We start from the raw sequence: 55,703 nt of genomic DNA, 5'->3' as shown, positions 1-55,703 counted from the left end.
AATAAAATTACTATCAAGATAGTAATTGCATAAACATTGAACTAATATTTAAAATAATCATTTATTCAACATGCTTAAATTTCCATTCATTATTGCAGACCATAATGTTACATATGGTCCCCTAATGGAAAATTTCGTCCAGGGGATGACGCCGATGAGAGTAAGAGGCAAGATATTATCCATCATCACGATTACCATCCTGTTTCTGATATTCATCTCTCTCAGCTCCATTTATATCTCGCAATCCCAGACTCAAAAAACGCAGGACATCGAGAATATTCTGCGCCGGGTCACCTATGGCGAGCGATTCAACCGGCTTATATCTGTGGTCGTCATGGAATCGCGCGGCATCTATATGTCCAGGACGCCCGCCGAGGTGCAGTCCTTCTCCCAGAACATCCGGGATACGCTGGCGGAAATCGACGGGCTGCTGGCCCAGTGGCGTGAAATCGTGCCGGAAAACCGCCGTCCCGATTTCGACAGGTTCGCGGAACGCGCAACGGCCTTCAAGACGTTCCGGCTGGAGCTGGTGGACAAGGCCATGACCGAAGGCCCGGCCGCGGCGGCCCTGCTGGGCAACAATCAGACAAACCGCCAAAGCCGCATCGATCTCCAGCAATACATGGACACGATCATCGAGCAGAACGCCAGAGCGGCCGATGCGATCGACGCCGAAATCAATGCGCTGTCCGCCTGGGCGGTCAATTTCATCATCCTGGTCACGGCCATCAGCCTGTTGTCGAGTTTCATTTTTGCGCTGGCGTTGGGAACGTCCCAGCTTGGCCGTCCTCTGGCCCGGCTTGCCGGCGCCCTCGAACGCGTGGGCAAGGGCGACTACGACATCGAATTTCCGGACAGGCCCGGTCGCGATGAAATCGGCGACATCTGGCGGATCCTCAAGCGGGTCGTGCAGTCGCTCAGGGAGGGGGAAGAGCTCAAGCGGGCGCAGCTCGAGACCGACCATCGCAACGCCGCCGAGAGACAGGCGCTGCTGACCGAACTCGCCAATTCGTTCGAGGACAGCGTCCTCGGGGTCGTGCGGTCGTTCTCCGGCGCGGCGGAGCGGCTGCAGGAAAGCGCCATGCGGCTGGGCGCGTTGTCGGATCGGACGGACCGCCAGTCCACGGTGGTCGCCGCCGCCTCCGGCCAGGCGACCGCGAATGTCGAAACCGTGGCGACGGCGGCGGAGGAGCTGTCGGGCTCCATCCGCGAGATCAGCGCCCAGGTGACGACGGCGGCGAGCGTGGCGGGCGAGGCGCTGAACCACGCGCACGCGACCACGGCCACCGTGAACGGGCTCGCCATGCGCGCCCAGCGCATCGGCGAGGCGGTGAGCCTGATCAACGACATCGCCTCCCAGACCAACCTGCTGGCGCTGAACGCCACCATTGAGGCCGCGCGGGCGGGCGAGGCCGGGCGCGGCTTCGCCGTCGTCGCCAGCGAGGTCAAGAATCTCGCCGAGCAGACGGGCAAGGCGACGGACGAGATCTCGACGCAGATCCGCGATATTCAGGACGCCACCGGCGAGGTGGTGTCGGCCATATCCTCGATCTCCGCCGTCATCGGCCAGTTGAGCAGCATCTCGACCTCCATCGCCTCCGCCGTCGATGAGCAGGGCGCGGCCACGGCCGAGATCGCCCGCAACGTCGCCCAGGCGGCGGTGGGCACCAGCGAGGTGACGCAGAACATCGCCACCGTCAGCGGCGCGGTCTCCGAGACGCGGGACGCCTCGACGCAGATCCTGCACGCGGCCGGGGAGCTGACGAGCCAGTCGGATACGCTGCGCGAGCAGGTGGACGGTTTCATCGCCCGCGTGCGCGCCGGCTAGAGCGCGGCGCCCGGGCCGGGCGGGGCCTTACCCTTTACCCTGGCAGGCGTTCGAGCAGGGCGGCGATGACGGCCTGCGGCCGCGCCGCCCTCATGACCGTACCCATGACGGCGACGCCGGCCGCGCCGGCCGCGAGGCATGACGCAACCGTCTGCGCCTCGATGCCGCCGATCGCAACCACGGGGACCGGGGATTCCTTCACGATAGCCGCAAACCCCGCCGCGCCGAGCGCCGGACCGTAGCCCGGCTTGCTCGCCGTGGCCTGGACGGGACCGGCGATGACATAATCGATCAGGGTGGGATCGACGGCACGCGCCTGCTCCGGCGCATGGACGGACTGCCCGATGAGCGCGTCCGGTCCCAAAAGCCGCCGCGCCGCCGCCGCATCCGCCTTCTCGGGCAGGTGCACGCCGTGCGCGCCGGCGTGCAGGGCGATTTCCGGCGATCCATGCACCGTCACATAAGCGGCGAAGGCCGCTGCCCGTTCCACGAGATCGCGCGCCAGCGCCGCCTGCGCATCGGGCGCGAGGTCCTTTTCGCGCAGGCTGATCCAGCGGCAGCCGGCGGCGAAAGCCGCATCGGCCAGCGCGCCGAGCGCGGCGGCGCCGCCCGCGAGCTGCTTGCGGTCGCTCACGACCAGCAGCGGCGGCTGCGGCGGCCGCCTCACGATTCAATGAGCCCCAGTTGCGGGCTCGACGCCTCGGCATTGCGGCGCTTCGGGATCCGCCCCGCGAGATGGGCCAGCCTGCCGCCCTCCACCGCGTGCTTCATGGCGGTGGCCATGCGCACCGGGTCGCTCGCCTTGGACACGGCCGTGTTGAGCAGCACCGCCGCGCAGCCGAGCTCCATGGCGAGCGCCGCGTCGGAGGCCGTGCCGATACCCGCGTCCAGCACCACCGGCACCGGGCTTCGCGACGTGATCATCTCGATCATGTGCGGGTTCAGGATGCCGAGTCCCGACCCGATCGGCGAGCCGAGCGGCATGACCGCCGCCGCACCGGCATCGGCGAGCTTGCGGCACGAGATCGGGTCGTCGGTGCAGTAGGGCAGCACCACGAAGCCCTTGGCCACGAGTTCCGCCGTGGCACGCAGCAGCTCCTCGGTGTCCGGATAGAGCAGTTCACGGTCGCCCACGACCTCGACCTTCACCCAGTCGGTGCCGAGCGCCTCGCGGGCGAGTTCCGCCGTCAGCACCGCGTCGCGCGCCGTCTGGCAGCCGGCCGTATTGGGCAGGAAGTGCACCGCATCCCCCAGCACGTCGACGAGCGTCTCGGCCGCGCCCGACAGGTCGATGCGGCGGATGGAGGCGGTCGTCATCTGCGTGCCGCTCGCCTTGACGGCATCGAGCATCGCCTTCTGGTTCGGATAGCCGGCCGTGCCCAGGAACAGGCGCGAGGTGAACACCCGCCCTGCGATGACCAGCGGATCGGAGTCGGACTGCGTCATGGCTCAGCCGCCCTGCTTGGCATGGACGATCTCGATGCGGTCGTCGGCATTGAGCGGCGTCTCGGCCCACCGCGCGCGCGGCAGCACCGCGCCGTTCAGCGCCACGGCAATGCCCTTCGTCTCGGGGTTGATGTCGTGCCGCGCCAACAGCGCTGCCACCGTCTTGCCGGACAGCGGCTCCGGCCGGCCGTTCACGCGCACTTCCATGTTGCTCACTTTCACTTCTCTCCCTTATCGATCGATTGCCGGAACCTGTCGAACGCGAACGGTTCGGCCAGCGGGTCGCGCGCACCCTCCAGAATGAGGCGCGAGACGATGTCCGCCGTCACCGGCGTCTGCAGGATGCCGTTGCGGTGATGGCCCGTCGCGTAGACAAGGCCGGCCACGGGGCCTTCCCCCAGGATCGGCGCGTCGTCCCGGCTGCCGGGGCGAAACCCGGTCCACGTCTCGACGATCGGCAGCTCCTCGATGCCGGGCAGCGCGCGCCAGGCGTTCTGCAGCAGCGACAGCACGCCACCCGCCGTCAGCCTGTCGTCGAAGCCGCGCTCCTCGGCGGTCGCGCCCACGATCAGCCGCCCGTCGCGGCGCGGCACCAGATAGATCCCGGAGGCCCACACGACATGGCGCAACAGCGGCGCGTCCGCCGGCATGCCGAGCGCCAGCATCTGCCCCTTGACGGGCCGCACGGGCGGGCGGGTCTCCGGCGTCAGGCCGCCGATACCGCGCGACCACGCGCCCGCTGCCAGCACCACCGTGGAGGCCGCGTGGAACGCGCCGCCGGCCTCGACGCCGGTGACGCGGCCATCCGCCACCACGATCCTGTCGACGGGCGTGTGCTCCCGCAGTTCCGCGCCCGCGCCGGGCGCCGCGATGCGCAGGGCGGCGGTGACCTTGCGGTTGTCGACCTGATGATCGCCCGCGCTCCAGATGGCGCCGGCGGCGTTGGCCAGAAACGGTTCGCGGGCGCGCACCTCGCCGGGCGTCAGCCACTCCACCGGCAGACCGGCCTTTTCCTGCAACGCCATGTGGTGGCGCAGCCGCGCCTGCTCGTCGGCGTTGAGCGCGACGTGCAGCGTTCCCTCCTCGCGCAGGTCGACGGAAAGCCCGGAAGCGCGCTCCAGTTCGCCGGCGAAGTCGGGCCATGATTGCTGGCTGCGGCGGTTGAGCGGCAGCAGCCACTGCTCCCCCGGCTCCAGTTCGGTGGAGGCGGCGAGCATGCCGGCGGCCGCGCGGCTCGCGCCCTGCCCGGCCTCGCCGCTGTCGAAGACGACGACCGGCCGGCCGGCGCGTGCCAGGAGCCACGCCACCGAAAGCCCGATGACGCCGGCACCGATAATAATGACAGATTGCGTTACGCGCGTATTCAACGGCTCCTCCCTACGCTGGCATGACCCAGACAGGTTCGATGGGTATCATCTCAGCCGCACCGTCGGCGCGGCACCCCAGTGCCTATGATTGCAACATCGTATGTTTCGCCGGCTTTCGCAAGAGGGAGTCGCGCAAGAGGCAATCTGTCACATGAAATGAGGCCGGCTGTCACGGCCCGTCGTCGAGCGCGTCCTCGTCGTCCGCGAGCGCGTCGTCGTCGCGGGGGGCGGGGATGGCGAAGCCCTTCGGCAGCCGCCCGTCCAGAAAGCCTGCGCCCTTGAGGTCTTCAAGCCCCGGCAGATCGTCGATCGACATGAGGCCGAAATGCGACAGGAAGGTCGGCGTGGTGCCGTAGGTCACGGGCCGGCCGGGGGCGCGGCGGCGGCCGCGCAGGCGGATCCAGCCCGCCTCCAGCAGGGTGTCGAGCGTGCCGCGCGAGGTGGCCACGCCCCTCACCTCCTCGATCTCGGAACGCGTCACCGGCTGGTGATAGGCGACGATGGCGAGCACCTCGAGCGCGGCGCGCGACAGCTTGCGCGGCTCCTCGCGCTCGCGCACCAGCGCGGGGGCGAGATCGGGCGCGGTGCGGAACGCCCAGCCGCCGGCGACCCGCGCCAGCACGACGCCCCGCCCGGCGTAGTGCGCCTGCAAGCCGGCGAGGATCGCCGCAAGGTCGGCGTCGGAGGGAACGCGCGCGGCAAGCTCGGTCTCGCTCACCGGCTCGCGCGAGGCGAACAGGACGGCCTCGACCACGCGCGCCGCGAGGGCCTGCGCGTCCCCGTTCATCAGGCAACCTCGGGAATGTCGTCGAGGCGGCCGCCGGCGGAACGCCGGCGCAGCATCAAGGGGGCGAACGGCGCGTCCTGCCGGATGTCGACCCGGCCCTCGCGCACCATCTCCAGCATGGCGGAGAGCGCCGAGGCGCGCACCGTCGCCACCATGTCGGGCGTCGTCATGTAGGGAGCGAGACAGACATCAAGCGGGCACCAGTCCGCCGCGTCGCCGATGAGCCGGTGCAGGGCCTCGCGCGCCTCGGCCAGCGACCACACGCTGCGCTGCGCCAGCGTGACGCGCGAATTGGCCGTGCGCTGACGGTTGTCGGCGTAGGCCGCGAGCAGATCGTAGAGCGTCGCGTCCCATTTCGGCCGCGTCGTCACCGCCATGTTCTCCGGCGCGCCGCGCGCCAGCACGTCGCGCCCGAGCTGCGGCCGCTCCGCGAGCCGCCTCGCGGCCCGGCGGATGGCTTCGAGCCGCTGCAGCCGCAGCGTCAGGACGGTGGCGAGATCGCCCGCATCGGGCTCGGCGACGGCAGGCGGCGCCGGCAGCAACAGGCGCGATTTCAGAAACGCCAGCCACGCCGCCATGACGAGATAATCGGCCGCGAGTTCGAGGCGCAGCTTGCGCGCCTCCTCGATGAAGGCGAGATACTGCTCGACGAGCGCCAGGATGGAAATCTGCGCCAGATCGACCTTCTGCCGGCGCGCGAGTTCGAGCAGCAGGTCGAGCGGCCCCTCGAAGCCGTTGACGTCGACGATCAGCGCCGGCTCCGACTCGGACCGGGCGTCGTCGCGCCGCGCGGCGTCCTCGAAATCATCGTCATCAACGGGCTGAAAGGCAGTCTCCACCGGCCTCTGATCCTCTTCGATCCTTGCGAATCAAGAGTTGGCGAGCGCGCCCGGATTCGCAAGAGCTGTTTCGAGGTGCGCGCGTGCTTCCACAGGATCGAAGGGCTCGGGCGCGTGGCGGATGCGCGCCAGCGCCGCCCTCGACCGTCGCTCTGCCTCCACCGTCAGGCCGCCCACGGCCCCCGCGAGCACCGTCATCTCGGCAAAATCGCCGTTGCAATGCAGGGCGATGTCGCATCCGGCCGCGAGTGCGGCGGCCGCGCGCCCGGCGATCGATCCGTCGAGGGCCTGCATCGACAGGTCGTCGCTGAACAGCAGGCCGCCGAAGCCGATATCGCCCCGGATCGTGCCCGCGATCACGGCGGGCGACACCGTCGCGGGCCGCTCGGGGTCGAGCGCGGTGAAGACGATATGCGCGCTCATGCCCGCCGGCATATCGGCGAGCGCGCGAAACGGCATGAAGTCGTGGGCCGCAAGCTCCGCCAGCGGCGCGTCGACCACCGGCAGCGCCAGATGGCTGTCGGCATTGGCGCGCCCGTGGCCGGGAATATGCTTGATGACGGGCAGCACGCTCCCGGCGAGAAAACCTTCCGCCGCCGCCCGGCCGAGAACGGACACCACAGCCGGATCGGCATGATAGGCCCGGTCGCCGATGACATCGTTGGCGCCCGGCACCGGCACGTCGAGAATGGGCGCGCAGTTGACGTCGATGCCCACATCCCGCAGGTCGTGGGCGATGAGCCGCGCGCCGAGCCACACGAGCGCGCGCCGCCACAACGGATCGTGCGGCGAAAGCCGGCCGTAGGCCGCGCCAGCCGGATAGCGCGGCCAGTGCGGCGGCCCCATCCGCTGTACGCGCCCGCCTTCCTGATCGATGAGGATGGGCGCGTCGCGCCCCACGCTCTCGCGCAGGGCGCCGGTCAGGCGGCGCACCTCATCGGGCGTGCCGATATTGCGCCTGAACAGGATGAACCCCCAAGGGTCCGCATCCCGGAACAGGGACCGCTCGGCCTCCGTCAACCGCAGGCCCGAGCAGCCCAGAACGAACGCTTTCATGACATCGCACCCGGACCGCAGCCGTTTCTCGCGATCCGCCTCAATTCCTTGCCACGAAGCATTGGCCGCCCGCCGCCTGGATGCGCACGCACAGCGCCGTCGCCTGATCGCGCGACTGGAACGCGCCGACGCGCAGGCGATAGATCGTCCTGCCGCCGGATTCCGCGCGCACGATGTTGGGTGTGTAGCCCGAGAGCTCTCCGTGCCGGCGCTGGAGGGTGGCGAACAGGTTGCGCGCTTCGTTCTCGCTTCCCGGCGCGGCGAGCTGCACCGTGAACGCGCCTGCCGCCGCGGGCTGGCTCGGCTGCGCCGCCGGCGCGGGGGCCTGCGCAGGAGACGGCGCCCTTGCTACCTGGCTGCCGGCCGACTGGGGCGAGATGGCCATCGGCCCGAGCTGCATCGGCGCGCGCGTCGCCGGACGGTTCACGGAAGCCGGGCGCGGCACCGGCCCGACGGTCGGCACCACAGCGGCGGACTCCTGGGCGGGCGCTTCCCCGCCCGCCGGCGTCTCCGGCGCGGGAACGGCCGGTGTGGTGGGCGACGGCACCGAGGGTGAAGGCGTGGCCGAGGCGAGCTCTTCGATGGTCGGGGCGGCCGCCGTCGGCGCCTCGGGCGACGCCGGCGCGTCGGAGGGCAGGATGCTGCCGTCCGGCCGCACCGAAACCGTGCGCACGCGCCGGGGCTCGCCGAGCGCCGCGATCGCCGGGCTCGTCGGTTCCGGCGCCTCCGGCAGCTTGACATCGGCCGCGCCGGCCGGCGGAGCCGTCGTCGTCTGGGTCGTCGTCGTGGTGGCCTGCGTCTCGGCCTGCGCCTGTGCCTGTGCAGCCCGCTCCTGCGCGGCCGCGTTCTGCTGCGCGATCATCTGGTTGATGTCGACGGGCTGCTCGCGGTCATCGACGACGACCGCGTCCTCGCCGGTGGGGGCCTGATTGGTGTGTTCGTAGATCGCCCGGTTGGTGTTGGGCACCTCGACACCCCCGGGCGTCTCCGGCTCCACCTTCACCGGCTGGCTATCGGCGGACACGACCGGCGGCTCGCCGTCGACCGTCTCGCCGCCCCGGAAAACGAACACGCCCGCGACGGCCACCGCGCCGAGGCCCAGCGCCAGCGCCGCCACGACGAGCTTGCGGCGCAGGCCCGGCCTCTCCTGCTGATAGGCGTAGTCGTCCTCCTCGCCGTCGCCGGCGTTGGCGCTATACTCGTCCTCCAGATCGTCGTAGACGCCGTAGCTCTGGGCGCCATAACCGTGGGCGGCGGCATCCTGCGCGGCGTGGCCGGCGGGCGACCAGGCCTCGGCCTGCGCGGCGGGCGCATCGGCGCGGTGGCCCGCTTCTAAGGCCTCGGCGCCGCCGGCGGCGAGCTGGTAGGCGTCCTGCGCGAAGTAGCCCGTCTGCGCGGCCCCGGACGCTTCATCGAGCGCCTGCGTGAACTCCTGCGCGAAGGCGTCCGGATGAAGGCGCGGGTCCTGCTGTCCCTCGGGCACGGGAAGCTGGGGCACAGCCGGGCTGCGCAGCCAGGCCGGCACCTCCTGATCGCCGCTCTCTTGCGGCTGCCGGGGGGCGGAGACCGGGCGCGGCTTCGGGTTGACCTGGGCGAAGGCTTGTTCGATCTCGTTGATCCAGTCCTGCTGGCCTGCGGGCGCGCCCGCCTGCGGCGCGGGCTGGGCCGCTGCGGCATCGGCCTGCGGCTGCACGTATCCGACGATGCGCGCCAATTCCGCCAGCGGGTCGTTGTCGCGGGATGGACCGGTAGAGGCGGGCTGCCAACGCTGCTCCTCGAGATCGTCTCTATCACGCATGACCTGGGCTCTGCTCTTGTAACTCATGGGCGCAGTCCGATCTTTCAAGCAAGCCAGACCCGCATGGACGCGGGCCGGGGCAGGCAAGTACACCACCACCGCGCTGAAGCGAAACCCGCAACCGACCCAATCGCCGTGTCCAACCGGCTCACTCTCAACGCATCTCGTCCGGCGCGGCGACTCCGAGAACATTCAGCCCTGACGACAGGACGGATCGAACGGCCTCGACAAGCGCCAGCCTCGCCAGCGTCAACTCTCTGTCAGTTTGATTAACAAACCGTAATTGCGGCGTGTCCTTCCCTCGGTTCCACAAGCCGTGGAAGGCGGCCGCAAGCTCGTACAGGTAAAACGCCAGCCTGTGAGGCTCATATGCCAGTGCACCCGCTTCTATCACCCGGGGATATTGGGATACAAGTTTCAAAATATTGATCTCCGCCTCATCCGCAAGGCTCGAAAGCGCCGCTTGCGCCAGCGATCCGTCGTCGGTGACCAGATCCGGCAGCAATTCGTGCGCCTGGCGGAAGACCGAGGCGCAGCGCGCGTGCGCGTACTGGACATAGAACACCGGGTTGTCCTTCGACTGCTCGACCACCTTGGCGAGATCGAATTCCAGCGTGGCGTCGTTCTTGCGGTAGAGCATCATGAAGCGCACGGCGTCGCGGCCGACCTCGTCGATGACCTCGCGCAGCGTCACGAAGCTGCCGGAGCGCTTGGACATCTTCACCGGCTCGCCGTCGCGCATGAGCTTGACGAGCTGGGCGAGCAGCGCCGTCACCTTGAGGTCATCACCGCCGATGGCGCGCCCCACCGCCTCGAGCCGCTTGACGTAGCCGCCATGGTCCGCGCCGAGCACGTAGATGAGCTCCCTGAACCCGCGCGCGTATTTGTCCTGCAGATAGGCGACGTCGGCGGCGAAGTAGGTATAGCTGCCGTCGGACTTCACCAGCGGCCGGTCGATATCGTCGCCCACGTCGGTGGCGCGGAACAGCAGTTGCTCGCGGTCTTCCCAGTCGTCCGGCAACTGGCCCTTGGGCGGCGGCAGGCGGCCGGTGTAGACGAAGCCCCTCGCCTCCAGTTCCCGGATGGTCGAGGTGATGGCGCTGTCGTTGCCGCCCGCGTGCAGCGTCCGCTCCGAGAAGAACACGTCGTGGCGGACGCCGAGCGCCGCGAGGTCGTCGCGGATCATCGCCATCATGGCCTCGATGGCGGCATCGCGCACCTGCGGCAGCCACGTGCTCTCGTGCGCATCGAGCAGCGCGGGGCCGAACCGGCGCGCCAGCTCCTCGCCGACGGGCACCAGGTAGTCGCCCGGATAGAGCCCTTCCGGGATGGCGCCGATATCCTCGCCCAGCGCCTCGCGGTAGCGCAGATAGGCGGAGCGGGCCAGCACGTCGACCTGCGCGCCGGCGTCGTTGATATAGTATTCGCGCGTGACGTTAAAGCCGGCGAAACCGAGCAGCCGCGCCAGCGCGTCACCGAAGACCGCGCCGCGGCCGTGGCCGACGTGCATCGGCCCGGTGGGGTTGGCGGAGACGTATTCCACGTTGACGGGCCGCGCCGGGCGGGGCTCGCCGCGGCCGAAGTCCTCGCCGTCCGAGAGCACCGCGGCGAGCACGCGGTAGAACACCTCCGTCTCAAGACGCAGGTTGATGAAGCCGGGGCCGGCCACCTCGGCGCTCGCCACGCCCTCGACATGCCCGAGCGCGCCCGCGATCAGCTCCGCCAGCGCGCGCGGGTTGGTGCCGGCTGGCTTCGCCAGCACCATGGCGACATTGGTGGCGAGATCCCCGTGAGCAGGGTCTCGCGGCGGCTCCACCACCACGCGCGACAGATCGAGGCCCTCAGGCAGGCGACCCTCGCCGATGAGTTGCGCGATAACGTCGAGAAGCCGCTGCTGGTAGATGGTGAAGATATTCATGATGCCCCTGAATGCACCGCAGCCGATCCGGCGCCGCTGCGGCCTGCGTCGTTCTTGTAGCGGATATCGCTACGCCAAGTAGCCATAATCGATACGCGGCTAGCGCAATTCGGGCGTATCGTCAAACAATCGCCGGTGCGCGTCGATGGCGTAGCTGTCCGTCATGCCGGCGATGTAGTCGGCGACGCGCCGGCGCAGGCGTGCCTCGTCGCGCGCGTCGAGATCCGCCCGCCATTCGGCCGGCAGCAGGCGCGGCTCGGCGACGAACCGCTCGTAGAGGTCGCGCACCACCCGGTCCGCTCCGGCGCGCACGTGCATCACGCGCGGATGCCTGTACATATAGGTGAACAGGAAGCCCTTGATGTCGCGATCCGCCTGCGCGATGAGCGGCGAGAACGCCACCACCGGGCCGCCGGCCTCGCGGATGTCCTGCGCGGAGAGCGGGCGCAGCGCCGAGATGCGCTTCTCGCTTTCCCTGATCACGTCCTCGACGAAGTGCGTGATGACGCGGCGGATGAGTTCGTGCACGGCGCGGAACGTCTCCAGCCCCGGATGGCGGGTGTAGACCTCGTCGATGAGCGCGGCGAGGAAGGGAACGGCGCGCAGGTCGTCGAGCGTGAACAGGCCGGCGCGCAGGCCGTCGTCGATATCGGCGGCGTCGTAGGCGATGTCGTCGGCGATCGCCGCCACCTGCGCCTCGCCGCTGGCGAAAGTCGCGAGTTCGAGCTTGTGCACGGCGTCGTACTCAAGGATCGCGCCGGGCACGCCCGATGCGGCGTAGCGGCCGAAGGGCGCGCCGCCCGCGTCCGTCAGCGGCCCGTTGTGCTTCACGAGCCCCTCCAGCGTCTCCCAGGTCAGGTTGAGGCCGTCGAAACCGGCGTAGCGGCGTTCCAGGCGGGTGACGATGCGCAGCGCCTGCGCATTGTGGTCGAAGCCGCCGAAGCCCGCCATGCAGGTGTCGAGCGCGTCCTCGCCCGTGTGGCCGAAGGGCGTGTGCCCCAGATCGTGCGCCAGCGCCAGCACCTCCGCGAGATCCTCGTCGAGCCCGAGAGCCCGGGCGAGCGAGCGGGCGATCTGCGACACCTCGATGGTGTGCGTGAGACGCGTGCGGTAGTGATCGCCCTCGTGATAGACGAACACCTGCGTCTTGTGCTTCAGCCGCCGGAAGGCGGTGGAATGGATGACGCGGTCGCGGTCGCGCTGGAACGCGGAGCGGGTCGGCGAGGCGCCCTCGTCGTGGAGCCTGCCGCGGCTCGATATCGGATCGCTCGACCACGGCGCGCGCCAGCGCTCGCCCGACATCCGCCCCTGAAACACGTCCAACACGCCATCCACGAACACGTTGTCCACCCGTCTTGTTCTTGCACCCGGTCTGCGCCCCGCCGGCCATTGCGCCGGCGTTATCCGCGCATTACCTTACGCGGAGAGGGAAAGTGATCTTATCGCAAATGAGGATTGCCGCACCATGACCGTTTTCACCGAAACCGCCGGACCCGCCGTCCTGACCCTGACGGACAGCGCCGTGCGGCGCATCAAGCGCGTGCTGGCGCGCGAGAGCGAGGGCGCGATGCTGCGGGTGAGCGTCGAGGGCGGCGGCTGTTCGGGCTTCCAGTATCTCTTCGACATCGTCCACGAGCGCAACGGTGACGACCTCGCCATCGAGAAGGACGGCGCGGTGGTACTCGTCGATTCAATCTCCCTGCCCTACATGGAGGGCTCGGTGCTCGACTTCGTCGACGACCTGATCGGCCAGTCGTTCAAGATCGACAACCCCCACGCCTCCGCCTCGTGCGGCTGCGGCACGTCGTTCTCCATCTAGAAGCCGTCATCGACCATGACGCTCGGCCAGCTCCTGATCTTTCTGCCCGCGGCCGCGATCGTCGCTGCCTCGCCGGGCCCCAACAACCTGCTTGCCTTCGCCAATGGCAGCAGGTGGGGGTTCCTGCCGGCGACGATCGCCGTTTCCGGCAGGTGCATCGCATTCGGGCTGCTGATCGCCATGGTGATCGTCGGTCTCGGTGCACTGCTGGAAGCATCCGAGATCGCGTTCCAGATCATCAAGTGGGCGGGCGTTCTCTATCTCGCCTATCTCGGCATCCGGATGATCGCGGGCAGCGGCGACGTTCGGGAGAAAGCGGCCGAGCCCGCGCGGCCCCGAAGCCCATATGCCCTTGCGCGCCGGGAGTTCGTCGTGGCCATGACCAATCCCAAGGCCATCCTGCTCTTCACGGCTTTCGTACCCCAGTTCATCGTGCGCGACGGCGGCGGCAGCTTCACTTTCCAGCTCGTCGTTCTCGGCGCCATCTACATCGCCGTTGAATTCGTTGCGGCCCTGACCTGGATCTACGCCGGCAGCGTCATCCGATCCATGCAGCCCACTGCCGCGAGATTGCTGCTTCTGAACCGGGCGACGGGCGCCATGATGCTCGGGGCAGCAGGCCTGCTGGCGACCGCCAGACGCGCATAACCTTTTAGGCCGCCCGGAGCAAATGTTCGACATTCGCGAAGACGATCTTTCAAGTGAGCAGACCCAGGCGCTGCTGGCGCTTCACCTGCGGGGCATGCACGCCAGTTCCCCGCCCGGCAGCGTCTTCGCGCTCGATCTCTCGGGCCTGCGCGTTCCCGAGGTGACGGTCTGGAGCGCGTGGCGCGAGGGCCGCATCGCGGGCGTCGGCGCCCTGAAAATGCTTGGCGAGGGCGGAGCCGAGGTCAAATCGATGCGCACGCACCCCGACTTCCTGCGATCCGGCGTCGCCGCGGCCCTTCTGGAACGGATCGTCACCGCCGCGAAAGCCAAAGGCGCGCACCGCCTCAGCCTCGAAACCGGCAGCGGCCCCGCGTTCGAGCCGGCGCTGGCGCTATACCGGCGACACGGCTTCGTCGACGGCGAGGCGTTCTCCGGCTACAAGCCCAATCCGTTCAGCCGGTTTCTGCACCTGCCGCTTTAGGCATCCGGCCGATTCCTCTCCCAGGCATCTGCCTCTTGCGTGGACGCCATCTATCTGTCATAAGCGCCACTTCATCAGAATCGCCCGGCTGAAAGGGCTGCCGTGGCGGTTTGGTGTGCTTTCGAGCCACATCAAGCCGGATTCATCCGCGCGAGCGCAGGCAAGATCGCCCGCGCAAGCGGAAAGCGTCCGGCATACGAAAGGAAGCAAAATGCCCAAGCTGAAGACGAAATCGGGCGCCAAAAAGCGCTTCAAGATCACCGGCACCGGCAAGGTCGTGGCCGCCCAGGCGGGCAAGCGCCACGGCATGATCAAGCGGAGCAACAAGTTCATCCGCAATCAGCGCGGCACGATGACCCTGTTCGAGGGCGATGCCAGGAACGTGAAGCAGTATTTCCTGCCCAACGGCTGAACCTGATCCCTGTCACCCACCACCCGGTATTTTGAGGAGCCAAGACAATGGCCCGCGTCAAACGGGGCGTCACGTCCCACGCCAAGCACAAGAAGGTCCTGAAGGCCGCCAAGGGCTTTTACGGCCGCCGCAAGAACACCATCCGCACGGCCAAGGCCGCCGTCGATCGCGCGCTGCAGTACAACTACCGCGACCGCAAGGTGAAGAAGCGCACGTTCCGCGGCCTGTGGATCCAGCGCATCAACGCCGCCGTGCGCGAGCACGGCCTGACCTACAGCCGATTTATCGACGGTCTCGGCAAGGCGGGCGTCGATGTCGATCGCAAGGTGCTCTCCGATCTCGCCATCCGCGAGCCGGAGGCCTTCAAGGCGATTGTCGAGAAGGCGAAGGCGGCCCTGCCGGCCGCTGCCTGATCATCCGATGCTTTCGGCCGGGCGCACGCGAGCACCCGGCCTCCCCCTTTCCGGGATCCATGCGTGACGGCAACGCTTGCCGCGAAACGTATCGATTTGGCCGGAAGGGCTTGACGGTTCCCCGGCCATTGCCGACAAGCAGGCAACCTGTGCCCCATCGAGGCGCGCCGAGGAACAGATGTCCAACTATTCCACTCTCGAAAACTCCCTGCTCGAAGCAGTCCAGGCGGCCGGTGACGAGGCCGCGCTCGAGGCCGTGCGCGTTTCGGCGCTCGGCAAGAAGGGCTCGATCTCCGAACTCCTGAAGACGCTGGGCAGCCTCACCCCGGACGAGCGCAAGGCGCAGGGGCCGCTGATCAACGGCCTGCGCGACCGTATCACGGCGGCGCTCGCCGCGCGCAAGGGCGTGCTGGCCGAGGAGGCGCTCACCGCCCGTCTCGTGCGCGAACGCGCCGACGTCACGCTGCCGGTGCAGGAAAGCCCGCAGACGCGCGGGCGCATCCATCCTATCAGCCAGGTCATCGACGAGCTGACCGCGATCTTCGCCGACCTCGGCTTTTCCATCGCCGAGGGGCCGGATGTCGAGACCGACTTCCTCAACTTCACGGCGCTGAACTTCCCCGAGGGCCACCCCGCCCGCGAGATGCACGACACGTTCTTCTTCTCCCCCGACGAGAAGGGCGAGCGCAAGCTCCTGCGCACGCACACGAGCCCGGTGCAGGTGCGCACCATGCAGAGCCAGACGCCGCCGATCCGCGTCATCTGCCCCGGCCGCACCTATCGCTGCGACTCGGACCAGACGCACACGCCGATGTTCCATCAGGTCGAGGGCCTCGTCATCGACCGCTCGGCCCATTTCGGCCACATGAAATGGGTTCTGGAGGAGTTCTGCAAGGCGTTCTTCGAGGTGCCGAACGTCAAGATGCGCTTCCGCCCGTCGTTCTTCCCCTTCACCGAGCCGTCGGCGGAGGTGGACATCCAGTGCGCGCGCAAGGGCGGCGAGATCCGCTTCGGCGAGGGTGACGACTGGCTGGAGATCCTGGGCTGCGGCATGGTGCACCCGAACGTGCTGCGCAATGTCGGCCTCGATCCGGATGAGTATCAGGGCTTCGCCTGGGGCATGGGCATCGACCGCATCGCCATGCTGAAATATGGCATGCCGGACCTGCGGCCCTTCTTCGAGGCGGATGTGCGCTGGCTGTCGCATTACGGCTTCCGGCCGCTCGACCTGCCCTCGCTCGCCGGCGGCCTGAGCAACTGATCCCGAAACCGTGAACGAGAAGCGACGGCAATGAAATTCACTCTTTCCTGGCTGAAGGATCATCTCGACACGCGGGCCTCGCTCGATGAGGTGGTGAGTGTGCTGAACCGCATCGGCCTTGAGGTCGAGGGCGTCGAGGACAAGGCGAAGGCGCTCGCGGCCTACCGCATCGCCCGCATCGTCACCGCCGGGCAGCACCCCAACGCCGACCGGCTGCGCGTCTGCTCGGTCGACACCGGCGAGGGCGCGCCCGTGCAGGTCGTGTGCGGCGCGCCGAACGCGCGCGCCGGGCTCAGAACCGTGTTCGCCCCGCCCGGCACCTATATTCCGGGCAAGGACATCACGATCGCGGTCGGCGCCATCCGCGGCGTCGAGAGCCATGGCATGATGTGCTCGCCCGAGGAGCTCGATCTGCCCGGCGACAGCGAGGGCATCTTCGAATTGCCCGACGACGCGCCAGTGGGCGTGCCCTACGCGGTGTGGGCGGGGCTCGACGACCCGGTCATCGAGATCGCGGTGACGCCCAACCGGCCCGACGCGCTCGGCGTCGCCGGCATCGCGCGCGATCTGGCGGCGGCGGGGCTCGGGCGGCTGATCACGCCCAAGGTCCACCCCGTCCGGGGCGAAATCGCCAACCCCGTCGCGGTGGTCCGCGATTTTGCCGCCGGCGACGAGCACCTCAACCCGGCCTTCGCGCTGCGGCTTGTGCGCGGCGTCACCAACGGCCCCTCGCCCGCCTGGCTGCAGAAGCGCCTCGCCGCGATCGGCCTGCGGCCGATCAACGCCCTGGTCGACATCACCAACTACGTCACCTTCGACCGCGGCCGCCCGCTGCACGTGTTCGACGCCGCCAAGGTGAAGGGCCACCTCGTGGTCCGGCGCGCCCGTCGGGGCGAGGAACTGCTGGCGCTCGACGGCAGGACCTACCGGCTCGGCGAGAACCACATTGTCATCGCCGACGACAACGGCCCGGAATCACTCGGCGGCATCATGGGCGGCGAGCATTCGGGCTGCGACGAGACCACGACCGACGTGCTGATCGAGTCCGCGCTGTGGGACGAGCTCACCATCGCCCGCACCGGCCGGGAGCTCGGCATCATCACCGATGCGCGCTACCGCTTCGAGCGCGGCGTCGATCCGGCCTTCACGTTGCCGGGGATCGAGCTGGCCACCCAGCTGGTACTGGAGCTTGCCGGCGGCACGCCGTCCGCCGTCACGCTCGCGGGCAGCATTCCCGACACCACCCGCGCCATTGCGCTGCCGTGGAGCGAGATCAGGCGCCTGACCGGCCTCGACATCCCGGCCGACGAAGCGCGCCGCACGCTTGCAGCGCTCGGCTTCACCGTCACGGGCGAGGGCGAGGTGGCGGACGTCGCGCCGCCCTCATGGCGGCCCGATGTCGAGGGCAAGGCCGATCTCGTCGAGGAGGTGCTGCGCATCACCGGCATCGACAACGTGATGTCCACGCCGCTGCCGCGCATCGAGCCCGGCGTCGCCAAGCCCGTGCTGACCCTGCTGCAGAGGCGCACGCGCGCCGCGCGCCGGCTTTTCGCCGCGCGCGGGCTCGTGGAGGCGGTGACGTGGTCGTTCGTCGCGAAGGCAGACGCGGAAGCGTTCGGCGGCGGCGATCCGCGTCTGGCGCTCGCCAATCCCATCGCCGCCGACCTGTCGGACATGCGGCCTCACCTCCTGCCGGGTCTCATCCGCGCGGCGCAGCGCAACGCCGATCGCGGCTTCGGCGACGTGGCGCTGTTCGAGGTCGGGCAGGTGTTCGCCGACGACACGCCGGAGGGCCAGACGACGAGCGCCGTCGCCCTGCGGCGCGGCACGGCCCGCACAGAGGGCACGGGACGCCACTGGCAGGCCCCGGCGAAGAACGTCGATGTCTTCGACGCCAAGGCGGACGCCTTCGCGCTGCTCGCCGCGCTCGGCGTCGCGACCGCCGGCGTGCAGATCGTGCCCGGCGGGCCGGCATGGTACCATCCCGGCCGCTCGGCCACCTTGCAGTTCGGCCCGAAAAACGTCATCGGCGCGTTCGGCGAGCTGCATCCGAAGGTCCTGCAGGCGCTCGACGTCAAGGGGCCGCTGGTCGCGGCGGAGATCTCGCTCGACGCCCTGCCCGCCCCCAAGGCGCGCCCGACGAAGGCGCGCCCCAGGCTGGTGCTGTCGGAATTCCAGCCGCTCAGCCGCGATTTCGCCTTCGTGGTCGATGCGGCGGTCGCCGCCGGCGACATCCTGCGCGCCGTCCAGGGGGCGGACCGGGCGCTGCTGTCGGACGCGACCGTCTTCGACATCTACGAGGGACCGGGCGTCGGGGAAGGCAAGAAGTCCGTCGCCGTCGCCGTCACGTTGCAGCCCGCCGGCAAGACGCTGACGGAAGCGGAGATCGATGCCGTGTCGCAGCGCATCGTCGAGGCGGTCGCCAAGAAAACCGGCGCCGTTCTGCGCGCATGACGCTATGATGCGGCAAATTGTGCAAGGGGGCGGGCAGCAGCCCGGCCCCGATAGGGAAGCGCCGATGAACACGCCGCAGCCTGCCACTCCCCACGACCTCCCCGCGGTGATCCGGCTCGCGCCGGCGCTCGCGGCGCTGGAGGACCGGTCCGGCGACGACCATCGGGCGCTGCGGGCGGGGCTCGTCGATCTGCTGCGGCGCACGCTGGACGAGGGCCGCAGCGAGGCCGAGGCGGCGCTGATGCAGGAGCAGAACGGCTCCGCCTGCGCGCGGCGCATCGCGCGGCTCACCGATGCCGTGGTGCGCGCCGCCTACGGCTGCGCGGTGCGGCACTTCCACCGCGTCAGCAACCCGTCGATGGGCGAGCATCTGGCGCTCGTCGCGGTGGGCGGCTACGGGCGCGGCACCATGGCCCCGCATTCGGACGTCGATCTGCTGTTCCTGCTGCCCTACAAGATGACCGCGTGGGCCGAAAGCGTCGTCGAGACGGTGCTCTACATCCTGTGGGACCTCAAGCTGAAGATTGGCCACGCCACGCGCTCCGTGAGCGAATCGCTGCATGAGGCGCGCGGCGACATGACCATCCGCACCGCGCTCCTCGAGGCACGCTTCCTGGTGGGGGAACGCAAGCTGTTCAACGAGCTGGTGACCCGCTACCAGACCGAGGTCGTCGCCGGCAGCGAGGAGGCGTTCGTCGCCGCCAAGCTCGCCGAGCGCGATGCGCGCCTCGCCCGCGCCGGCGCGTCGCGCTACGTGGTCGAGCCCAATGTCAAGGAGGGCAAGGGCGGGCAGCGCGACCTCAACACGCTGCTGTGGCTGGCGCAATACGTCTACGGGGTGCGCACGCCCGACACCATGATCAAGGAAGGGCTGTTCGACAGCGCCGAGGCCGGGATGTTCCGCCGCTGCGGCGAGTTCCTGTGGCGGGTGCGCTGCCACCTGCATTTCGTCGCCGGCCGCGCCGAGGAGCGGCTGTCCTTCGACTACCAGCGCGCGGTCTGCGAGCGCATCGGCTATGCCGGCCGCACCGGCATGTCGTCGGTGGAGCGCTTCATGAAGCGCTACTTCCTCGTCGCCAAGGACGTCGGCGACCTGACGGCGGTCGTCTGCGCCGCGCTCGAGGCGCGCCACGACAAGCCGGTGCCGATGCTCAACCGCTTCATGCGCGGCCTCAGGCGCCCCTATCGCCAGCGTCTGGGCGCGCCGGGCTTCCGGCTCGACAACAACCGCATCAACACCACCGACGGCGAGGTCTTCAGCCGGGATCCGGTCAACCTCATCCGCCTCTTCTGGCTCGCGGACCGGCACGCGCTTCCCATCCACCCGGACGCGACGCGCCTCGCGCGCCGGTCCCTGCGGCTGATCGACCGCTCCATCCGCGAATCGGCGGAGGCGAACCGGCTGTTCGTCGACATCCTCACCTCCCGCAACGCGCCGGAGACCGTTCTGCGGCTGATGAACGAGTGCGGCGTGCTGGGGCGGTTCATTCCCGATTTCGGGCGTATCGTGGCGCTGATGCAGTTCAACATGTACCACCACTATACGGTGGACGAGCATCTCATCCGCACGCTCGGCGTGCTGGCGCGCATCGACGCCGGCGAGATGGCGGACGCGCATCCGCTGGCGCACAGCATCATCCCGACCATCCAGCACCGGCGCGCGCTCTACCTCGCGGCCTTCCTGCACGACGTCGCCAAGGGGCGGCCGGAGGACCATTCCGTCGCCGGCGGCAGGATCGCCCGGCAGCTCGGGCCGCGGCTCGGGCTCGACGCGGTGGAGACGGAGACCGCCGCCTGGCTCATCGAAAACCATCTGGTGATGTCCAACGTCGCCCAGAGCCGCGACCTCGCCGACCCCGAGACCATCCGCGGCTTCGCCGCCATCGTGCAGACGCTGGAGCGCCTCAAGCTGCTGCTCATCCTCACCGTCTGCGACATCAAGGCCGTGGGGCCGGGCGTGTGGAACGGCTGGAAGGGCGAGCTGCTGCGCACGCTCTACTACGAGACCGAGCCGCAACTGACCGGCGGACACTCGGCCATTTCCACCCGCCAGCGCGTGCTCCATGCGCAGGCCAAGCTGCGCAAGGCCATGCCGGACTGGGACGACGCGACGTTCGACGCCTACAAGGTGCGTCACTATCCCGCCTACTGGCTCAAGGTCGATCCGGCGCGCAAGGCCAAGCACACGCGCTTCATCCGCGCCGCCGAGGCCGCGGGCGACACGCTGGCGACCGCCATCGCCACCGACAAGTTCCGCGGCATCACGGAACTGACGGTGTTCGCGCCCGACCATCCGCGCCTGCTGGCGATCCTGACCGGCGCCTGCGCCGCCTCGGGGGCCAATATCGCCGACGCGCAGATCTTCACCACCACCGACGGACTCGCGATCGACGACCTCTTCCTCACCCGCGCCTTCGAGGCGGACGAGGACGAGCTCCGCCGCGGGGATAAGATCGCCCGTACCATCGCCGGCGCGCTGAAGGGCGAGATCAGGATCGCCGATCTCGTCGACCGCAAACGGCCGCAGGTCGCGAAACGCCCCTTCACGGTGCCGACCGAGCTCGTGATCGACAACAGTCTGTCGCAGCAGTACACGGTGCTGGAGATCTCCGGGCTCGACCGGCCGGGCCTGCTCTACGACCTCACGACGACGCTCGGCAAGCTCAACCTCAACATCGCCTCGGCCCATATCGCGACCTTCGGCGAAAAGGCGGTCGACGCCTTCTACGTCACCGACCTCACGGGGGCGAAGATCACCGCGCCGGCGCGCCATGCCCCGATACGCGCGGCCATAGAGGCGGTGTTCTCCGGCAGCGCGCCCCGCCCCGCGAAGGCGAACGCGGCCAGTGCCTGAAGCAGTTTGCGTTTCATTTGAGCATCAAATGAAACGCAGGTTGCGGAAAACTATGGAAATTAGAGCGCGTTCCGTTCAGATGGAATCATCTGATCGATAAGAATTCGCTCGCAATCAAAGAGGGGGAGCATGTCAGCGTTTCCGTGAGACGATGACATGCCCTAAAGCGTTAGGAGGTACAGCACCCTTGATTTTCCATGCCCGAAGCCTGATATCTTCGGCCAGTGTTTCTCGCTGTGGAATCGGAAACCGCATCGCGTTCCGGCCGCGTCCTCCCGATGGCGCGCGTCCGGAAATTGAAGTCCTGTCACACTCTCACGATGGATCATGACCCAGCACATCAACCAACCCGCCGAGGCAACGGCCGCTGACCCCACGCCGGAAACCGGGACGACGCCCGACCAAACGATTGATGCCGGTCTGGTTGCTCAATTGGAGGCCGAAAAGGCCGATCTCAGGGACAAGCTGCTGCGCGCGCTGGCCGAAATGGAAAATCTGCGCCGCCGGACGGAAAAGGAGGTCGCTGACGCCCGTGCCTATGCCGTCACGTCCTTCGCCCGCGACATTCTGAGCGTCTCCGACAACATTCGCCGCGCCCTTGAGACCATTCCCGCCGAGCAGCGCGCCTCGGAAGGGCCGCTCAAGGCGTTCGCGGACGGCATCGAACTGACCGACAGGGAACTGCTGAAGACGCTCGCCCGCCACGGCGTGAAGGAAATTTCCCCGCAGGGCGAGAAGTTCGATCCCAACCTGCATCAGGCGATGTTCGAGGTGCCGGACACTACGGTGCCCAACGGCACGGTGGTGCAGGTCATCCAGACCGGCTTCTCCATCGCCGACCGCGTCCTGCGCCCTGCTCTCGTCGGCGTGTCGAAGGGCGGCGTCAAGGCCGCGCCCGTGCTCGACAACGATACGCCCATCGTTTGAGCCTTTCAGCGTTTCCGTGAAACGCCGAAAGGCTCCAGCAGTCGTCAAGATGCAAAAGTCCCGCGCGAGCGGGACTTTTCGTTTTCAGCCCGGTATCTGCATGTCCCCGGTATCTGCTGTCATTGCGGCGTGCTGCCGGCGGGTGTCCCGCCCGCGCCGACGTCCGTCCGCGGGGTGACGCCCTCCCTCAGCCGCTCGAAGAAGCGCCGCGCCTCCTCGTAGCTGTTGTCGCGCGTCACCAGAACGAAACGGATGAAGTCCGAGCGCTCGAAGCGGATGGCCTGAAACACGCGCACCTTCGCCCCCGTGCCGCTGTCCTGCCCGTCGGCCTCCATCTCGTGCCAGTCGACGCCGTCGCGCGTCACGCCCTCGCCCCGGCGCACCTGCATGCCGCGCACGCCGGCGAGGCTCGCGAAGGACTGGCGCGCGAACCGATCCTGCTCCAGCTTGCCCACGATGGCTGCCCGGTCGCCGCTGACCACGATCACCGGCTGCTCGGCGCCCTGCACCAGATCCTTGGGGCCGCTGGTCATCATGACGGAATTGCCGGGGATGACGCGCGCGATGCGGAACCCTATGTGGTCGCTGGCGGTATCGTCGTCGAGCGTGTCGTCGACGACGAAGGGCAGTTGCCCCACTTCCTCCAGCAACTGCGCGTGGTCGCGGAGGGCGAGCGAGCGCAACGTGCGGCGCACCACCTCATCGGTGTAGTAGTCGATCGCCTCGGCGGACACCTGGAACGTCACGGCCGCCGCGCTTGCCGACGTGCCCCGGGCCAGTACCCATTTGTAGATCGTCTCGCCGTCGACCACCTGCGAGGCCGCCACGAGGATGCCCCTGCCGCCCTCGACGGGCCATGCCTCGCGGCTGATGAGCTTGAATCCTTCCGGCTCCTGCGAGGGCTCGCGCAGGTCCTTCTCCATGGAGGCAAACAATTCCGGCGGCAGCTCGCTCATCATGATGGCGGACTCGCGCGCCTCGTCCTCGAAGCCGGGAAAACGGACCGAGAGCCGCATGTCCTCGGGCGGGACGAGCCCTATTCCGAGCCCCGGCGGGAAAATGCGCTGCGGCGCCTCCTCAGGCACTTCCCGAGACTGCTCCTGGGCAACCGCAACCGGCAGCGGCGCCAGGCCGGCTTCCGGCCGAAGGCCCAGGCCACAAGCGAAAGCGAGGACGAGCAGGACGTTTCTCTTCATTGTGCGCACTGCCATCCTCCTCGCCTGCGGTGCGTGCGCTCACGCACCCAGAATTGTCTTCGACGCCACGGTGCTGTCGGCGTTGAGGCGATACACGATCGGCTCGCCCGTCGCCAGTTCGACGCCCGGGATCGTCTCGGGCGTCAGGTGGTCGAGCACCAGCAGCAGCGCGCGCAGCGAATTGCCGTGCGCCGAGACAAGCACGTTCTCCCCCCGCAGCACCGCCGGCAGTATGTTCTGCACATAGTATGGCAGAACACGGGCAACGGTGTCCTTCAGGCTCTCGCCGCCGGGCGGGGGCACGTCATAGGAGCGCCGCCACAGATGGACCTGCTCGGCTCCCCAGCGCGCGCGCGCGTCGTCCTTGTTGAGGCCGGAGAGATCGCCGTAGTCGCGCTCGTTCAGCGCCGGATCGCGCACCACCGGCAGATCGGTCTGGCCGGTTTCCTCCTGAATGAGCGCCACCGTGCGCTCCGCCCGCGTCAGGACGGAAGTGAACGCACGGTCGAACGCGATGCCCTCGGCCTTCAGCCGCTGGCCGGCGGCGCGGGCTTCGCCCACGCCGATGTCCGTTAGGTCAGGGTCCTTCCAGCCGGTGAACAGATTCTTGAGATTCCATTCGCTCTGGCCGTGGCGAACCAGCACAAGAAGGCGCGACATTGTATTCTCCTCGAAAATGACCCGAACCGCAATGAATGCGACGACGAAAAATCAGATGTCCCTGATGCCGAGCACGTCGGCCATGGTGTAGAGGCCGGGCGCGCGGCCCTTGGCCCAGAGCGCCGCCTTCACCGCGCCGCGCGCGAAGATGCCACGATCCTCGGCCTTGTGCGTCAGTTCGATGCGCTCGCCTGCGCCGGCGAAGATGACGCTGTGGTCGCCGACGACCGATCCGCCGCGCAGCGTCGCGAAACCGATGTCGCCGGCGCGGCGCGGGCCGGTATGGCCGTCGCGCACCGTCTCGGCATGATCCTTGAGATAGATGCCCCGCCCCTCTGCCGCGGCCTCGCCGAGCAGCAGCGCCGTTCCCGACGGCGCGTCGACCTTGTGGCGGTGGTGCATTTCGAGGATCTCGATATCGAAATCCGCATCGAGCGTGTTCGCCACCCGGCGCACGAGCGCCGCGAGGAGGTTGACGCCCAGGCTCATGTTGCCGGAGCGTACGATCACGGTCTGGCGCGCGGCCTCCTCAATGGCCGCCGCATCGGCGGGGGAAAGGCCGGTGGTGCCGATCACGTGCGCTATCCCGGCGCCGGCCGCCGCGCGCGCGAAGGCGACCGAGGCCTCGGGCTGCGTGAAATCGAGCACGCCGTCGGCCCCGGCGAAGGCCGCGTTCACATCATCGGTGACCGGCACGCCGAGTGCGCCGATCCCTGCGAGCAATCCGGCATCCTCCCCGAGCGACAGCGCGCCCGGGCGCTCGATCGCGGCGGAGAGCGTCACGCCGGCGGTCTCGGTCACCGCCCGCACCAGCGTGCGCCCCATGCGTCCGCCCGCACCCACCACCACAAGCCGCAAATCGCTCATCGTTTCTCCCATCCACGCCATTCCTGTACTGTCGGTTCCTGTACTGTCGGTCGCCGGCGGACCGTTTCTCAGTCCACGCCCTCGACGAGCACGAACTCGGCCACGGCTGCGCCCTCGCGCGCCACCTTCGCCGCCTGATACTCATCGGAAAAATAATAGGCACGCGCCTGCTCGAAGGAGTCGAACTCCAGAACGACGTTGCGGACCCGCTCCTCGCCCTCCAGCGTCTCGAAGCGGCCGCCGCGCACCAGCGCCCGCGCGCCGTGCTTCACGCTCGCGGCGGCCGTGAGCTTCGCGTACTGGGCGAATCGCTCCGGATCGGTGACATTGATGCGGGCGATCAGGTAGCCTTTCGGCATCGTCTTCTCCTTGTCGGCCGGCTTTCAGGCACAGGCGCCGGCGATTTCCGCGATGATGGCCCGCGCCGCGGCACGGGGGTCGGCGGCCGCCGTCACCGGTCTGCCGACGACGAGGTGGTCCGCGCCCGCCCGAATGGCGTCGGCCGGGGTGAAGATGCGTTTCTGGTCGTCGGCGCTGCCGCCGGCGGGGCGGATGCCGGGCGTCACCAGCAGAATGTCCGGGCCGACCAGCGCGCGCACCGAGGCCGCCTCGGCGGCCGACAGGATCAGCCCTTCCACGCCCGCGTCGCGGGCCTGGAGGGCACGCCGCTCGACCGTCTCCTTCACGCCCCCGTGGTAGCCGGCCGCCGCCAGATCGGCGTTGTCGTAGGAGGTCATGACCGTCACGCCGAGGATTTTCAGCCCCGATCCCGCCTTGCCCGCGACAGCGGCCGCCAGCGTCTGGGGATAGGCGTGGACGGTCAGGAACGTCGCGCCGAGGCGCGCCACCTGCGCCGTCGCACGCTCGACGGTGGTGCCGATATCGTGCAGCTTGAGATCGAGGAAAACCTTCTTGCCCGCGCCGACGAGTTCGCGGGCGAGGTCGAGCCCGCCGCCGTAGACGATTTCGAGGCCGAGCTTGTAGAACGAAACGGCGTCGCCGAGCTCGCTGACCAGCGCGCGGGCACGCGCCGCATCGGGCACGTCGAGGGCGACGATGAGCCGGTCGCGGACCGCGTCCGGGAAGGCGCCCACCGGCGGCTCACCGGCCACGGCGGTAGACCCACACGCGCGCCGGGGGCAGGTTCCACCACACGCGGCCCGAGCGTTCGGCCGAATAGTCGCCTCCCTCCTTCGGGAGCGGCGACACGACGGCGTAGGTGAACTGCACGAACGGCGCGCCGGCATGCATCAGTGAGAACGCGTCCTCCAGCAGGCCCATGCGCTGGGGCAGCGGCTTGGTGAACAGCGGCAGGCTCGACACCACGCCCGCCGCCGGCTCCCGGATCGTGCCGCGCAGCGTCTCGCCCAGCCCGTAGGCATCGCCCTGAATGACGGTCACGCCCGGAAAGCGCTGCCGCAGCAGCTTGCAGAAGTCGGGGTTGAACTCCACCAGCACGAGGCGATCGGCGGCGATGCCGCGCTTCAGCAGCGCCTCGGTGACGGGGCCGGTGCCGGGGCCGAGCTCCACCACCGGGCCGGACAGCGCCGGATCGACATAGGCGGCCATCGTGCGCGCCAGTGCCCGGCCGGAAGGCGTCACGGCGCCGGTGAGAAGCGGGCGCTCCATCCACGACCTGAGAAATCGCGCATCGTCGCGAAAGGCGCGCAGCTTGGGCGATGCCGGTTGGCAGGAGTGAATGCGGCGGGAAACGGGTTGCTCGGGCACGGGATCGACCTTCCTCGCAGTTGGGGTGCCCGGAAAGTACCCGCGCGCCCGGCCCCAACCCCCGGGAGCGCACTGTATCAACTCGGGAACCGCGCGACCATAACGCAGACCGGCTGATCTTGTAACCGGTCCGCGTTTCTTGTCACCAAAAAGATTAACGGCACACGACAAGGCGATGCAAGCACGGACATGCCATGCGCACACCTCACGTCGAGCCGCCGAGCCCTTCGAAGAACTCCTTCACGCGCGCCAGGAACCCCGCGCTTTCCGGATGCGTGTCGCGCGAGGATTCCTGCTCGAACTCCGCCAGCAGCTCCTTCTGCCGCCGCGTCAGGTTCTGGGGCGTCTCGACCACGACCTGAATGTAGAGATCACCGAGGTCGCGCGTGCGCAACACGGGCATGCCCTTGCTGCGCAGCCGGAACTGCTTGCCCGTCTGCGTGCCGGCAGGCACCTGCACGCGCACCTCCTGCCCGCCCACGGTCGGCACGTCGAACTCGCCGCCCAGCGCCGCCGTCACCATGGAGATCGGCACCCGGCAGAACAGGTCCGCGCCGTCGCGCTGGTAGAGCTCGTGCGGGCGCACGGACAGGAAGATGTAGAGATCGCCCGGCGGCCCGCCCCTGAGGCCGGCCTCGCCCTCGCCGGTGAGACGGATGCGCGTGCCGTCCTCGACGCCGGGCGGGATGTTGACGGACAGCGTGCGGGTGCGGGTGGTGCGTCCGCTGCCGGCGCACACCTCGCACGGGTCCTCGATGATCTGGCCGCGCCCCTGGCAGGTGGGGCAGGTGCGCTCGATGGCGAAGAATCCCTGCTGGGCGCGCACGCGCCCGGCGCCGCCGCAGGTGGGGCACTGGCGCGGCCGCGATCCGGCCTTGGCACCGCTGCCGGAACAGGCCTCGCACACCACCGAGGACGGAATCTCGATGGTCTCGTTCTTGCCGTTGTAGGCTTCCTCGAGCGTGATCTCCAGGTTGTAGCGCATGTCGGCGCCGCGCTCGCGCCCGCCCGCGCCGCGCTGGCGGGGGCCGCGGGTATCGCCGAAGAACGTGTCGAAGATATCGGTCATGAAGTCCGAGAAGTCGTTGCCGAACCCCGGCCCGCCGGCGCCCGCGCCCTGTTCGAAGGCGGCGTGGCCGTAGCGGTCGTAGGCGCTGCGCTTCTGCGGGTCCTTCAGGACCTCGTAAGCCTCGTTGATTTCCTTGAACTGCGCCTCGGCGGCGATGTCTCCGGGGTTGCGATCCGGATGGTACTTCATCGCGAGCTTGCGGAACGCGACCTTGATCTCCGCATCCGACGCGCCGCGCGAAATTCCAAGCGCTTCGTAAAAATCCCGTTTGGCCATCCGAATTCCGCCTTCAATAAGCCTCCGGGCGCTCAAGGCCGCCCGCCGATCTCAAACGATGCTCAGCGAAGACGACCCCATCGACAGCCCTGTCGCGGAGCGGCGGCATGAGCGAGTCTTCGCGGGTCAATATATCCGCACCCTGGCACAAGCATATTGCCTGATCGTCCGAACACAACATCCGGCCAAGCATCATCCACTGCACGGACTGAATGACAGGTATATCATCATCTTCAAAGAACCGACTGCCCCGGTGCGGACACCGGGGCAGTCGAATCCGTTACGCACTCTTCTTCTTGTCGTCGTCGACTTCGCGGAAATCGGCGTCGACGACGTCCTCGGCCTGGGCGTCGGCGGTGGAGGTTCCCTCGCCGGCTTGCGCCGTCTCATCCGTCTGGCTGGCCTTGTAGATCGCCTCGCCGAGCTTCAGCGACGCCTGCAGCAGGTCGTTGGTGCGCGCCTTGATGGCCTCGGCATCCTCGCCCTCGAGCGCCCGGCGCAGGTCGGCGATGGCGGTCTCGATGGCGGTCTTGTCGGCCGCGCCGACCTTGTCGCCGTGCTCCTCGACGGACTTCTGCGTGGAGTGGATCAGGCTCTCGGCGTGATTGCGCGCCTCGACGAGCTCGCGGCGCTTCTTGTCCTCGGCCGCGTGGGCCTCGGCGTCCTTCACCATCTTCTCGATGTCGGTGTCGGAGAGGCCGCCCGACGCCTGGATGCGGATGGTCTGCTCCTTGTTGGTCGCCTTGTCCTTCGCCGACACGTTGACGATGCCGTTGGCGTCGATGTCGAACGTCACCTCGATCTGCGGCACGCCGCGCGGCGCGGGAGGAATGCCGATCAGGTCGAACTGGCCGAGCAGCTTGTTGTCCGCCGCCATCTCGCGCTCGCCCTGGAACACGCGGATGGTGACGGCCGTCTGGCTGTCGTCGGCGGTGGAGAACACCTGGCTCTTCTTGGTCGGGATCGTGGTGTTGCGGTCGATGAGGCGCGTGAACACGCCGCCCAGCGTCTCGATGCCGAGCGACAGCGGCGTCACGTCGAGCAGCAGCACGTCCTTGACGTCGCCCTGCAGCACGCCGGCCTGCACGGCCGCGCCGATGGCGACGACCTCGTCGGGGTTGACCCCCTTGTGCGGCTCCTTGCCGAAGAACTGCTTGACGACTTCCTGCACCTTGGGCATGCGCGTCATGCCGCCCACGAGCACGACCTCGTCGATGCCGCCGGCCTGCAGGCCCGCGTCCTTGAGCGCCTTGCGGCAGGGCTCGACGGTGCGCTCGATCAGGTCCTCGACCAGCGCCTCGAACTTGGCGCGCGTGAGCTTGAGCGCCAGATGCTTCGGCCCCGTGGCGTCCGCAGTGATGTAGGGCAGGTTGATCTCGGTCTGCTGCGCCGACGACAGCTCGATCTTGGCCTTCTCCGCGGCCTCCTTCAGGCGCTGGAGGGCGAGCTTGTCCTTGCGCAGGTCGATGCCCTGCTCGCGCTTGAACTCGTCCGCGAGATACTCCACCAGCCGGTTGTCGAAATCCTCGCCGCCGAGGAACGTGTCGCCGTTCGTGGATTTCACCTCGAACACGCCATCGCCGATCTCGAGGATGGACACGTCGAAGGTGCCGCCGCCGAGGTCGTAGACCGCGATGGTGCCGCTCGACTTCTTGTCGAGGCCATAGGCCAGCGCCGCCGCCGTCGGCTCGTTGATGATGCGCAGCACCTCGAGGCCCGCGATCTTGCCGGCGTCCTTGGTCGCCTGACGCTGGGCGTCGTTGAAGTAGGCGGGAACGGTGATGACCGCCTGCGTGACGGGCTGCCCGAGATGCGCTTCCGCCGTCTCCTTCATCTTCTGCAGGATGAAGGCGGAGATCTGCGAGGGCGAATAATCCTTGTCGCCGGCCTTGACCCAGGCGTCGCCGTTCGGCGCGCGAATGATCTTGTAGGGGACGAGGCCGATGTCCTTCTGCGTCAGCGGATCGTCGAAGCCGCGCCCGATCAGGCGCTTGATGGCGAAGAAGGTGCGCTCGGGGTTCGTTACCGCCTGGCGCTTGGCCGGCTGGCCGACGAGGCGCTCGCCATCGTCCGTGAACGCAACGATGGAAGGCGTCGTGCGCGAGCCTTCCGCATTCTCGATGACCTTCGGCGTCGTCCCGTCCATGACGGCAACGCAGGAATTGGTAGTGCCAAGGTCGATACCGATAACCTTACCCATGGAGATCCCTCAACTTTCAAGCAGACCGCCGCGCCGGACCCCGAAGCAATCCGGTTAATGGCTTGACTGAAACCAACATTGCCAGGCCCCGGAGAGCCCGTGCGCTCTAAAACCGCGTATCGGCGGCGTATATAGGCCCACCCCGTCCGGCCCGCAAGCCTGCCGGCCGAAAAGCCGGCAAACGGGAGAGGCTGTAACGGTCTCCCCCTCAGGGGTGACGCTTCGCCGCGCCTGTCACTCAGGTGGACACTGGAGCTTTGCTTCGCAAGTGTCTAGAGCGCCCCGCGAAGCAATTTTGTCCCGCACCGCCGCAAGCTGCGCCGCTCGGCCGGGCGGGGCATCGCCGGCGTTTCGATCCGGCAACGCCCGGCGAAACCGCACGAAATCGGCGGGCCGGCGCTTCCGGCCCCTGCCTTCAGGCTCCGTGCCCTGAGCCACGATCCCCGGTCCTCCTCAACTCCGGGTTTTTGACAGGTACGCTTATACTGGTTTATCGACTGATTCATCGGACGTCATTAGGGTGATGTTTATGGAAGTATGATGTTCATGGGATAACGATAATCTTCGGGGCGACCCGGCGGAAATGGACAGGCGAAAGATGGGGGTTGCGATGTCCAGAACGGCATCTGTGTCTCTCGTAGTGTCGGCGATCCTGCTGAATACGGGCGTTGGCGCGCAGACTCCGGGTCCTCTCGTCCTGCCGGGCGCCGTGCCGCCGGCCGCCGAGACGCCGTCGCGCCCGGCCCGCCCAGCGCCCGCCCAGTCGCCGCAGCAACAGCAGCAGACGGGCGAATCAGCGCGGGTCGCCGCCCCCGTGGCAGCTCCCCTGCCCACGGACGTCACCGGCCAGAAGCATTTTTTCGCAGGCAACGCGTCGGAGGAAGGCGGTGAACTGCTGATCGTCGAGCGCGGACCCGGCCTCGTCGGCCTCCACCTGAAGGCGGCCGGGCGCGTGATATCCGCTCCCGGCGAGCAATGCGTCATCGATCTGGGCGGCGGCGAGCCCACCCCGATGCTGCCCATCGAGGAGCCCTACCGCAACTCGCGCTACCGGCTGCAATCGTCGGTCTGCCCGCTGGTGGTCGAGGTGCTGGAACACTCGGTGCGGGTGTCGATTCCGGATGGCGAGTGCAGCTTCGCGCAGGCGGACTGCCGCCTGTCTCCCGAAGGACTCTGGGGACCGCCGGGCGAGGAGCTCGTCGGCCGCACGTCGACCATCGAACGTCAGCGCGGGCGGGCCGAGCGCGACATGCGCGACGTCTCGCGCCGGCTGCTGCGGCGCCTTTCCGGCGACGAGCAGCGGCAGGCGGCGGCCGAGCAGGCGGCCTTCTCCTCGGAGCGCGCCACCGTCTGCCGCAACTATATCGGCGAGGATGAGCACGGCTTCTGCGCCGCGGAGCTGACCTCCGCCCGCGTGGAAATCCTCAAGAAGCGCTTCGACCAGACGCCGGAACGGCCGCGCCGCAGCCGTTGATCCGGGTCATCGACGCGGCGGCCCGATCGACGGCGCGGGCGGCGGCTGGAACTGCTGCTGGCGCAATTGCTGATCGCGCAACTGGTTCATCTGGAACTGGAGCTGCTGATCCCGCTGCTGATTGTCGAGCTGCTGCTGGATCTGCCTGTTCCCCTCCCGGAACTCGCGCTGCTGCCTGTTGGTCTGGGCAAGCGCCGGGTCGATCGCGGCCGCGACCGCGAACGCGCCCAATGCCGCGAGCGCGGCCAGCCGAACGCCCCGCCAGAGAATGTTCGACCACGAATTGCTGCCCGTTGCCCCCATGTTTCCTGCTCTCCCGATAGTCTGCAGGCCCAGCGGCAGCGAAATGCGCCGTTGGCCTTGCCCTGTTCAGTGCATTATATAGTGCTTCGCATCGCGGCGCGCGATCGCTTTGGGCGTACGATTCCTTTGGGCGTACCATCCCGCGCGACGTCCGCGCCGCACGCGGCTCTGCCACCAGAAACCGAAAGCATTTGAAGTCCGTGCCCCATTCACGCCCCGATCCAGCGCCCGCCGCCCCTGCCCTGTCCCTCACCGAACGGGCGCGGGCTGCCGCGCGGCCGGCCGATTCGTATCTCGCCGGCCTCAACACGGAGCAGCGGCGCGCGGTCGAGACCATCGAGGGGCCGCTCCTGGTGCTCGCCGGCGCCGGCACGGGCAAGACGCGGGTGCTCACCACCCGCATCGCCCACATCATCGCCACCGGCGCCGCCTTCCCGTCGCAGATCCTGGCCGTCACCTTCACCAACAAGGCCGCGCGCGAGATGAAGGAGCGCATCACCGCCCTCGTGGGTGCGGTGGCCGAAGGCATGCCGTGGCTCGGCACCTTCCACTCCATCGGTACCAAGATCCTGCGCCGCCACGCGGAGCTCGTCGGCCTCAAGAGCGACTTCACGATTCTGGACACCGACGACCAGATCCGCCTGCTGAAGCAGCTCCTCAGGGCGGAGAACATCGACGACAAGCGCTGGCCGGCACGCCAGCTCGCCCTTCTTATCGACAACTGGAAGAACCGCGCCATCACGCCCGAGCGCGTCTCCGCCGGCGAGGCGCACGGCTTCGCCCACGGGAAGGCGGCCGAGCTCTACCGGCTCTATCAGGAGCGGCTGAAGGTGCTCAATGCCGCCGATTTCGGCGACCTGCTGGTCGAGACCATCCGCCTGTTCCGCGAGAACCCGGACGTGCTCGCCCGCTATCAGGAGCGCTTCCGCTACATCCTGGTGGACGAGTATCAGGATACCAACGTCGCCCAGTACCTGTGGCTGCGCCTTCTGGCGCAGGGGCGCCAGAACGTCTGCTGCGTGGGCGACGACGACCAGTCCATCTACGGCTGGCGCGGGGCGGAGGTCGACAACATCCTGCGTTTCGAGCACGATTTTCCGGGCGCCGCCGTGGTGCGGCTGGAGCGTAACTACCGCTCGACGGCGCACATCCTCGCCACCGCGTCGCATCTCATCGCCCACAACGAGGGCCGCCTCGGCAAGACGCTGCGCACCGAGGACGACCCCGGCCACCGCGTCACCATCACCGGCGCGTGGGATTCGGAGGAGGAGGCGCGCCAGATCGGCGAGGCCATCGAACTGGCGCAGTCGCGCGGCGAGGACCTGTCGCAGATCGCCGTGCTGGTGCGCATCTCGGCCCAGATGCGCGAGATCGAGGACCGCTTCGTGCAGCTCGGCCTGCCCTACCGCGTCATCGGCGGCCCGCGCTTCTACGAGCGGCTGGAGATCCGCGACGCGCTGGCCTATTTCCGCTGTGTGGTGTCGCAGGCGGACGATCTCGCCTTCGAGCGCATCTACAACACGCCCAAGCGCGGCCTCGGCGACGCCACCTTGCAGACGCTGCACGCCTACGCCCGCCACGCCGGCGTGCCACTCATCCAGGCGACCCGCGCCCTCCTCGAAACCGAGGAGCTGAAGCCGAAGCAGCGCGCCACCCTGCGCGATCTCATCGCGAGCTTCGACCGCTGGTCGCGCCAGCTCGCGACCGTGCCGCACACGGAGCTGGCCGAGACCGTGCTCGAGGAATCCGGCTACACCGCCATGTGGCAGGCCGACCGCTCGCCCGACGCCGCGGGCCGCCTCGAAAACCTCAAGGAGCTGGTGCGCTCGCTGGAGGAATTCCCCGATCTGCCGAGCTTTCTCGAACACGTCTCGCTGGTGATGGAGGCGGCGGAGAACGATTCGGATGCACGCGTGTCGATCATGACGCTGCACGCCGCCAAGGGCCTCGAGTTTGACACCGTATTCCTGCCCGGCTGGGAGGAAGGGCTGTTCCCCAACCAGCGCGCCCTCGACGAGCAGGGCCGCGCCGGGCTCGAGGAGGAGCGCCGCCTCGCCTATGTCGGCATCACGCGGGCGCGCAAGTCGGCGCGCATCATGTTCGCCTCGAACCGGCGCATCCATGGGCTGTGGAACGCCACCGCCCCCTCCCGCTTCATCGACGAGCTGCCCGAGGCCCATGTCGAGGTGACGGAGGCGCCGGCCGCCTTCTCTTATGGCGGCTACGGCCGCAGCCGCTTCGACCAGGCGGCCGGCTCCTTCGGCTCCACCTACGACACGCCGGGCTGGGCGCGGGCGCGCCAGAACGCACCCCACACCGCCACGGGCATGCCGCCCGGCGGGCGGCGCGGCGCAGGGCGGGATACGGGCCGCATCATCGAGGGCGAGATCGTCGCCCGCTCCTCCGGGCCCGCCTCGGCCTTCAAGCCGGGCGACCGGGTGTTTCACCAGAAGTTCGGCCCCGGCACGGTGGAGAGTGCGGACGGCAACAAGCTCGCCATCGATTTCGACAAGGCCGGCCGCAAGACCGTGGTCGACAGCTTCGTCAAACCGGCGTAAAGGCGGTCCGTCCGCCACCCCCTTCCAGAGTAAACCCGATGCCGATGTACGAGGGCCTTTTGCCGCCCAGCCCCACCCATGTGCTGCGTTTCGACACCGACGAGAACGCCGCCCGCGCCATGGCGGACCTGCTCGGCGAGGTGTTCGACCCCACCGAGACCGCCGTCGCCGCCTTCGAGACCAAGGCGGGCGTCTGGCATGTCGAGGCCTATTTCGCCCACGCGCCGGACGAGGCCGCCGTGCGCGACCTGCTGCGCCTCGTCATCGGCGGGAAGGCCGACGGCGTGGTCTTTTCCGCCATCGCCCAGAAGGACTGGGTGCAGGCGAGCCTCGATGGCTTAAAGCCGGTGCGCGCCGGGCGCTTCCTCGTCCACGGCAGCCATGACCGGCACACGGTGAAGGCGAACGACATCGCCATCGAGATCGACGCCGCGCTGGCGTTCGGCACCGGCCACCACGGCACGACGCTCGGCTGCCTGCTGGCGCTGGTCGACACGCTGCGCAAGCGCCGTCCGCAACGGGTGCTCGACGTCGGCACCGGCACGGGCATCCTGGCGCTCGCCGCAGCCCGCGCCCTCAACCATGAGGTCATCGCCGGCGACATCGACCCCGTGGCCGTCGAGGTCGCGCGCGCCAACGCGCGGTTGAACGGCGCGGGCAACCACATCCGCTATTATGCGGCACCCGGCGTCCGCCATGCCCTTGCCGACCGGCCGCGCCGGTTCGATCTCATCTTCGCCAATATCCTGGCGAAGCCCCTGCGCCAGCTCGCCCCGGCCATCGCCCGCGTGCTGGCGGGGCCGGGCACGCTCGTCCTCTCCGGCCTGCTGGCGCGGGACGTGCCGGGCATCCTCGCTGCCTACGCCGCCCAGGGCCTGCGGCTCGACAAGCGCACGGACAGGGAAGGCTGGGCGACGCTGGTGTTGAAGCGCGGCGGGGCGGCGCCGCGGCCGAGGAGGAGCTGATGCGCGACACAAATGGCGCGCTGAACAGCGATTTGATTGACATGGAAGCCCGTTGCGCTATTATTGCCGCATAATCTGCCGTTTATGACGCGGCGTGTTATTTTGTTTATTGATGGATTGTGAAGGGCGTTTCCGATGTCGGACGTTTCCTATATTTCAGGGCTTACGACGGCTCATCTGGAATCCTTGTTGAACCCGACGACCCCGCTCGACGACAAGGCTATCAGCATCCTGCATGCCAACGCGGCCGACGGCGACGCCGACAGTATCGAGCTGCTCGTCAATCTCGCCGCGAGGCCGGACAAGATTGGCGCGGAAGCCGAGAACATCCTGTTCGATCTGTTTTCGGGAAAACCGGATACAGACGCCGGCATCCACAGCATCGGCCCGGGCGTCGACACGGAAATCGCCCGGCAAAGCCTCAGGTTGATTGAAGGCTTCGGTAGGACGCTGTCGTTGTCCGCATGGGGTAAGGCGACGCCTGTTCTTTCGGGCGACGAGGACAAAGGCCGCGCGGCCGATGTAACTAGTCCCCCGAAGCTGCTCTACATGGCAGGTGCCGCCACGCAGGCGGGGTCGGAAATCCACCGGAAAGTCGTTGCGGACATCGTCGGCGAGGCACGGGGAGTCGACAGCAGTGCCGATATGGATGAAGCGTTCCCCAAAAAACAGCCCACCTCCGACGAACGCGAAGATCCTTGGAGTAAAGCAAGATTTCTGAGCGTCCCCGAAGTGACTACGGGCCTCGCCGCAGTCGCCAAACAGTCGCCGGGAACTCTTGCATGCGTTGAGGCCGCCTTTGGCAACGGTCTACTGACCAACCCCGCCAATCTGCTCAAGGCATTCGGCAACGGCGAGAAACTGCTTTTCGTCCCGCTTCAGCACAACAGCCATTGGCTGAGTCTGGTCATCTACAAAGATACGAATGACGACAACAAGCCCAAAGCGGTACTTTTCGATTCGATTGGCGGCTACTATGAAGATCGTATCGCTCCCGATGGCGCCCCCAAACCCGGAATCAAGCATCAGCTCGTCCCTGCGCTGAAGGGGCTTGGTATAGCCGAGAAGAATATCATGCGCCTAGAAGCCGACTTGCAGGGCAAAGCGCCCAATTCCTGCGGCGTATACACCGTTGAGGCGTTCAAGCGCGTCGCCGCCGCGGCGCCTCTGGGTCTGAGCCCGAGCGAGGCGTTGAGTGATCTGATTGCAGGCTTCGCCCAGAAGCCCGATGCCCAGCAGCGCTTCAACATGGAAGGCCGCCGCCAGATCCACGGCGCGCTGATTGATGCCGTGCGACAAGAGCAGGCTGAAGCTGCGTTCGAAAAATCGAGCTGAAACCGGCACTGGCCTGTCAGCAGCAGGCCCCGGCGCTCACCCCCGCCCCTTCGCCACTGCGTCGAGCGCCAGCAGCCGCCGCAGCAGGGCTTCGAGCTCGTTGAGCGGCACCATGTTCGGCCCGTCCGAGGGTGCGGCGTCCGGGTTCTCGTGGGTTTCGATGAACACGCCCGCAACGCCGACCGCAGCGGCCGCCCGCGCCAGCACCGGCACGAAACGGCGCTCGCCGCCCGATGACGCGCCCTGCCCGCCCGGCTGCTGCACGGAATGGGTGGCGTCGAAGATCACGGGCGCGCCGGTCGTTTCCGCCATGATCGGCAGCGAGCGCATGTCGCTCACCAGCGTGTTGTAGCCGAAGGACGCGCCGCGCTCCGTCAGGAGTACGTTCGGATTGCCGCTTTGCGTGATCTTGGCCGCCACATGCCGCATGTCCCAGGGCGCGAGGAACTGCCCCTTCTTCACGTTCACCGCCCGCCCGGTCGCGGCCGCCGCCACGAGCAGGTCGGTCTGGCGGCACAGGAACGCGGGGATCTGCAGGACGTCCACCACCTCGGCGACCAGCCCGCACTGCTCCGGCAGGTGGACGTCTGTCAGCACCGGCAGGCCGAGTGTCTCGCGGATCTCGGCGAAGACCGGCAGCGCCTCCTGAAGTCCGACGCCGCGCGCGGCCTTGATCGAGGTGCGGTTCGCCTTGTCGAACGAGGTCTTGAACACCACGCCGATGCCGACCCGTTCCGCGATCTCCCTGATGGCAGCCGCCGTCTCCAGGGCGTGCGCGCGGCTCTCCATCTGGCAGGGGCCGGCGATCAGCGCGAGCGGCAGCTCGTTACCGAAGCGCACCGCGCCCGGCCCCTCGCCCACCGTGACGATGTTCTGCGCACCCTGTTCAGCCATGGCCGGCCTCCGCCTTCATCAGCGCCATCATATCGTCATGCAGGCCGAGTTGGCGATGCCCGCCGTCAGCGACACCGCGCCGAGGAACGTCGCCGTGCCGACCTCGCCGTCGGCGATGCGCCGCGTGAGATCCGGGATGAGGATCCGCACGAAGAAGTAGGCGATGATCTGCACCACGATGGCGATCACACCCCAGACCACGAGGTCGACGAGCGTATTGGTGTTGACGATGGCGCTCGACAGGGGGATCGCGAAGCCGATGAGGCTCAAGCCCAGCGACAGCGAGGCCGAGACGACGTTGCGCCGGATGAGCGCGAACTCGTTGTGCGCCGTCGCGAATGTGTAGATCAGCAGGTAGAGGCCGACAAGGAACGTCGCAATGATGAAGTCGATGAGAAAATCGATGAACTGACCAAATGTCGTGACCATTATCGTATCACCATCGCTCGGGTTTGCGTTTAGAGCAGGTTGCACAATTGCTGAATCAGGGCCTATTGAGCAACCCGCTCTATTCTCTATATTTTTCCGCGATTTGCGTTTAATTCGATGTTCAAATCAAACGCAAGTCGCTTTAGAGCGGCGGACACAAAATCCGAATCGCGCCGCCGCTCCATCTTTTCGTCAAAGCAGCAAACCCTTCCAAAAAACGGTACCCATTCTTTGGTTTGATGCTGCGGCAAATTGCTTTAGACGAGCCGGCTCTGCTTCAACGCCGCCGCGACGAAGCTGCTGAACAGGGGGTGCGGCGCGAAGGGGCGCGATTTCAGCTCCGGATGAAACTGCACGCCGACGAACCACGGATGATCCGCCCGCTCCACGATCTCGGGCAGCAGGCCGTCCGGCGACAGGCCGGAGAAATGCAGGCCCGCGGCCTCGAGACGCTCGCGGTAGGCGAGGTTCACCTCATAGCGATGGCGATGGCGCTCGGAAATCTCGCTTGCGCCGTAGATCCCGGCCACGCGGCTGCCCTCGTCCAGCACCGCCTTGTAGGCGCCAAGCCGCATGGTGCCGCCCAGATCGCTGTCGGCGGCGCGGGTTTCCAGGCTGTTGCCCCTGGTCCATTCGGTCAGCAGGCCGACGACGGGCTCGCTCGTGGGGCCGAATTCGGTCGAGTTCGCGTCCGCGATGCCGGCGAGCGCGCGCGCCGTCTCGATCACCGCCATCTGCATGCCGAAGCAGATGCCGAAATAGGGCACGTTGTGCTCGCGCGCGAAGGTGGCGGCCTTGATCTTGCCCTCCGCCCCGCGCTGGCCGAAGCCGCCCGGCACCAGGATGCCGTTGACATGCTCCAGAAACGGCGCCGGGTCCTCGCGCTCGAAGATCTCGCTCTCGATCCAGTCGATATTGACCTTCACCCGGTTGCTGATGCCGCCGTGGGTGAGCGATTCGATCAGCGACTTGTAGGCGTCCTTGAGGCCGGTGTACTTGCCGACGATGGCGATGGTGACCTCGCCCTCGGGGTTCTTGACCCGCTCGGCGATCTCCAGCCAGCGGCCGATGTCGGGCTGGGGCGAGCCCTCGATGCCGAAGGCGGCGAGCACTTCGTCGTCCAGCCCCTCGTTGTGATAGGCGATCGGCACGTCGTAGATGGAGGCGACGTCGCGGGCCTCGATCACGGCGCTCTCGCGCACGTTGCAGAACAGCGACAGCTTGCGCCGCTCCTCGACCGGGATCGCCCTGTCGGAGCGGCACAGCAGGATATGCGGCTGGATGCCGATGGAGCGCAGTTCGGCGACCGAATGCTGGGTCGGCTTGGTCTTGAGCTCGCCTGCCGCCGGAATGTAGGGCAGCAGCGTCAGATGCATGAAGACGGCGTGGTTGCGCGGCAGTTCCTGGCCGAGCTGGCGGATCGCCTCCAGGAAGGGCAGGCTTTCGATGTCGCCGACCGTGCCGCCGATCTCGACCAGCACGAAGTCCGCGTCCTCGTTGCCGGTGAGCACGAAATCCTTGATGGCGTTGGTGACGTGGGGGATGACCTGGATGGTGGCGCCGAGATATTCGCCGCGCCGCTCGCGGGTGAGGATGTCGAGATAGAGCCGGCCGGTGGTGACGTTGTCCTCGCGCGTGCAGGGGCGGCCGGTGAAGCGCTCGTAATGGCCGAGGTCGAGATCGGTTTCCGCGCCGTCGTCGGTGACGAACACCTCACCATGCTGGTAGGGGCTCATCGTGCCCGGATCGACGTTGAGATAGGGATCGAGCTTGCGCAGCCGCACGCGATAGCCGCGCGCCTGCAGCAGTGCGCCCAGCGCCGCCGAGGCCAGGCCCTTGCCCAGGGATGAAACAACGCCGCCAGTGATGAATACGTACCGCGCCATGGCGATTCTCATCCCCTCCCATCAATACATCAATAGGCGGAACGACTTTCGTTTGTCACGCCGATTGAAGCGACTATCCTGTACTATCCAAAGAGAAAGGGCCGGAACCCCCGGCCCTCCTGAAGCATCAAACCAAAGAATGGGTACCGTTTTTTGGATAAATTTGATGCGTAAACAAAGAGATAGAGCGGCCGAATGCTGAGCGATAAACGTCCGCCGCTCTAATCTACGCGTCCCGGTCCCTTGGCTTACTGGAAGTTGGGAACCTGCGGCCCCGTCGGCGCGGGCGCGGCCGGGGCGGGGGCCGGCGCCTCCTGCGCGGGCGCGGGGGCCTGCGGGGTTTCGCTCTCCTGCAGCCGCTGCAGCCGCTCGAAGCCGCTGTCGCCGGAAGGCGCGTCGGTGGGCGCGGTCGTGCCGGGAGCCGTCGTGCCGTCGAAAATCGACCGCGGGCCGGACTGCTGGCCGGCAAGGATCGTGAGGCCGAGGCTCGTCAGAAAGAACAGCGCCGCGAGAACCGCCGTGGTGCGCGTGAGCACGTTCGCCTGTCCGCGCCCGGTCATGAAACCGGCGCCGCTGCTGCTGCCACCGCCCATGCCAAGGCCGCCGCCCTCGGAGCGCTGCAACAGCACGACGCCGACGAGCGCCAGCACGATGATAAGATGAACGATGATCAAAACGCTTTGCATATCAGAATCCAGAGCCTGTCGAAATCCTGGCCAGTCAGTCCGATAACCGGTCACAGGCCCGAAACCCGGCAACGGCTCAGGCCGCCCGGGCATGGGGAAACATCAGTCGTTTGGACAGGTGAAGGCGTCGAACCCCGTCGCCTGTCAACGCCAGGAGGGCCGCCAAGCGGCCGCGCCCGCACGTCGGATGCATGCTGTAACATAAACATTGTGTGACCGCAAAGAAGGGGGGTCCGGCGTTTTTTCGACGGCTCCCCCGCGCGTTGCGCCGGTCAGCGATAATATTCGGCGATGGCAAGAAAATCCGCCGCCTCGAGGCTCGCGCCGCCGACGAGCGCGCCGTCGACATTCCCGGCCGACAGCAGGTCGTAGGCGTTGTCGGGCTTGACCGAACCGCCGTAAAGGATCCGAATCGCCCTGCCCTCGTCACCGTAGCGGGCCACCAGCACGTCGCGGACAATGGCATGCACCTCCGCCACCTGAACGGGCGTCGCGGTGAGGCCTGTGCCGATGGCCCATACCGGCTCATAGGCCACCACCAGATCGCCGCGGTCGGCGGTCTCCGGCAGCGAGCCGTCGAGCTGGGCGCGGACGATGTCGAGCGCGTTGCCGCCCTCGCGCTGGGCGCGGGTCTCGCCGACGCAGACGATCGGCGTCAGCCAGGCCGCGCGCGCGGCGAGCGCCTTGGCGCGCACCGCCGCGTCGGTCTCGCCATGGTCGGCGCGCCGTTCGGAATGGCCGACGATGACATAGCTCGCCCCGGCGTCCGCGAGCTGGGCGGCGGAGACGTCGCCGGTATGCGCGCCCGACGCCTTCGCATGGCAATCCTGCCCGCCGACGGCCACGCCCGATCCGACCGCGACGACGCCGAAGGTGACGGTCAGCGTCGCGGGGGGGCATACCAGCAGCTCCACCTTGTTGCGCAGCACCGCGTCATAGCCCTGAATGATCGACGCGAACACGCGCGCCGACAGCTTGAGGCCATTCATTTTCCAATTGCCCGCAACGAGCGGACGCGGGCGCGCCACCGACATGTCATCCCTTTCTCAATCAGGCGTTTCTTCCGCCGGCACCTTATCCGGGAAAATACGGCAGGTGAAGAACCTTCCGCGCGATCGGCGCATCGCGCCGCACCCGCTACTGCATCAAACCAGAAAACGGGTGCCGTTTTTTGGATGAATTTTATGCATAAACAAATGGATAGAGCAAAATAGCGATTCAGATTTAATGCATTTTGCCCTATCCCTCGCCGACCACCGGCGCTTTCGCCGCCCAGCCGCTCGGCGCCCGATCGATGCACAGGCGCGCGAACAGCAGGCGGCTTCGGTTCACGTCCCGGTACCGGTCGTTGAAACGGCGTTTGCGCGCACCGTCGACCAGCCGTCTGGTGAAGAGCAGCAGCTCATCCTCGCGGATCAGCGGCACGAGCTTGGGCAACTCGTCGGGGAGCGCCGTGACGATGCCGACGGAATCGACGAAGGCGCCCGGCCCCGGAAAATGCGGGATGCGCCCGTCGGTCAGCCGGGTCGATGTCATGCCGCGCCCTCGGCTATCCGGACAACCGACGCCGCCCCGCCCGGATAGGCGCCGAACACGATAGCGCCGGCGGCAGGGCATACGGCCGCGATTGCGGAACGGGTGAGGTTTCGCATCGATGTTGCTCCGTTGATTGCGATTCATGCTATACGTTGATCATAATGCCCAACATAGGGCGCACCATCTCAATCTTCATGCGCAACATTGGGCATAATGATCATATCGCCAGCACAGTCCCGAGCCGCACGAGCGCTGATAGAGATGGGCCAAGCCACGCTCGCAACGGCCGCGAACGTCTCTCGAAACACAGTCGTCAGCTTTGAGAAAGGGCAGCGCGTTCCCAATCCAAACAACCGCGCCGCCATCCGCGCCGCCCTTGAGGCCGCAGGCGTCATCTTCGTAGAGGAAAACGGCGACGGGCCGGGGGTGCGGCTGCGGAAGGACCGGGCCGAATGAGCGACGATAACGATCTATCGGAAGAAGCCGTTGCCCAGCGCGAGGCGTCGCAACGAAAGCTGGCTGCGAAGCGGAACAACGAGCGGGTGAAGCTCCGCGCCAACTCCATGAACGCGGTCGCACTCGGCATTTTTGGCGCGGCGTTCGTCGTTCCGGGGGTCTCAAACAGTTGGACAGGATCGTCGCCGGCAATCGTGATTTGGATTCTATTCGCTTTTGCCCTACATATAGGGGCGAATTGGATGTTCCAGTTCATGCGTAGCGAGGATTGAGCCATGAGCGAAAGCGACCTGTGGACCATTACGATATGGCTTGGCGTGTTCGCGGCTGCTTTTGGCGGCGGCAGCATCCTCCTTTCGTGGCTGTCGGCCAAGCGGTTCGACGAGCAATACGGCAAGCATACGAAAGCGGGCCGGAAGAATATTCATCGTCACGCCTGAAATATGGCCGGTCACTGGCTTCTCGCCTTCGTCGCAGCCCCGGCCCTTGTGGTTGCGTTCGGCTATCTCGCCGTTCGCCTGTATGAAAGCTCCGAACACAACGCTCAGTGAGCCACGACCGATTTCCCGTGGTTGCTGATTGCCGCCGCCCACCGCCGGCGCGGTTACGGGCATGCCCGATCCCCGAACACTGTTGAAGGCGAGATTTTAGTGCCAGCGGGGTATCCGTGGCGCTCCTGAACGTCAGTGGAAAGGTATATGGTGCCCAGAGCCGGAATCGAACCAGCGACACTGCGATTTTCAGTCGCATGCTCTACCAACTGAGCTATCTGGGCTTTCTGCGACGGCGGCGTTTGGCGCCGCCCACGATCCGGTCCTTATAGAGACATCGGGTTTTGATGTCCAGCGCGAGATCGATGGTTCGCGCGATTTTCTCCACAGGCCCTGCGGGCCCTCACGCATCGTCCTCGCCATCTTTCGGCGGGGTGTCGGAAGCGGGAATGGCGTAGCCGCCCGACAGCCAGCGATGCAGGTCGATATCCGCGCAGCGCCGCGAACAGAACGGCCGCCACCGCAACTCGGTCGGCTTGCCGCAGATCGGGCACCGGCCGGCAGGCGGCGCGGCGTCGTCCCCGGCCTTGCCGGCGGGATCGTCGTTGTCGTTGACAGGGTCGGGCATGTCAGTCATCGCAATCGTCACAGGTTCAGCCACTGCCGGTGCACGGGATAGCCCTCCCCGGCGAGCAGCGCCGCCGTCTCATAGAGGGGCAGGCCGACGACGGCGGAATAGGAGCCGACGAGCTTCACCACGAAGGAGCCCGCGAGCCCCTGTATGGCATAGCCCCCCGCCTTGCCGCGCCATTCGCCGCTGGCGAGATAGCCGTCGAGCTCGGCGCGGGACAGCGCCTTGAAACGCAGGCGCGTCTCGATCACGCGGTCGCGCTCCCGGCCTTTGGGCGAAATGAGCGACAGCGCCGTATAGACGCGGTGCGTGCGCCCCGACAGCAGGCGCAGGCATTCCGCCGCCTCCTCGGCAATCTCCGCCTTGGGGAGGATGCGGCGCCCCAGCGCCACGACCGTGTCGGCGGCGAGGATGAAGGCGTCGGACTGGCCCTCGCCGCCCTCCCCCCGCGCCCCGAGCAGCGCGCGCGCCGCCGCCGCCTTGGCGCAGGCGACGCGGCGCGCGTAGTCGCGCGGCTTCTCGCCCCGCTGCGGCGTTTCGTCGATATCCGCCGGCAGGAGCGAATCGGGCACGATGCCGATCTGCTCCAGCAGCGCGAGCCGGCGCGGCGACGCCGAGGCGAGAACGAGCTCGGGACGCCAGCTCTCGCGCTCACGCACACCCGGCCCTGCGGCAAGATCGGGGCCAGGATCGGAGACTTGCGCCCGCTCGGACATCTGCGCCCGCGCGGCTGCGTTTTCCTGCCGGATACTGATATCGCTCAAGTTTCTCTCCAGAACACCCATGGACGAACGCGGCCCGGAAACACGAACGGGCCGCCCCGCCTTCGTTGGCTTAACATGGAACCGACCATCGCGAAAAGAATTGCTATAATGTTCCCGGTCCATTGTCGTGATGCGGACATGTCGGATCGATATTCGGTCGGACAATATCCGAGGATCTGCGGAAACCCCATGTCAGCCAAGCGCCTCCCTCCCCCTCTCACCAACGCCCGGATCGCGAAAGCGACCGAGACCGCCCAGGCGGCCGCGACCACGATCGCCTTCCGCTGGCCGGCGTTCGTCTACGATACGCTCGACCCCACCCATCCGATGAGCGCCGAAACGCGCCGCGCCTTCACCGAAAAGGCGGCCGTGGCGATGGAAGCCGGCCTCGTCGCCGTGCAGGCGTGGCAGCGGCTGTGGATCGACATGGCCTTCGGCCGCGTCGGCCCGCGGGATCTGCCGAAGAAGATCATGAGCATCGCCGACCAGAGCGCAGGCCCGGCGCGCCGGCGCGTCAAGGCGAACGCCAGACGCCTCACCGCCAAGCGCCTCGCCGGCAAATAGGGCCCGGCCAAGCAGGACTGGCTCAGACCCCGTGCGTGGGCGGATCCGCCGTCGGTTCCCCCGGGGCCGGCCCCTGCCCGGACCCGTCGGCCGAATCGTTGCCGGCATCCGCCGCCGCTTCCGCGGCGGCATCGCGCGCGGCCTGATCCTCCCGCTCGAGCGCGTGATAGCGCGCCACGCCGAAAGGCAGCGAGACGAGATAGGCGATCGTCCCCACGGCCAGAACGTGGAACGGGAAGCTCACCAGCAGCGCCGCCACCGACACCACCATCACGAAAAGCGGCAGCACCATGTCGCGGGCGATGCGCTGGCCGAGCGTCTTGCCGGAATAGGTCGGAATGCGGCTGACCATCAGCAGGCCGATGGCGACGGTATAGAGGGCGACGATGGGCGCGGCGAGCCAGCCCACCGGCCAGACGATGAAGTGCAGATAGACCGGCAGCAGCACGGTGAGCGCACCCGCCGGCGCGGCCATGCCGACGAAATAGTTCTTCTGCCACTCCGGCCGCGCGGGATCGTCGAGCATGACATTGAAGCGCGCCAGCCGTAGGGCGGCGGCGATGGCGTAGACGATCGCCGCGATCCAGCCGAGCGACTTCATCTCGTCCAGAATGAACGCGTAGAGCAGCAGCGCCGGCGCGACACCGAAATTGACGAAATCCGACAGCGAATCGAGCTCCGCCCCGAAACGCGACGTGCCCTTCAGCAGGCGTGCCACGCGCCCGTCGGCGCCGTCGAGCACGGCCGCCAGCAGGATCGCCATCACCGCGAGTTCGAAACGCGATTCGATCGCCATCCGGATCGCCGTCAGCCCCAGGCACAGGGCCAGCAGCGTGATGACGTTGGGCACGAGAAGCCGCAGCGGGATCGGACGGAACCGGCGACGGCGCGGCTCGTCGGGGTCGGGGACGAAGGGGGGGAACAGGTCACTCATGCACGCCACTCATACACGACGGGCGACGGCAGGAAAACGGAATTGGCGCGCATCACGCGGCGCGGAACGTCCGCGCGGACTGTTCCCCGAAAAGATCCGCCAGCACCGTTTCCCCGGCGACGGTGCGCTGGCCGACGCCGACGAGCGGCTGAACATGCGCCGGCAGGTAGACGTCGACGCGCGACCCGAAGCGGATCAGCCCGAAGCGCTCCCCCGCCTGCAGCGTGTCCGCCTCGCTGACGAAGGAGACGATGCGCCGCGCCACGAGGCCGGCGATCTGCACCACGCCGATCCGCGTCTCGCCCGAAACGATGACGAGGCCGTTGCGCTCGTTGTCCTCGCTGGCCTTGTCGAGATCCGCATTGATGAAGATGCCCGGCGTGTACACCACGCGCTCGACCACCCCGTCCACCGGGCTGCGGTTCACATGGCAGTCGAACACGTTCATGAAGATCGACACGCGCAGATGCGGCGCCTCGCCCAGCTCCAGTTCCGGCGGCGGCAGCACGTCGACGATGGAGCTGACGCGCCCGTCCGCAGGCGCGATCACCAGCCCCTCCCGCACTGGCGTGTGTCGCTCGGGATCGCGGAAGAAGTAGCAGATCCAGAGCGTTACGATCAGCCCGATCCAGCCGAACGGCGACCACAGCTGCCCCAGCACGAGCGAGGCGACGGCCGCGACGGCGATGAAGGGATAGCCTTCCTTGTGGATCGGCGTCAGCCCCTGCCTGATGGAATCGTAGATCGACATGTCGAGACCTCACGCCTCCCAATCGCGCCCACCCGATCGCGGCGGTCCGATCCGGGCATGGTTAAAATCAGCTGCAGGGACGTTGCATGACAGTATCGCACAACGGCGTCAACCGCGCGACGCATCGGCCCCGTTGGCCGGCGCCGGCGCCCCTGCCCGCTTCCCTCATCCGACTTCCCGCATGGCGACGCTGACGCGCTCGCGCAGCACCTCCGGCTGCTTGAGCACCAGCGCGCCGCGCGTGCGCTCGACGATGCCGTCGCGCGACAGGGTCGTGAACTCGCGCGTCACCTGCTCGCGCCGGCAGCCGATTCGCGCCGCCAGCACGTGATGATAGGGCGGCGGCGATATCACCCGCTCGCCGGGGTGGCCCACCCGCGCCGCGGACAGGCGCAGCAGCTCGGCATAGAGCCGGTGGCGCAGATCGAGCACCGCGTGTTCCGTCAGGCGGGCGTTCAACTCGCGCACACGCTGGGCCAGCAGCCGCAGCAGCCGGTCGGCCACGGCCGGCGAGGCGAAGACGATGTCGCGGAACACGCTGGCCGGCACCACGCATACCTCTCCCTGCGTGAGCGCCGCGACGTTGGCCGAGCGGCCGATGCCGTCTATGGCCGCGAGCTCGCCGAAGAACTGGCCGGCGCGCATGTCGTCGAGGATGATCTCCCGCCCGGCCTGGGTGCGCACCAGCACGCGCACCTCGCCGGAGACGAGAAAGTACACGTCGGTGGATTTGTCCTCGTAATCGATGAGCACCTCGCCCGTCACGAACCGCCGCCAATGCAGGCGCGGCGCGAACCGGTCGAGATCGATCCCGGCATCCTGAAAAAACGGCACACGGCCGAGGTCGCCCATCCCGTTACCCCGCTCTCTCATATTCGAATCGGCAGAGCACGATATAAGATATCAGCAAAAGTGAAATACCGGATTTGCGGAACCGACGGACGGACACGGCGTTTCCGGTTTCGGCGGCGACGGTTTGCTGTGGAAATGCGGATCGCTCTCCCGGCGGAAAGCGTCCGTTTCGGACGAACGGAACGAAAGCGAGGACTGCGATGGTGAATAAGCTCTCTGATGCGCCGCCGGCCGATGCCGACGCGTGGGCTGCGGTCGACGACTATCTTGCCGGCGTGCTGCTGGCCTCCGCCCACGACCGGGCGCCGGAAGCGGCGCTGGCGGAGAACGCGGCGGCCAACCTGCCACCGATCGACATATCGCCGCTGTACGGCAAGCTTCTCGCCCTGCTGGCGCAGATCACCCGGGCGAGACGGGTTCTGGAAATCGGCACGCTGGGCGGCTACAGCACGATATGGCTGGCCCGCGCCCTGCCCGCCGACGGCACCGTGGTGACGATAGAAATGCTCGACCACCATGCCGCCGTGGCGAGGCGCAACATCGAGAACGCGGGCGTCAGCGAGCGCGTCGACCTGCACGTCGGCGCGGCGCTCGACGTGCTGCCTTCGCTGCAAGGCCCCTTCGACCTGATCTTCATCGATGCCGACAAGCCCAACAATCCGCATTATCTCAAGTGGGCGCTGCAGCTGTCGCGGCCGGGCACGGTGATCGTCGCGGACAATGTCGTGCGCCGCGGCGGGGTCATCGATTCGGCGAGTGGCGATGCCGACATCGCCGGTGTCCGTTCGTTTCTGCAATTGCTGGCCGACGAACCGCGGCTCGACGCCACCGCCATCCAGACGGTGGGCGCAAAGGGCTGGGACGGCTTCGCGCTGGCCGTCGTGGGGCCGGAGCCGACGGGCGGCCCGTCCGGCTCTACGCCTTGACGATATGGGCCGCGCGGATGCCGGAGCGGGCAAACACGTTGCGGGTGTCGACGATGAGCGGCACGTGGCGCGCCACCGCGGCGTAATCGACGCCGTCGTGATCGGTGGCGACGAGGGCGGCGTCGTAGCGCGCCAGCGCCTCGGGCGCGAGGGCGACCGACCGGCGCCCCGCGAGCGCGGGATGCGCCCGCGTCACCGGCAGCGCGGCGATGAAGGGATCGTGATAGTCGCACGCCCCGCCGCGCGCCTCGATGAGGTCGATCAGCTTGAGCGCCGGGCTTTCGCGCGTGTCGTCGACGTTCTTCTTGTAGGCCACGCCGAGCACGAGAACGCGCGCGCCGTTGAGCCCGCGCCCGATCGAACGGTCGAGCGCGGCCGCGAGATCGTCCACCACCCGGTGCGGCATGGCGGTGTTGATCTCCCCGGCGAGCTCGATGAAGCGGGTGACGATGTCGAACTCGCGCGCCTTCCACGTCAGATAGAAGGGGTCGATGGGGATGCAGTGCCCGCCGAGCCCGGGACCGGGATAGAACGGCATGAAGCCGAACGGCTTGGTCTTCGCCGCGTCGACGACTTCCCAGATGTCGACGCCCATGGCCCGGTAGACGCCCTTCAGCTCGTTGACGAGGGCGATGTTCACAGCGCGAAAAATGTTCTCGGTCAGCTTCACCGCCTCCGCCGCCTCCAGCGACGTCACCGGGACGGTCTCGACGACGAGCGCGTCGTAGAACGCCGTGGCGCAGGCGAGCGCCTGCGGCCCGTCGCCGCCGACGACGCGCGGAATGGCGTGCGTCGCGAAGGAGGCGTTGCCGGGGTCCTCGCGCTCGGGCGAGTACGCGAGCAGGAAATCGCGCCCGCTCGCAAGGCCCGTCTCCTCCAGCACGGGCTTGACGATCTCGCGCGTGGTGCCGGGCCAGGTGGTGGATTCGAGCACGACGAGCTGCCCCGCCCGCAGCGTATCGCGGATCGCGCGCGCCGTGGCCGCCACGAACGACAGGTCCGGCTCCCGCTGGCGGGTGAGCGGCGTGGGCACGCAGATGACGATGACGTCCGCCTCGCCGAGCCGGGCGAAATCGGCCGTCGCCTCGAAGCGGCCGGAAGCGCGCGCATCGCGCATGCGGGCGTCGGGGATGTGGCGGATGAGGCTCGCGCCCTCGTTGAGACGCGCGACCCGCTCCGCGTTGATGTCGAAGCCGACGACCGGAAAGCCCGCCTCCGCCGCCGCGAGCGCCAGCGGCACGCCGACATAGCCGAGGCCGATGACGCCGACACGCGCGGCACGCGACGCGATCAGCCCCGCCAGCCGCTGCGGCGCGGTCTGCAGGTCAATCTGCGGCTCGATCTGCTCCTGGCCGGAGCGCGGTACGGCGATCGCCGGATCGGAAGGAGCGTCGTTCAAGAGCGGAGCATCCCTTTTACGTCGCCGACAGCCGTTCCGGCGCACTCGCGTTGTGTGTATACCCGATCTCGACGAGCTTGACTTGTTGAGATCGGGCCAGGCCGCGCGGCGCCTGAGCGATGCTCATAACGCGACGGTCGAAGACCGGAAGCGTTGGTATAAAAGCGCCGGAGGAGGTGTCAAGCATCGCCCGCCCGGAAGAAGGCTGTGGATTACGCCGGACAATCAAAAAACCGGGTGACACCGCAATCGCGACGCGATATTGAGCGAGTTGGCTTGGCGCACAGGGGCGTCGAATCGCCGGCAATCGCAAAACATGAAGGGGCATGCGGAAGCGGAACGTTTCCGCAATCAAGGCCATTTTGCGAAGTTATCCACAGAACATCAACAAAACCGCCACATGTCGTCCACAATGATTCGTGGTCCATGGCCATGGCGCGGTTGTGTTTTTCTCGATATGAGACCTGGGTTCCGGCGGCAGCTTTCCATAATCGTCCACATACGCACCGACAAAATTGTCGTTGCGCAATAAAATTTCGGCAGCCGTTCAAATATCCGTCGCATGCCCCCTTTATGATCTCTTTATGATCGTATCATGTTCTCTTGCCGATCAAAGCTGACAAGGGGTTTGCAGGGGGGTCGCAGGGGGTTTGCAAAGAATTTGGAAGGGGTGCCGATGGAATTCGGATTGGCCGCTCACCTTGTGGAAACGGGCGTTTCGGGCAACAAGAGAGCTTAATATTTCCTCTATCGCCTGCCTGCCGGACGGCCCCGCCCCCGGCGGCACCGCCTTGCTCATTCGGACCATGCTTCAGATCAACGATCTCACCTACCGCCTCGGTGCCCGGCTCATTCTCGACCACGCGGATGCGGTGATTCCCCCGGGCGCGCGCGTCGGCCTGGTCGGCCGCAACGGCGCGGGCAAGACCACGCTGTTCAAGCTGCTGCTGGGGGAGCTCGCGTCCGAGAGCGGCACCATCTCGCTGCCGCGCGGCCAACGCATCGGCGCGGTGGCGCAGGAAGCGCCGGGTGGCCCCGAATCGCTGCTCGACGTGGTGCTGGCCGCCGACCTTGAGCGCGCCGCGCTCATCCGCGAGGCCGAGAGCACCACCGACAACCTGCGCCGGGCGGAGATCGAGACGCGGCTCGTCGACATCGGCGCGCATTCGGCCCCGGCGCGGGCGGCGAGCATCCTGCACGGCCTCGGCTTCGACGCCGAGGCGCAGGCGCGGCCCTGCGCGTCCTTTTCCGGCGGCTGGCGCATGCGCGTGGCGCTCGCGGCCGTGCTGTTCACCGAGCCCGACCTGCTGCTGCTCGACGAGCCGACCAACTACCTCGACCTCGAAGGCACCCTGTGGCTCTACGACTATCTCGGCCGCTATCCGTACACCGCGCTGATCATCAGCCACGACCGGGAACTGCTCGACGCCTGCGTCGACCACATCCTGCATCTCGACCGCGGGAAGCTCACGCTCTATCGCGGCGGCTTCACCGCCTTCGACCGCCAGCGGCGCGAAAGGCAGGCGCTCGTCGCCAAGGCGCGCGTCAGGCAGGAGGCGGAGCGCAAGCACCTGCAAAGCTTCGTGGACCGCTTCCGCGCCAAGGCCTCCAAGGCGAAACAGGCGCAGTCGCGCATCAAGCGGCTGGAGAAGATGGAGCCCATCGCCGCCATCACGGAGGAGGAATCGATCCCCTTCCATCTGCCGGGGCCGGAGCGGCCGCTGTCGCCGCCCATCATCGCCATGGAAGGAGCGGCGGCCGGCTACGGCGAGCGAATCGTGCTCGACCGCATCAACCTCACGCTGCTGCCGGACGACCGCGTCGCGCTGCTCGGCGCCAACGGCAACGGCAAGTCGACCTTCGCCAAGCTGCTGTCGGGCCGGCTCGAGCCGATGAAGGGCACGGTGACGCGCGCCGCCAAGCTGCGCGTGGCCTATTTCGCCCAGCATCAGCTCGACGAGCTCAACCCCGCCGCCACGCCCCTGCAGCACATCGCGGCGCTCATGCCCGAGGCGACGGAGGCGCAGCAGCGCTCGCGCGCGGCAAGCCTCGGCTTTCCCGTCGCCAAGGCGGAGACGCCGGTGGCGCAGCTCTCGGGCGGCGAAAAGGCCCGCCTGCTGCTCGGCCTCGCGGCTTTCGGCGCGCCGCACCTCATCATCCTCGACGAGCCGACGAATCACCTCGACATCGACAGCCGTCAGGCGCTGATCGAGGCCATCAACGACTACTCCGGCGCTGTCGTCCTCATCAGCCACGACCGCTTCCTGATCGAAGCCTGCGCCGACAGGCTGTGGCTGGTGTCGGACGGCTCGGTGAAGCCCTACGACGGCGATATGGACGACTACCGCAGGTTCGTGCTCGCCGGGGGCGCACCGCCCGCGCGCGAGAGCGCGGCAACGCCGGCGGGCGGCGGCGAGAAGGCCGATCGCCGGCGCGAGGCCGCCCGCACGCGCAGCGCGCTCGCTCCCCTGCGCAAGCGCATCGAAACGCTCGAGGCGCGCATCGACAAGCTGAGCGACGGCATCGCCAGGATCGACGCCGCGCTCGCCGCCCCGGACACGTTCAGCAGGAATCCCGAGAAGGCGGCCGAACTCGCCAAGATGCGCTCCGACGCCGCCCTCGCCCTCGCCCAGGCCGAGGAGGAATGGCTCGCCGCCTCGGCGGAACTGGAAGCGGCTTCCTGAGCCGGCGCCGGCCGGCGGGCAGGCAATGAAGAAGGCCCGGAGGGTTTCACCTCCGGGCCTTCTCATTTGCGCGAACGGGTGTCGGCCGGGCTCAGATGGCCTTGCTGTAGAGCTCGGCGACGTATTCCCAGTTCACCAGATGGTCGACGACCGCCTTCAGGTAATCGGGACGGCGGTTGCGGTAGTCGATGTAGTAGGAATGCTCCCAAACGTCGACGCCGAGAATCGGCGTCGCGCCGTGGACGAGCGGGTTCTCGCCGTTGGGGGTCTTCTGAACGACGATCTTGCCATCCTTGACCGCAAGCCACGCCCAGCCCGAGCCGAACTGGCTGATGCCGGCCTGGATGAAATCTTCCTTGGCCTTCTCGACCGAGCCCAGATCCTCGATGATCTTCTTTTCGAGCTCGCCCGGAATGGCGCCGCCGCCGTTGGGCTTCAGCCAATGCCAGAAGTGCAGGTGATTGTAGTGCTGGCCAGCATTGTTGAACAGCGCCTGATTGGTGCCGAACGAGGCCTTCACGATCTCTTCGAGCGATTTGCCGGCGAGATCGGTGCCCTCGAGCAGCTTGTTGCCAGTGTCCACATAGGCCTTGTGGTGCTTGTCGTGATGGTACTCGAGCGTTTCCCGCGACACGTAGGGCTGCAGGGCGTCGTGGGCATAGGGGAGATCGGGAAGCGTAAAGGTCACGGCAGGCTCCTCGGAGTTTGATGCTCGGTTTGCGGCGCGAGAGTCGGACCCGACATCCGCAGCTTCAATGGCGGTTACATTACCAACGGCAGCGACGGCTGACAACGAAAGCAGAAATTCGCGACGTTTCATGACGGCCCCACTTCGTATCGAATGATCTTAGGCGATATTTCATATGAGGTCCATGGACCTTATAAATTGATGGACAGGACTGCGGGCCTGACACTTCACTGCGGGCCTGACGCTTCGTCGCCCGGTTGAACTGACGCGGCCCAATGCCGATATCCCCCGGGCAACGGCCCAGATTCCGGCCTCGGTCGAAGCGCGGGCCGGCATCGCGCATGAAGGCCCATGCCGTGGCCGGTCATGCCGTGGCCGGTTGTCGCGGCCCCGACCCTGCCGTTCGATACGCCCGTCAGACGTAGCGCCTTGATTTGAGCAGATTCCCGTCCATAGTTTACCAAACGACAAGGCAGTTCAGTGAAAGCTTCACGCGCTATCGTGTCAGGAGGATGACCTGCCGCCGGGTCCTCGGGAAAGTTTCCCGCTGCGGGGGGCGGGGCAACCGTCGCAGTTTTGGAAACACTTTACCCTTCGTGATGGTGTCAATGTTTTCAGGGCTGATGTGCCATTGATATGCAGGTGCGCGGGGGCGGGCTGTCCGACGGCCTTCTCCGGCTTCCGGTTCGCCGGTCCTGTTTCCTTTGCAAGAGTGCCTGTCGTATGATTTTTCTCAGCACCGTACTCGCCTGCCTGCTGATCGGTAGCGGCCTCAGCGCCGTGTTCATCGGCTCGGGCATGATCGTTCTCGAACGAGGCTGGTCGATGGTGATCTCCGGCAGCGTCGTCGCCACCGGCGGCGTGCTCCTGCTCGGCATCGCCATGCTGATCCGCGAATTGCGCCGCCTGCCGGACCGCCTGGCCGACGTTCTGCCGGAGGCCCTGCCCTCCCACCTGCTCTATTCCGCCGACGATTTCGCCGAGCACCCCGGCGAGGCGGCGGACGCGCATGCCGCGCGGCGGCCGCGCATCGACCCCGTGGTGCCGGCCCCGCCCGAGCCGGTGGCGCCGGCCGAACCCCTGAATGCCGAACCCCGGAATGCCGAACCCCGGAATGCCGAGCCTTCGGTGGCCGAATCCTTGGCAGCCGGTCCCCTGCCAGCCGGTCCCCTGGCAGCCGGTCCTCTGCCAGCCGAACCCTCGGTGGAAGCGCCAGACGCGCCGCAGGCGCCGCCACCCCGGAAGACCGACAGCGACGCATCGTCCGAAGACGGGGTCGAGGCGGCGGGTTCGTCGGCGCTGAGAATCCAGATCTCGCTGCACGGCAACGGGAGGCAGGACGCCATTCGGCCCGAAGCCGAGGACAGGCCCGCCGCCATCGCACCGACGACCGGCGATGCCGGCCGCAGCGCCGGCGCGGACGCCGGGAAGCAGCCGCGCTCGTTCTGGTCTCGGCTCGGCCGGGGCGAGAAGCCCGCTCCCGAGAAGGCACCCGAGCCGGTAGCGGAGGCCGACGCGCCGGCGCCGCCGCCAGGGCCTACCGCCGCCGAGCGCGCCCGCGAACGGCTGGCGATGGCGGACACGCCCGAATCCCGGATCGATGAAGCGGCGCAAGCCCTCCAGACGAAGGACGCCGCGGCCGACGCACGGCCGGCCGATAAGGCGCCAACGGACGACAGCCCCCCTGACGCCGGCGCGGCGGATCACTCGGACGCGAAAGGCGCAGCGTCTGCCACCGCGGACGACGGGGCTCCATCAGGCAAGGGCGCCGCAGGCACCGGCGAGAGCGCGGCACCGCGGGCATCGGCCGATAGCGAGCGCGCGGACGATTCCGGCCCCGATGAGCCGGAGGCCGCATCCGCAAAGCCCGAATCGGACGAGGCCACCCCGCCCCGGCCGGCCGGGAACGGCGCGCCGGCGATCGTCGGCTCCTACCGCGCTGGCGGCAACCTCTACGTGATGTTCGACGACGGCGCGATCGAGGCCGAGACGCCGCACGGCATCTTCCGCTTCGCCTCCCTCGACAGGCTGAAGGCCTATATCGCATCGGGCGAGGATCCCGCCCTTGCCGGGCAACGCGTCGACCGTCCGGCGACCGACGCCCAGACCGCCGCCGCCTCCGACGTCCAACGGAAGGCCGCAAGCTGAACCGGGAGAGGGGGGGGGGGGGGGGGGGGGGGGGGGGGGGGGGGG

Annotated in this window: 54 protein-coding genes, 1 tRNA gene and 1 riboswitch; of the genes, 21 read left to right on the top strand and 34 right to left on the bottom strand. The window is 67.8% G+C overall.

Annotation, left to right across the window (positions count from 1 at the left end):
• The first annotated feature begins 70 nt into the window (after positions 1-70).
• A complete protein-coding gene (locus ACUSIJ_RS13600; protein WP_449308943.1) occupies positions 71-1,828 on the top strand; it encodes a methyl-accepting chemotaxis protein in 1,758 nt (585 codons plus the stop codon).
• 34 nt (positions 1,829-1,862) lie between these two features.
• Here the strand turns inward: ACUSIJ_RS13600 and ACUSIJ_RS13595 are convergent, their stop codons facing one another.
• The 10 genes from ACUSIJ_RS13595 to ACUSIJ_RS13550 form a co-directional block, all read right to left on the bottom strand.
• Complete coding sequence (locus tag ACUSIJ_RS13595; protein ID WP_449308942.1) at positions 1,863-2,495, bottom strand: thiamine phosphate synthase; 633 nt, start codon at positions 2,493-2,495, stop codon at positions 1,863-1,865.
• Positions 2,492-3,274 (bottom strand): thiazole synthase, encoded by a 783-nt coding sequence (thiG, locus tag ACUSIJ_RS13590; RefSeq protein WP_449308941.1) that lies wholly within the window; start codon positions 3,272-3,274, stop codon positions 2,492-2,494. The genes ACUSIJ_RS13595 and thiG overlap by 4 nt, the downstream gene beginning before the upstream one ends.
• A gap of 3 nt (positions 3,275-3,277) precedes the next feature.
• Positions 3,278-3,481, bottom strand: a complete 204-nt coding sequence (gene thiS / locus ACUSIJ_RS13585; RefSeq protein ID WP_449309082.1) for a sulfur carrier protein ThiS — start codon at positions 3,479-3,481, stop codon at positions 3,278-3,280.
• Positions 3,482-3,492: 11 nt separating this feature from the next.
• A complete protein-coding gene (thiO, locus tag ACUSIJ_RS13580; RefSeq protein ID WP_449308940.1) occupies positions 3,493-4,641 on the bottom strand; it encodes a glycine oxidase ThiO in 1,149 nt (382 codons plus the stop codon).
• A riboswitch (TPP riboswitch) is annotated at positions 4,631-4,729 on the bottom strand. It overlaps the preceding gene by 11 nt.
• An 81-nt stretch (positions 4,730-4,810) precedes the next feature.
• The gene (scpB, locus tag ACUSIJ_RS13575; protein WP_449308939.1) at positions 4,811-5,428 is read right to left on the bottom strand and encodes an SMC-Scp complex subunit ScpB; all 618 of its coding nucleotides are present in this window, start codon (positions 5,426-5,428) and stop codon (positions 4,811-4,813) included.
• Complete coding sequence (locus tag ACUSIJ_RS13570) at positions 5,428-6,267, bottom strand: segregation and condensation protein A (RefSeq protein ID WP_449308938.1); 840 nt, start codon at positions 6,265-6,267, stop codon at positions 5,428-5,430. The genes scpB and ACUSIJ_RS13570 overlap by 1 nt, the downstream gene beginning before the upstream one ends.
• A gap of 30 nt (positions 6,268-6,297) precedes the next feature.
• Positions 6,298-7,323, bottom strand: coding sequence for a beta-N-acetylhexosaminidase (gene nagZ / locus ACUSIJ_RS13565; RefSeq protein WP_449308937.1), 1,026 nt, complete (start codon positions 7,321-7,323; stop codon positions 6,298-6,300).
• A 40-nt stretch (positions 7,324-7,363) separates the two neighbouring features.
• Positions 7,364-9,121 (bottom strand): SPOR domain-containing protein, encoded by a 1,758-nt coding sequence (locus ACUSIJ_RS13560; protein WP_449308936.1) that lies wholly within the window; start codon positions 9,119-9,121, stop codon positions 7,364-7,366.
• Positions 9,122-9,275: 154 nt separating this feature from the next.
• Positions 9,276-11,039 carry an arginine--tRNA ligase gene (gene argS / locus ACUSIJ_RS13555; protein ID WP_449308935.1) on the bottom strand — a complete coding sequence of 588 codons (1,764 nt, stop codon included), beginning with the start codon at positions 11,037-11,039 and terminating at the stop codon, positions 9,276-9,278.
• Positions 11,040-11,138: 99 nt separating this feature from the next.
• Positions 11,139-12,341, bottom strand: a complete 1,203-nt coding sequence (locus tag ACUSIJ_RS13550; protein ID WP_449309081.1) for a deoxyguanosinetriphosphate triphosphohydrolase — start codon at positions 12,339-12,341, stop codon at positions 11,139-11,141.
• Positions 12,342-12,504: 163 nt separating this feature from the next.
• Here ACUSIJ_RS13550 and erpA point away from each other — a divergent pair, with 163 nt between their 5' ends.
• The 9 genes from erpA to grpE all read left to right on the top strand — a co-directional run bounded on the left by erpA (position 12,505) and on the right by grpE (position 22,308).
• Positions 12,505-12,858, top strand: coding sequence for an iron-sulfur cluster insertion protein ErpA (gene erpA / locus ACUSIJ_RS13545; RefSeq protein ID WP_449308934.1), 354 nt, complete (start codon positions 12,505-12,507; stop codon positions 12,856-12,858).
• A 15-nt stretch (positions 12,859-12,873) separates the two neighbouring features.
• Positions 12,874-13,506, top strand: a complete 633-nt coding sequence (locus ACUSIJ_RS13540) for a LysE family translocator (RefSeq protein ID WP_449308933.1) — start codon at positions 12,874-12,876, stop codon at positions 13,504-13,506.
• Positions 13,507-13,528: 22 nt separating this feature from the next.
• The gene (locus ACUSIJ_RS13535; protein ID WP_449308932.1) at positions 13,529-13,987 is read left to right on the top strand and encodes a GNAT family N-acetyltransferase; all 459 of its coding nucleotides are present in this window, start codon (positions 13,529-13,531) and stop codon (positions 13,985-13,987) included.
• A gap of 211 nt (positions 13,988-14,198) precedes the next feature.
• Positions 14,199-14,399 carry a 50S ribosomal protein L35 gene (gene rpmI / locus ACUSIJ_RS13530; RefSeq protein WP_449308931.1) on the top strand — a complete coding sequence of 67 codons (201 nt, stop codon included), beginning with the start codon at positions 14,199-14,201 and terminating at the stop codon, positions 14,397-14,399.
• Positions 14,400-14,446: 47 nt separating this feature from the next.
• Positions 14,447-14,812 (top strand): 50S ribosomal protein L20, encoded by a 366-nt coding sequence (gene rplT / locus ACUSIJ_RS13525; protein WP_449308930.1) that lies wholly within the window; start codon positions 14,447-14,449, stop codon positions 14,810-14,812.
• A gap of 178 nt (positions 14,813-14,990) precedes the next feature.
• Positions 14,991-16,073: a phenylalanine--tRNA ligase subunit alpha gene (gene pheS / locus ACUSIJ_RS13520; RefSeq protein WP_449308929.1), complete on the top strand. Its 1,083-nt coding sequence runs from the start codon at positions 14,991-14,993 to the stop codon at positions 16,071-16,073.
• 30 nt (positions 16,074-16,103) lie between these two features.
• Entirely contained in the window at positions 16,104-18,527 is a 2,424-nt protein-coding gene (pheT, locus tag ACUSIJ_RS13515; protein ID WP_449308928.1) for a phenylalanine--tRNA ligase subunit beta, read from the top strand.
• A gap of 64 nt (positions 18,528-18,591) precedes the next feature.
• On the top strand, positions 18,592-21,381 hold the full coding sequence (locus ACUSIJ_RS13510) for a [protein-PII] uridylyltransferase (RefSeq protein ID WP_449308927.1): 2,790 nt from the start codon (positions 18,592-18,594) through the stop codon (positions 21,379-21,381).
• Between the two features lie 327 nt (positions 21,382-21,708).
• Positions 21,709-22,308, top strand: coding sequence for a nucleotide exchange factor GrpE (gene grpE, locus ACUSIJ_RS13505; protein ID WP_449308926.1), 600 nt, complete (start codon positions 21,709-21,711; stop codon positions 22,306-22,308).
• Between the two features lie 119 nt (positions 22,309-22,427).
• On the opposite strand, the gene ACUSIJ_RS13500 is transcribed toward grpE, so the two are convergent.
• The 8 genes from ACUSIJ_RS13500 to dnaK all read right to left on the bottom strand — a co-directional run bounded on the left by ACUSIJ_RS13500 (position 22,428) and on the right by dnaK (position 30,304).
• On the bottom strand, positions 22,428-23,504 hold the full coding sequence (locus ACUSIJ_RS13500; RefSeq protein ID WP_449308925.1) for a hypothetical protein: 1,077 nt from the start codon (positions 23,502-23,504) through the stop codon (positions 22,428-22,430).
• 39 nt (positions 23,505-23,543) lie between these two features.
• Entirely contained in the window at positions 23,544-24,164 is a 621-nt protein-coding gene (locus ACUSIJ_RS13495) for a 2,3-bisphosphoglycerate-dependent phosphoglycerate mutase (protein WP_449308924.1), read from the bottom strand.
• Between the two features lie 51 nt (positions 24,165-24,215).
• Positions 24,216-25,031, bottom strand: a complete 816-nt coding sequence (gene dapB / locus ACUSIJ_RS13490; RefSeq protein ID WP_449308923.1) for a 4-hydroxy-tetrahydrodipicolinate reductase — start codon at positions 25,029-25,031, stop codon at positions 24,216-24,218.
• 68 nt (positions 25,032-25,099) lie between these two features.
• Positions 25,100-25,390, bottom strand: a complete 291-nt coding sequence (locus ACUSIJ_RS13485; RefSeq protein ID WP_449308922.1) for a DUF1330 domain-containing protein — start codon at positions 25,388-25,390, stop codon at positions 25,100-25,102.
• 24 nt (positions 25,391-25,414) lie between these two features.
• Positions 25,415-26,143 carry an orotidine-5'-phosphate decarboxylase gene (gene pyrF, locus ACUSIJ_RS13480; RefSeq protein WP_449308921.1) on the bottom strand — a complete coding sequence of 243 codons (729 nt, stop codon included), beginning with the start codon at positions 26,141-26,143 and terminating at the stop codon, positions 25,415-25,417.
• Positions 26,133-26,732: a class I SAM-dependent methyltransferase gene (locus tag ACUSIJ_RS13475; RefSeq protein ID WP_449309080.1), complete on the bottom strand. Its 600-nt coding sequence runs from the start codon at positions 26,730-26,732 to the stop codon at positions 26,133-26,135. The genes pyrF and ACUSIJ_RS13475 overlap by 11 nt, the downstream gene beginning before the upstream one ends.
• A 232-nt stretch (positions 26,733-26,964) precedes the next feature.
• Positions 26,965-28,104 (bottom strand): molecular chaperone DnaJ, encoded by a 1,140-nt coding sequence (gene dnaJ, locus ACUSIJ_RS13470; protein WP_449308920.1) that lies wholly within the window; start codon positions 28,102-28,104, stop codon positions 26,965-26,967.
• Between the two features lie 280 nt (positions 28,105-28,384).
• A complete protein-coding gene (gene dnaK, locus ACUSIJ_RS13465) occupies positions 28,385-30,304 on the bottom strand; it encodes a molecular chaperone DnaK (RefSeq protein WP_449308919.1) in 1,920 nt (639 codons plus the stop codon).
• A 610-nt stretch (positions 30,305-30,914) separates the two neighbouring features.
• Between dnaK and ACUSIJ_RS13460 the strand changes: the two genes are divergently transcribed.
• Entirely contained in the window at positions 30,915-31,778 is an 864-nt protein-coding gene (locus ACUSIJ_RS13460) for a hypothetical protein (protein WP_449308918.1), read from the top strand.
• A gap of 6 nt (positions 31,779-31,784) precedes the next feature.
• Here the strand turns inward: ACUSIJ_RS13460 and ACUSIJ_RS13455 are convergent, their stop codons facing one another.
• Positions 31,785-32,081 (bottom strand): hypothetical protein, encoded by a 297-nt coding sequence (locus ACUSIJ_RS13455; RefSeq protein WP_449308917.1) that lies wholly within the window; start codon positions 32,079-32,081, stop codon positions 31,785-31,787.
• A 191-nt stretch (positions 32,082-32,272) separates the two neighbouring features.
• Here ACUSIJ_RS13455 and ACUSIJ_RS13450 point away from each other — a divergent pair, with 191 nt between their 5' ends.
• The 3 genes from ACUSIJ_RS13450 to ACUSIJ_RS13440 all read left to right on the top strand — a co-directional run bounded on the left by ACUSIJ_RS13450 (position 32,273) and on the right by ACUSIJ_RS13440 (position 36,939).
• Positions 32,273-34,639, top strand: coding sequence for a UvrD-helicase domain-containing protein (locus ACUSIJ_RS13450; protein WP_449308916.1), 2,367 nt, complete (start codon positions 32,273-32,275; stop codon positions 34,637-34,639).
• Between the two features lie 44 nt (positions 34,640-34,683).
• Positions 34,684-35,604: a 50S ribosomal protein L11 methyltransferase gene (locus tag ACUSIJ_RS13445; RefSeq protein ID WP_449309079.1), complete on the top strand. Its 921-nt coding sequence runs from the start codon at positions 34,684-34,686 to the stop codon at positions 35,602-35,604.
• A gap of 135 nt (positions 35,605-35,739) precedes the next feature.
• Positions 35,740-36,939: a Ulp1 family isopeptidase gene (locus tag ACUSIJ_RS13440; protein WP_449308915.1), complete on the top strand. Its 1,200-nt coding sequence runs from the start codon at positions 35,740-35,742 to the stop codon at positions 36,937-36,939.
• A 36-nt stretch (positions 36,940-36,975) separates the two neighbouring features.
• On the opposite strand, the gene kdsA is transcribed toward ACUSIJ_RS13440, so the two are convergent.
• The 6 genes from kdsA to ACUSIJ_RS13410 all read right to left on the bottom strand — a co-directional run bounded on the left by kdsA (position 36,976) and on the right by ACUSIJ_RS13410 (position 42,370).
• Entirely contained in the window at positions 36,976-37,833 is an 858-nt protein-coding gene (gene kdsA, locus ACUSIJ_RS13435) for a 3-deoxy-8-phosphooctulonate synthase (protein WP_449308914.1), read from the bottom strand.
• A gap of 27 nt (positions 37,834-37,860) precedes the next feature.
• Complete coding sequence (locus ACUSIJ_RS13430; RefSeq protein ID WP_449308913.1) at positions 37,861-38,262, bottom strand: DUF350 domain-containing protein; 402 nt, start codon at positions 38,260-38,262, stop codon at positions 37,861-37,863.
• 257 nt (positions 38,263-38,519) lie between these two features.
• Positions 38,520-40,148, bottom strand: a complete 1,629-nt coding sequence (locus tag ACUSIJ_RS13425; RefSeq protein ID WP_449308912.1) for a CTP synthase — start codon at positions 40,146-40,148, stop codon at positions 38,520-38,522.
• Positions 40,149-40,396: 248 nt separating this feature from the next.
• Positions 40,397-40,834, bottom strand: a complete 438-nt coding sequence (secG, locus tag ACUSIJ_RS13420) for a preprotein translocase subunit SecG (RefSeq protein WP_449308911.1) — start codon at positions 40,832-40,834, stop codon at positions 40,397-40,399.
• Positions 40,835-41,106: 272 nt separating this feature from the next.
• Positions 41,107-41,868, bottom strand: coding sequence for a triose-phosphate isomerase (gene tpiA / locus ACUSIJ_RS13415; RefSeq protein ID WP_449308910.1), 762 nt, complete (start codon positions 41,866-41,868; stop codon positions 41,107-41,109).
• 205 nt (positions 41,869-42,073) lie between these two features.
• Positions 42,074-42,370, bottom strand: coding sequence for a hypothetical protein (locus ACUSIJ_RS13410; protein ID WP_449308909.1), 297 nt, complete (start codon positions 42,368-42,370; stop codon positions 42,074-42,076).
• A 261-nt stretch (positions 42,371-42,631) separates the two neighbouring features.
• On the opposite strand from ACUSIJ_RS13410, the gene ACUSIJ_RS13405 reads away from it, so the two are divergent.
• From ACUSIJ_RS13405 to ACUSIJ_RS13395, 3 genes are read left to right on the top strand one after another with little or no spacing between them, the layout of a single operon-like run.
• Entirely contained in the window at positions 42,632-42,826 is a 195-nt protein-coding gene (locus ACUSIJ_RS13405) for an XRE family transcriptional regulator (RefSeq protein ID WP_449308908.1), read from the top strand.
• Positions 42,823-43,098, top strand: coding sequence for a hypothetical protein (locus ACUSIJ_RS13400; protein ID WP_449308907.1), 276 nt, complete (start codon positions 42,823-42,825; stop codon positions 43,096-43,098). The genes ACUSIJ_RS13405 and ACUSIJ_RS13400 overlap by 4 nt, the downstream gene beginning before the upstream one ends.
• A gap of 3 nt (positions 43,099-43,101) precedes the next feature.
• Positions 43,102-43,266, top strand: a complete 165-nt coding sequence (locus tag ACUSIJ_RS13395; protein WP_449308906.1) for a hypothetical protein — start codon at positions 43,102-43,104, stop codon at positions 43,264-43,266.
• Between the two features lie 259 nt (positions 43,267-43,525).
• Here ACUSIJ_RS13395 and ACUSIJ_RS13390 read toward each other — a convergent pair.
• The 3 genes from ACUSIJ_RS13390 to ACUSIJ_RS13380 all read right to left on the bottom strand — a co-directional run bounded on the left by ACUSIJ_RS13390 (position 43,526) and on the right by ACUSIJ_RS13380 (position 44,664).
• Positions 43,526-43,601, bottom strand: a tRNA-Phe gene (locus tag ACUSIJ_RS13390).
• A gap of 119 nt (positions 43,602-43,720) precedes the next feature.
• Positions 43,721-43,945 carry a DNA gyrase inhibitor YacG gene (locus tag ACUSIJ_RS13385; RefSeq protein ID WP_449308905.1) on the bottom strand — a complete coding sequence of 75 codons (225 nt, stop codon included), beginning with the start codon at positions 43,943-43,945 and terminating at the stop codon, positions 43,721-43,723.
• A gap of 17 nt (positions 43,946-43,962) precedes the next feature.
• Positions 43,963-44,664, bottom strand: coding sequence for a Maf-like protein (locus ACUSIJ_RS13380; RefSeq protein ID WP_449309078.1), 702 nt, complete (start codon positions 44,662-44,664; stop codon positions 43,963-43,965).
• Positions 44,665-44,901: 237 nt separating this feature from the next.
• Between ACUSIJ_RS13380 and ACUSIJ_RS13375 the strand changes: the two genes are divergently transcribed.
• Entirely contained in the window at positions 44,902-45,276 is a 375-nt protein-coding gene (locus ACUSIJ_RS13375) for a hypothetical protein (RefSeq protein WP_449308904.1), read from the top strand.
• A gap of 22 nt (positions 45,277-45,298) precedes the next feature.
• Here ACUSIJ_RS13375 and pssA read toward each other — a convergent pair whose 3' ends face one another.
• From pssA to ACUSIJ_RS13360, 3 genes are all read right to left on the bottom strand, one after another.
• Entirely contained in the window at positions 45,299-46,210 is a 912-nt protein-coding gene (pssA, locus tag ACUSIJ_RS13370) for a CDP-diacylglycerol--serine O-phosphatidyltransferase (RefSeq protein WP_449308903.1), read from the bottom strand.
• Between the two features lie 52 nt (positions 46,211-46,262).
• Positions 46,263-46,961 carry a phosphatidylserine decarboxylase gene (locus ACUSIJ_RS13365; RefSeq protein WP_449308902.1) on the bottom strand — a complete coding sequence of 233 codons (699 nt, stop codon included), beginning with the start codon at positions 46,959-46,961 and terminating at the stop codon, positions 46,263-46,265.
• A gap of 165 nt (positions 46,962-47,126) precedes the next feature.
• On the bottom strand, positions 47,127-47,813 hold the full coding sequence (locus ACUSIJ_RS13360; protein WP_449308901.1) for a Crp/Fnr family transcriptional regulator: 687 nt from the start codon (positions 47,811-47,813) through the stop codon (positions 47,127-47,129).
• Between the two features lie 200 nt (positions 47,814-48,013).
• Between ACUSIJ_RS13360 and ACUSIJ_RS13355 the strand changes: the two genes are divergently transcribed.
• A complete protein-coding gene (locus ACUSIJ_RS13355) occupies positions 48,014-48,739 on the top strand; it encodes an O-methyltransferase (protein WP_449308900.1) in 726 nt (241 codons plus the stop codon).
• Here the strand turns inward: ACUSIJ_RS13355 and ACUSIJ_RS13350 are convergent.
• Positions 48,729-50,063, bottom strand: a complete 1,335-nt coding sequence (locus ACUSIJ_RS13350; RefSeq protein WP_449309077.1) for a nucleotide sugar dehydrogenase — start codon at positions 50,061-50,063, stop codon at positions 48,729-48,731. The two genes, ACUSIJ_RS13355 and ACUSIJ_RS13350, sit on opposite strands and share 11 nt — an antisense overlap.
• A gap of 91 nt (positions 50,064-50,154) precedes the next feature.
• Positions 50,155-50,499, bottom strand: coding sequence for a hypothetical protein (locus ACUSIJ_RS13345; protein ID WP_449308899.1), 345 nt, complete (start codon positions 50,497-50,499; stop codon positions 50,155-50,157).
• Between the two features lie 445 nt (positions 50,500-50,944).
• On the opposite strand from ACUSIJ_RS13345, the gene ACUSIJ_RS13340 reads away from it, so the two are divergent.
• The gene (locus ACUSIJ_RS13340; protein WP_449308898.1) at positions 50,945-52,822 is read left to right on the top strand and encodes an ABC-F family ATP-binding cassette domain-containing protein; all 1,878 of its coding nucleotides are present in this window, start codon (positions 50,945-50,947) and stop codon (positions 52,820-52,822) included.
• 91 nt (positions 52,823-52,913) lie between these two features.
• Here the strand turns inward: ACUSIJ_RS13340 and ACUSIJ_RS13335 are convergent, their stop codons facing one another.
• Entirely contained in the window at positions 52,914-53,510 is a 597-nt protein-coding gene (locus ACUSIJ_RS13335) for a superoxide dismutase (RefSeq protein ID WP_449308897.1), read from the bottom strand.
• 723 nt (positions 53,511-54,233) lie between these two features.
• Between ACUSIJ_RS13335 and ACUSIJ_RS13330 the strand changes: the two genes are divergently transcribed.
• Positions 54,234-55,658, top strand: a complete 1,425-nt coding sequence (locus ACUSIJ_RS13330; RefSeq protein WP_449308896.1) for a hypothetical protein — start codon at positions 54,234-54,236, stop codon at positions 55,656-55,658.
• Positions 55,659-55,703 lie beyond the last annotated feature (45 nt).

It is taken from the genome of Pseudochelatococcus sp. B33 (assembly GCF_053570585.1).
This window is presented reverse-complemented; position numbering and strand designations above follow the sequence as displayed.

Bases quoted from the DNA above. Each gene is read 5' to 3' on its own strand.
- secG (WP_449308911.1), bottom strand. From the start codon at position 40,834: ATGCAAAGCGTTTTGATCATCGTTCATCTTATCATCGTGCTGGCGCTC.
- pssA (WP_449308903.1), bottom strand. From the start codon at position 46,210: ATGAGTGACCTGTTCCCCCCCTTCGTCCCCGACCCCGACGAGCCGCGC.
- ACUSIJ_RS13395 (WP_449308906.1), top strand. From the start codon at position 43,102: ATGAGCGAAAGCGACCTGTGGACCATTACGATATGGCTTGGCGTGTTC.
- ACUSIJ_RS13550 (WP_449309081.1), bottom strand. From the start codon at position 12,341: ATGTCGGGCGAGCGCTGGCGCGCGCCGTGGTCGAGCGATCCGATATCG.
- ACUSIJ_RS13430 (WP_449308913.1), bottom strand. From the start codon at position 38,262: ATGGTCACGACATTTGGTCAGTTCATCGATTTTCTCATCGACTTCATC.
- rplT (WP_449308930.1), top strand. From the start codon at position 14,447: ATGGCCCGCGTCAAACGGGGCGTCACGTCCCACGCCAAGCACAAGAAG.
- ACUSIJ_RS13385 (WP_449308905.1), bottom strand. From the start codon at position 43,945: ATGCCCGACCCTGTCAACGACAACGACGATCCCGCCGGCAAGGCCGGG.
- ACUSIJ_RS13330 (WP_449308896.1), top strand. From the start codon at position 54,234: ATGATTTTTCTCAGCACCGTACTCGCCTGCCTGCTGATCGGTAGCGGC.
- argS (WP_449308935.1), bottom strand. From the start codon at position 11,039: ATGAATATCTTCACCATCTACCAGCAGCGGCTTCTCGACGTTATCGCG.
- thiG (WP_449308941.1), bottom strand. From the start codon at position 3,274: ATGACGCAGTCCGACTCCGATCCGCTGGTCATCGCAGGGCGGGTGTTC.
- ACUSIJ_RS13485 (WP_449308922.1), bottom strand. From the start codon at position 25,390: ATGCCGAAAGGCTACCTGATCGCCCGCATCAATGTCACCGATCCGGAG.
- ACUSIJ_RS13365 (WP_449308902.1), bottom strand. From the start codon at position 46,961: ATGTCGATCTACGATTCCATCAGGCAGGGGCTGACGCCGATCCACAAG.
- ACUSIJ_RS13495 (WP_449308924.1), bottom strand. From the start codon at position 24,164: ATGTCGCGCCTTCTTGTGCTGGTTCGCCACGGCCAGAGCGAATGGAAT.
- ACUSIJ_RS13560 (WP_449308936.1), bottom strand. From the start codon at position 9,121: ATGCGTGATAGAGACGATCTCGAGGAGCAGCGTTGGCAGCCCGCCTCT.
- ACUSIJ_RS13425 (WP_449308912.1), bottom strand. From the start codon at position 40,148: ATGGCGCGGTACGTATTCATCACTGGCGGCGTTGTTTCATCCCTGGGC.
- pheS (WP_449308929.1), top strand. From the start codon at position 14,991: ATGTCCAACTATTCCACTCTCGAAAACTCCCTGCTCGAAGCAGTCCAG.
- ACUSIJ_RS13340 (WP_449308898.1), top strand. From the start codon at position 50,945: ATGCTTCAGATCAACGATCTCACCTACCGCCTCGGTGCCCGGCTCATT.
- kdsA (WP_449308914.1), bottom strand. From the start codon at position 37,833: ATGGCTGAACAGGGTGCGCAGAACATCGTCACGGTGGGCGAGGGGCCG.
- ACUSIJ_RS13600 (WP_449308943.1), top strand. From the start codon at position 71: ATGCTTAAATTTCCATTCATTATTGCAGACCATAATGTTACATATGGT.
- ACUSIJ_RS13380 (WP_449309078.1), bottom strand. From the start codon at position 44,664: ATGTCCGAGCGGGCGCAAGTCTCCGATCCTGGCCCCGATCTTGCCGCA.
- ACUSIJ_RS13400 (WP_449308907.1), top strand. From the start codon at position 42,823: ATGAGCGACGATAACGATCTATCGGAAGAAGCCGTTGCCCAGCGCGAG.
- pheT (WP_449308928.1), top strand. From the start codon at position 16,104: ATGAAATTCACTCTTTCCTGGCTGAAGGATCATCTCGACACGCGGGCC.
- ACUSIJ_RS13405 (WP_449308908.1), top strand. From the start codon at position 42,632: ATGGGCCAAGCCACGCTCGCAACGGCCGCGAACGTCTCTCGAAACACA.
- nagZ (WP_449308937.1), bottom strand. From the start codon at position 7,323: ATGAAAGCGTTCGTTCTGGGCTGCTCGGGCCTGCGGTTGACGGAGGCC.
- ACUSIJ_RS13360 (WP_449308901.1), bottom strand. From the start codon at position 47,813: ATGGGCGACCTCGGCCGTGTGCCGTTTTTTCAGGATGCCGGGATCGAT.
- ACUSIJ_RS13455 (WP_449308917.1), bottom strand. From the start codon at position 32,081: ATGGGGGCAACGGGCAGCAATTCGTGGTCGAACATTCTCTGGCGGGGC.
- ACUSIJ_RS13440 (WP_449308915.1), top strand. From the start codon at position 35,740: ATGTCGGACGTTTCCTATATTTCAGGGCTTACGACGGCTCATCTGGAA.
- grpE (WP_449308926.1), top strand. From the start codon at position 21,709: ATGACCCAGCACATCAACCAACCCGCCGAGGCAACGGCCGCTGACCCC.
- tpiA (WP_449308910.1), bottom strand. From the start codon at position 41,868: ATGTCGGTGGCGCGCCCGCGTCCGCTCGTTGCGGGCAATTGGAAAATG.
- ACUSIJ_RS13540 (WP_449308933.1), top strand. From the start codon at position 12,874: ATGACGCTCGGCCAGCTCCTGATCTTTCTGCCCGCGGCCGCGATCGTC.
- ACUSIJ_RS13355 (WP_449308900.1), top strand. From the start codon at position 48,014: ATGGTGAATAAGCTCTCTGATGCGCCGCCGGCCGATGCCGACGCGTGG.
- ACUSIJ_RS13535 (WP_449308932.1), top strand. From the start codon at position 13,529: ATGTTCGACATTCGCGAAGACGATCTTTCAAGTGAGCAGACCCAGGCG.
- dnaK (WP_449308919.1), bottom strand. From the start codon at position 30,304: ATGGGTAAGGTTATCGGTATCGACCTTGGCACTACCAATTCCTGCGTT.
- thiS (WP_449309082.1), bottom strand. From the start codon at position 3,481: ATGGAAGTGCGCGTGAACGGCCGGCCGGAGCCGCTGTCCGGCAAGACG.
- ACUSIJ_RS13410 (WP_449308909.1), bottom strand. From the start codon at position 42,370: ATGACATCGACCCGGCTGACCGACGGGCGCATCCCGCATTTTCCGGGG.
- ACUSIJ_RS13500 (WP_449308925.1), bottom strand. From the start codon at position 23,504: ATGAAGAGAAACGTCCTGCTCGTCCTCGCTTTCGCTTGTGGCCTGGGC.
- ACUSIJ_RS13445 (WP_449309079.1), top strand. From the start codon at position 34,684: ATGTACGAGGGCCTTTTGCCGCCCAGCCCCACCCATGTGCTGCGTTTC.
- erpA (WP_449308934.1), top strand. From the start codon at position 12,505: ATGACCGTTTTCACCGAAACCGCCGGACCCGCCGTCCTGACCCTGACG.
- ACUSIJ_RS13375 (WP_449308904.1), top strand. From the start codon at position 44,902: ATGTCAGCCAAGCGCCTCCCTCCCCCTCTCACCAACGCCCGGATCGCG.
- rpmI (WP_449308931.1), top strand. From the start codon at position 14,199: ATGCCCAAGCTGAAGACGAAATCGGGCGCCAAAAAGCGCTTCAAGATC.
- ACUSIJ_RS13345 (WP_449308899.1), bottom strand. From the start codon at position 50,499: ATGGCCTTGATTGCGGAAACGTTCCGCTTCCGCATGCCCCTTCATGTT.
- ACUSIJ_RS13510 (WP_449308927.1), top strand. From the start codon at position 18,592: ATGAACACGCCGCAGCCTGCCACTCCCCACGACCTCCCCGCGGTGATC.
- dnaJ (WP_449308920.1), bottom strand. From the start codon at position 28,104: ATGGCCAAACGGGATTTTTACGAAGCGCTTGGAATTTCGCGCGGCGCG.
- dapB (WP_449308923.1), bottom strand. From the start codon at position 25,031: ATGAGCGATTTGCGGCTTGTGGTGGTGGGTGCGGGCGGACGCATGGGG.
- ACUSIJ_RS13460 (WP_449308918.1), top strand. From the start codon at position 30,915: ATGTCCAGAACGGCATCTGTGTCTCTCGTAGTGTCGGCGATCCTGCTG.
- scpB (WP_449308939.1), bottom strand. From the start codon at position 5,428: ATGAACGGGGACGCGCAGGCCCTCGCGGCGCGCGTGGTCGAGGCCGTC.